The organism is Lactobacillus sp. C449L (assembly GCF_059900815.1).
Window position 1 is genome coordinate 1 of the sequence record NZ_JBWXGA010000002.1, and the last position, 57,216, is coordinate 57,216.

The window sequence follows — 57,216 nt, forward strand, 5'->3', positions numbered from 1 at the left end:
GGATCTTGGCAATACCTGCTTCCTTAGCATCCTTTACTCCTTGCGCATTTGTTGCTGCATCAATTGAACTCTTTGCACTAGTTGCATCAGCATCAACGTTATTCTTCTGAGTTGTCTTCTCAGCGTCAGTCAAAGTTGTATCGGCATCAATCTCGCCTTTTACCTTGGTTGCTTCATTATTGATAGCTGTCTTGGCTGCACTCTTTTGGTCAGCTAATGTTGTACTGTTTGGAATATGGTCGCCTTGGATCTTGGCAATACCTGCTTCCTTAGCATCCTTTACTCCTTGCGCATTTGTTGCTGCATCAATTGAACTCTTTGCACTAGTTGCATCAGCATCAACGTTATTCTTCTGAGTTGTCTTCTCAGCGTCTGTCAAAGTTGTATCGGCATCAATCTCGCCTTTTACCTTGGTTGCTTCATTATTGATAGCTGTCTTGGCTGCACTCTTTTGGTCAGCTAACGTTGTACTGTTTGGAATATGGTCGCCTTGGATCTTGGCAATACCTGCTTCCTTAGCATCCTTTACTCCTTGCGCATTTGTTGCTGCATCAATTGAACTCTTTGCACTAGTTGCATCAGCATCAACGTTATTCTTCTGAGTTGTCTTCTCAGCGTCAGTCAAAGTTGTATCGGCATCAATCTCGCCTTTTACCTTGGTTGCTTCATTATTGATAGCTGTCTTGGCTGCACTCTTTTGGTCAGCTAACGTTGTAGTGTTTGGAATATGGTCGCCTTGGATCTTGGCAATACCTGCTTCCTTAGCATCCTTTACTCCTTGCGCATTAGCTGCTGCATCAATTGAACTCTTTGCACTAGTTGCATCAGCATCAACTTGTGCCTTCTGTGCTGTCTTCTCAGCGTCTGTCAAAGTTGTATCGGCATCAATCTCGCCTTTTACCTTGGTTGCTTCATTATTGATAGCTGTCTTAGCTTCAACTTTTTGATCTGATAGTGATTTGCCCGCAACATGATCAGCATTTATTTTACTGATCCCGTCATCTTTAGCTTTAACTACCTCACTAGCAACAGTAGCATTATCTATATTATTCTTAGCAGCTGTTGCATCAGCATCAACTTGTGCTTTCTGTGCTGTCTTTTCAGCGTCAGTCAAAGTTGTATCGGCATCAATCTCGCCTTTTACCTTGGTTGCTGCATCATCGATAGCCGCTTTAGCTGGGGCTTTGTCAACACTTAATGAATGGTAAACATATACTACTTCATCAGTTCCATTTGCCAGTTCAAATTCAGAACCCACATTAACAGTTCTACCATTTAAAGTAACATGATCAAATGCAAAATTGTCTACTTCTGGTGCAGTTGGAATAGCAACTGATTGTCCGGTTATTCCTTGAATTTGATTAGAACTCTTAGGAACAACGGCATTTCCAGCCATATCTTTATATTTTGGAGTAACTGTTTGACTATTACCCTCAACATAAATAGTTACCAATGGATTATTTTCAGACACAACAGTTGTTGTTGGTTGATTTGCTGCACCATTCGCATAATGATATCCCACTGGGACATGGTCCTCAGTATAGTATCTATTGGTCCAGTCAATCGTGTTACCAAAGTTAGCTGGAACAAGGTTTCCGGCAGATTCATTTCCGGTGGCACCAGAAAGTGATGAAGTTAAAACACGATCTGGATGATTAACATCGACATATTGGTAATTTACATTCTGTTTTGTTCCATATACATATACTTTATATGTATATTTTACACCCTGCATTGGAACAATTCCAATGTTTGCTTGTCCTTCAGCATTACCATTGTCGGCATCTAAAGTTGGGTCTCCACCTTGTTGCTTATCGCTTTTAGCTCCAGAATACACTTGCTTTCCTAAAGCCCACATATACCCTCGTGGCATGTTTGCAGTAACAATGTCTGAAGTGTTAAGCGGTAATTCTTGACCAACATAAGCATTCGGATCTAAACTAAGAGCAATTGGAGTACCAATGTTCTTACCATTTTGGTCTACATATTGAACTGCTACTTCTCCAACCGGAGTGGTTATAGCTTGTATTTCTCGAGTTTGTGGTGTGACAAGGTTTGACGTAGAAGAAGCTCCACTTCGGTCAACAACAGTAGCTCTACCATTTTGAATAACAGTTTTAACAAATCTACCAGCTGCATCGCCATTAATATTGTAGTCTGAAGAATCATTACCATTCCAAGATTTAATACTTGAATTGGTGATAATTACTTTACCTGATCCAGAAACTACTCCTGTAGCAGATGAAACCGGTTGCCCCGGATTATTTCTAACAGCTAAGTGAAGTAGATTTGGCGAATTAAAGATAACAGATGAATTATCTTTAACTAATATTACTGAGTCATTTTGAGGAGGATCAGTATATCTCTGATTAATATCAAATTTTGTACCAGCACCAAAGGTTGCTTTTTGATTACCCCATAAATTAATAGCATTAGGACGATATGCATCACCGTATTCTAAATCAAAGTTCTGTCCAAAATTAAATTGAGCATCACGGTTAGATTCTCCGGCCATGGTTCCGTCTAAGAACCAGTAGTATCCCCCTTGCTTCCAAGTAACATTATCTCCAACATTCATACCATTAATGTACTGAGATAAAACTGGGAAATTACTTACATTTGAACCAAGAGTATAAGCTTCATTTGTAGAGCCATTACCCATAGTAAAGGTATTACCATAACCTACTGAATTTTCATCAGTATTTACATGATCAAAAAAGTACTGGCCACTCTGAGTTGAACCTGCTAATCTCTGCATTTTAACAGAGCTATTATTGCAAATCTCAACCTTTGTTACGCCATAAGTAACTTCTTTAGTAATATAGAACTCATTTTTTCCTGAGAACCTAACACATGCATTGTTTGCTGAGATAGCCATATTGGGACCATTAACAAGTTTTCCATTAGGCTTAAGGGCGTTATTTTCATGGGTTCCCAAAGTTACATTATTAAAATTGACGGTTAATCCATCACCATCGGCAGTGTATACTAACGCACGCTTGTCATTTGCAATATCATTGCCAACACCCATAATAAAGTTAATATTGGTTAATGTTAATGTGGTTTTATTGTTCGACAAGATTGATTCATAGCCAAGATTACCAATATTCAAATTGAATTCATAGCCATGACCATCAATAACTGTACTTCCTCCACCTGGTCTGTGCAGCATTGGTGTCCAACCCATATCAATATTGTTCAATAAGTTAATATACGTTACTGTTTCGTCTTCCCACGCCGCCTTAAAACTAGCAGCGTCAGTAACATTTTTTACCCTAGTTTTGTATCTATCTGGATGTAAAACTTGGTCAGGCGTTGGGATATCAACTGAAGTAGAATTTTTAACTTCTTTTCCAACTTGACCATTAAATTCGGTACGACCATTATCTGGATCAGAAGCAACAGCTACAGATGAATTGTCAACTCTTGTATCGACAGTATCTGATTCATTACTTCTAACTAGATTTTCTTTTTCTAAGGTGTTATTATTTTCTTCATTAGCTTTCTGATTCGAACTATCTTGATTTGAACTGCTCTTTAAAAACGAATTTAAATTAGAGTAGCTTGATAAAACTTTTTTCTTAGCTTTAAACTTTTTAGTAGTTACTGATTTACCTTTACTGGAAGCTCTAGTTGCTCCAGCTTGATAACTGGCATCAATGCTAGAATATGCACTTTCTACTGTAGCGTTAATATCTGCTAAATTGTCTAAAAATCTTACTTTATCTTTTGCATCACTTACGACAGTGTCAACTTTGTTAGTCTGTTCAGCTTTGTTAACACTACTTAAGTTTGAATCAGCATTAATTCTTTGTTTTACATTAGCTGCTCTATTCTCTAAATTACTAATTGCCGTTTGCTTTGCTTCGTCAACTGAACTCTTTTCAACTTTGTCTTGACTAACTTGATCGGCCTTCGTAAATTCACTAGATTGACTAGTTTGAGTTTCAAAATCAGCAGCTTTTACTTCCTGAGTTGAAGAATTACCAAAAAACAGACCGCCTACCATAAAAGTTAATAAAGAATAGCTAATTAACCACCCTTTTTTACTCTTATGCATTTTGTAATTTGTATTTTTTACATCTTCAATTAGGTTATTTCTATTGTTCTTTTTCAAAATTACACCACTTTCCTTTATAATTTCACTATTTACTAATTTAAATTCTAAAAATGATGGTTTGCTCACAACCACCTAGCTTGTGCATTTAACAGTTATGCTCTTACTTTTTTCATAAATGTACTTCTTAAAATACTAAACACACTCCATTTCTGCCATCAAATGAAAACAAGATTGATCAAAGAAACATCTAATCAATTAAAAATCCACCCTAAATAGTGCTATATGCTTGAGACTAAAAAATGAATTGACTATGTTTAAAATACAGACTGAATTAGCGATCTGTTTTAAAGCTCACATAATATGCACACAATGATATAACAATACTACCGTCAAATTAAATTTGTTGGTTACTTTACATTCTACTAATTCACATTTTGGAATTTTCAATTAAATGAATAAGCAATCTATTTCTTAAGATGCACGAAGTACTATTAGACCAGACTCCACCCATTCAATTATTCATTGTATGTTAAGTTCAAAAACTCAACTGAACTTAAAATAATTGTCTGTAGATAACTTAAAAACTCTGCTGTTAAGTCTACTTAATCACATATTTGATATGATATATTCTTGATTCTTTTTTGCTTGTAATTAATTTGTTTACCTTTGTACCTTTATTACGGCAGTAAAGTCTTATAGTTAATGCTTAAATAGTTAGCAACTTTTCTAATACTCGATATTTTTGGTTCTACAACCTTCCATCTGTATATTGAATTCTCGCCAACACCAGAGTTTTTGCCGATTTCTTTAAGGGTTTCGCCTCTTTCTTTTGCTAAAGGTAAGATTTTATCAATAATAAAATCACCCACATTACTCATCTCTCTTTCTAAACAAACTAAAAATTTTGTTTTTCGCTACCACAAGTGATACCATTTAGAAATAAGAAAACCGGGTCTTTCCCAAAACAAAACTTGGTTTTCTTATAAAATAAAACGTATTACTGTGAAAATACTTATGCTGTCCAAACTTGGACTACTCAAATTATACTACCACAAACGATAGTGTTCAAGCATAAATACAATCACTTTTGATATTTTTTGGATGGCGAATTATATGAGTGTTTACACCCGAGTTTGTGAATTAGCAAAGGAAAGGAATATCTCTGTAAAAGAACTAGCTAGGAAAGCTAATATAGGAGAAAATTCAATATATCGATGGAAAAATATGAGGCCTTCTATTCGATCCTTAACTAAAGTTGCAAACATTCTTGATGTTTCTACTGATTACTTATTAGGCGAAAGTAACAAACTTGATCAAAAATTTAGCGTTGATATATCGAATGATAGTATTTTTTTTTCATATCATGGACATCGTGTTCCTGACGAGTATCTTGAAATTATTCGAAAGCTCATGGAGTACGATTTTCTCAATACAGAAGACTAAGAATGACTCTAAAATCTAGTATGTTAACTAAAAAGAATTTTTAAAATTATAGCTTTTATTAATTACTCGATTGCAAATAATTTGAGCGAGTTTTCAAATTATTGATGGACTATTCAAATAGAGTTATATCTTTACTTTTTATAGTTATAAACTTGTGTTCATTTAAAAATAAATCAGTATAGTCTGGCTTATATAGTCATAATCGGTAATTTTCTATTACACATAATCGTCTACTTTTTATTTTCATATAGAAAGATTTAGATAATTTGAGCAATAAAAAATAGTTCAAATAATTGAACTACTTTTTATTGCTATTAAATTAGTTACTCGGCAAACCAAGGTTCCAAAATCTTGAAACTTGGTTTTTCAAAATCAATTTGAGCCAACGCTCCATATGGCAGCGCAGTATGAGGATAGGCATGACCAATATTAATATTATATAAAATTGGTGTTTGATATTTTGTGGTCGCTTTTAATAACTCCGCCTGATACTCTTCAAAATACTTTTTGTTTTGTGGCTTGCCCACAAGAATACCTTTAACATTACCTAAAATGCCTATCTCAGCAAGCTTTAATAACTGTTGCCGAAACAAGTCTGGTGTCGGTAATTCTTCGCATGTTTCAATAAAAAGCAGCTTATCTTTAGCTTCTTCAGGTTTTAGAAACAAATGATAGTGAGCAAATACATCAGGTTCATCGGAGTACCTATTCCCCACTAAACCATCATATAAGCTGTCAATACAGCCGCCCCATAGTCGGCCTTGAACTTTTCCGCGGCCTCTTAGGACTTTGTAGCCTGTGTCTTGATGCTTAACACGGGGTTTTCCAACCTGAAGAGCTGAAAAATCTGTCCTTTCTTCATACCAAGTTTTGCTAGCCGAAATTTCTGTTACTCCCGAGTTCTCAAAAAAATGCTCGAGCGTTTTTTTGGTATAAGGCAGCATATCTAGATCCATTTCCGCTAAATCATTTAGAAAACTTGGGCCGTAAAAACTTTGCATTCCTATTCGATAAAACATCAGGTGGTTGATTGTAGTATCAGAAAAACCAGTAAATAACTTTGGATGCTTAATGACAGCTGTTTTGAACTCTTCGTCATCCATCAAAAAAGGCAATAATCTATAAGTATCGTCACCACCAATTGCGGCAATAATGCCCTTGATTTCTGGATCTAAAAACGCGTTTTTAAGATCAGCAGCACGTGCCTCAGGGTGTTTTTCTAAATAGGTAATGCCCTTAAGCGCGTTTGGCATATACACTAGCTTAAGACCCAATTCCATAATGCGTTGTTCACCCAATTTGCGTTGGTGCGCTGCAAAGTCTTCTCCTAATGTGCCTTGAGATAAGCTAACAATTGCAATTTTATCGCCTTTGCTTAATTGACGAGGTTTTTTCATTATTATCTACTCCTCTTATAAGTAAATTAAATAAAACGAAATATTAAATTAATTGAATTATGCAATTTCACAGTAACAATGTCAATTGGCTATAACAAAACACATAAAAAGGGACTGCAAATGCAGTCCCTTTATTTACACTATTTAACTACAATTGCGCCATCATCATTATTAACCCGTAGAGAATTTTTACTTGAACTTTTTTTGCTGAAGCGACCGCGCGGCTTTGAATCATGATATTTAATTTCTTTTCTATTAAAAGAGGACAATTGGTAACTTAACCGGTTCGAATCACTAATTTTAAAGTTGCCACCTTTTTTCATATTGAACGAACTATTACCAAAGAGATTAGATTTAGTAACAGTTATATTACTTGAAGTAGTTCTTGCATTGGCTCTTAAACGACTATTTTTAATTTTCAGTTGGCCACCTTTCATTTCAATATCACTGTAACCCAAATTTGAATTATTGACCGTTATTAATTGCCCTTTCTTAGTATTAAGCACTGAGCTCGCAACATCACTGTTTGTAACATTAATTTTTCCCGTATAACTCATTAATACAACAAAACTAGCTTTAAAATTTTCCACAGTAATGTTACCTGAATTACTTCCAGCCTCAAGTATAATTTTTTTCATATGTTTTGGAACTGAAATGTCGATTTTTGAGTTGGTTTCACTCAAAACAATACCAACTGGGGTTGTTCCAGAAATAATCAACTTTTTATTAGAGACGCGCGCCTTAATTGCACCTGGATTAATACAAGTAACAGTTACTTTGTTTTGATTCCCATTATGGATATATACATCCGAATCCAGAACATTTATTTCTATTTCATTCATGTCCGTTTGATCAGTTAATTTTTTTGTGTGAGCCTTTCCGTCGACTACCGTAAAAGTTGTATTATTGTCGTTAGCAACTACTGTTTTTATACCATTATTGGCCCAGCCAACTAATATCAAAAGCAAACCGATAATCAGCCCAAATGAACTAAATTGATAAAACTTTTTCATTGTTATTCCTCCGTGCTTAGCGTTGAACTAGTTTTGAAATAATGCTCTTTGAATACTCTTCTTCCTATATGCCGGAAAAATTGGGCACATTCGGCAATCAAGAAACGAATAAACCTTATGATTAGTGGAAACAGTAAAAGCCCAACACTGATTAGGGCAATACTTATGCCTACATAGAAGATTCCCGTTGCCCAATTGCTAGAAAATAATAATCCAAACGTTCTAACAAAAATGTAAATACCGCTAATGAATAGTAGTGTGATTGTTGCAGCAAAAGCAATAAAGATAGCACAAAATGCAATCAGTATCGCTATCATAACTGCAACAGTAGCAATTGCCAGTGGTATTCCGACTGGAGCTGCTAAAACACCAAGTATAATCAACCAAATGCTTTTTAAATTTGAACGCGAAGTTTCTTTTACGTTTTTACTATCACTGAAGTTATCAGTAGCAGAATAATCCGCCTGAATCTTATACGCCAATTGTTTCGAAGTACCGAATTCCTTTACAATCGCCGCTTCGTTTTGAAAATTCCCATCAAGCATAAGTTCTTGATAAAATTCAATTACGTCTTGCCGATCAGTTTGCGGAAGACTACTTAAATAATTGTTTAATTCGTTAAGATATTTATCAACTGCTTTATTCATTTTCTTCTCCCATAATTTGATCAACTTTTTCACTGAAGTTGTTCCATTCTTCTCTGATTGCTTGTAATTCTTCTCGACCAGCAGCAGTGATTTGATAATATCGTCTGTTGCGCCCTTGGTATGGTTTATCAAAAGTGACTAAGTACTGGTCCTTTTTTAATCTACGTAATACCGGATAAATCGTTGACTCGGAAACGTTAAAAACTGTTTTAACTTGCTGAGTCAAGACGTAACCGTAAAGACTTTCGCGATCGATTAAAGACAAGACTGTACCGTCAAGTAGGCGTGTTTGAATCTGAATTGCCATATTATTCCTTTCGCCAATATTATATTATATATAATATTGTAGAACAACAATATAGGCAATGCAAGTAAATAATTTTGGGCTAAATTAAAAAGTTACTATCAACCGCAGACCTCTACTATTACGGGCAAGTCAATTAGAATGCTTTTAAAAAAGAATCGAGAATCTAAATTTTCTAACCCATTAAAAACATATTGCATTTCTCTAATTATAGTGTATTATATCAATAAAACAGTATTACTGAAGGAGATTACTAAAAATGAGTTTAATAGAAACGCGTGATGTGACGCGCACGTATGGTAAAGGCGCAACCAAATTTGATGCACTAGGCGGAATTAGTTTAAGTATCGACAAAGGAGAATCGATTGCAATTGTTGGCAAAAGCGGTTCGGGAAAATCGACCTTGATGCATATCATTGCTTTACTTGATCACCCTACTTCAGGTGACGTCTTACTAAATAAAGAACCAACTGTCAAAATAGCGCAAAAATCACTTAACAAACTGCGAAACGAGACTTTTGGATTTGTTTTTCAACAATTTTTCCTAAATAGTCAAGATAGTGTACTTGATAATGTAATGCTGCCACTAAAAATAGCTGGTATAACTGGTAAAAACCGCAAACAGCTGGCTTTAGATGCAATTAACGCTGTCGGACTTGAAAACAAAGCTAACAATAAAGCAAGTGAACTTTCTGGTGGCCAAAAGCAGCGTGTTTGTATTGCTCGAGCCCTTGTAAACAAACCACAAATTATTTTTGCTGATGAACCAACTGGAAATCTTGATTCCAATACTGGTGAAATGGTTGAAAATATTTTGTTCAAATTGAACCATGAAAGAAACATAACTTTAATTATTGTTACTCATGATTCAGACTTGGCCAAGAAATGCCAACGACAAATTCAAATCAAAGATGGTTTAGTAGTTGAAGGAGACAGGTAATGAAATTACGTGATATTTTAAACTCGGCAGCAACAAACTTATGGCACAATAAAGGCCGTACATTTTTGACTATTATTGCTGTACTGATTGGATCGCTGACTATTAGTATCACTCTAGGCATTAACTCTGGAGTTAACAATTATCTAAACAAACAAATCGGTAATGTCGGCAATACTGAGCAAATGATTATCGGTCCGAAGTACTCAAGTAGTACTTCAGGTGCGCAAAAGTACAGTACTAAAAAATCCAGTCAAAATGCTGATGGAATGATGAGCCAAAAGGATGTTCAAAGGATCAAGTCAGTCAAAGGACTAAAAGATATTAAAGCCCTAAAAGATAGTAATGTAGAGTATGCTCAAGGTAAAAGTAAAACAAAGTATTTAATCAACGCTCAGGTAACACTCGGTATCAAATACGATTTACAAGCTGGTCGTCAAGTAGCAACTAGTGGCAAGGATTGCGAAATATTATTAACTAAAGAAATGGCCAAAGCATTCGGCTATCGAACTCCTCGTCACGCTACTAATCATGATGTTAATTTGGTTGTCTTTTCTCCAATTACTAAAAAGAAAAATGTCATTTCTGCTAAAATTGTTGGCATTCGCAATGATAGCATGGTCAACAGCGGTCAATCAGTTTATAGTCAAGGATTAAACAACAAAATTGTCGCTGCTAACCAAGCTGGCTTACCCAAAACTTTAAAGGACCGCTATGTTCAAGTAATTGCTACTCCAACCAGCAAAAGCGATGATAAAATTGCTAAAGTTGAAAACGCGCTAAGCAACAAAGGGTTCGATGCTCAAACTTTAAAAGATGCAGTAAAACAAGTATTCCAAACTTTCAATGCTGCAACTGGGGTTCTTATCATCTTTGGTGCAATTGCATTAATTGCCGCTAGTTTTGGCGTGATTAACACCCTTTATATGTCGGTTCGTGATCGAACTAGTGAAATTGGTTTGATGAAAGCACTTGGCCTTAGTGGCGGTAAAGTCTTCTCAATTTTCAGTTGTGAAGCAATCTTGATTGGCCTGATTGGTTCACTTCTTGGACTGCTAAGTGCAATGGGCATTGGACAAGTGCTAAATCAAGTCGCCACCAAAAGTTTCCTTAAAGGAATGGATGGCTTTACCCTAGTTCAATTCAACTTGAGTGGATGTCTAATGATTGTTTTGATTATCTGTCTAATCACTTTCTTAGCAGGTACACTTCCTGCACGTCGAGCCGCTAAACTTGATCCAATTACTGCATTACGTTACGAATAAAGATGACAATCACAAAAGCGCAAAAGTCGAAAGCGACTTCTGCGCTTTTTTATTTTAAAAATAGTCAGTAATTAACTTGTTCGTTTTATTCTTCCTCAACTTATTACTGAAAGTCGATCAATATTTTTTGATTGTTTTTAACTCCGAATTAGTGAGGTTGAGTTTATGCACATCGTAAGGATTACAGCTACAGTTGATAAAAATGTAACATTAAACCGAAGGAATTGAATTTGTATTGGCAATTTCGTTTACCAAACAATTTCTTATATAAACTTGTAAGAAATTGTTTTTAGGTTTGACTTTATTTCTCTGTCATTTAATCTAATCTTCCGTAACTTGGACTTTTTAGACTGTCCAAGATTTACTTTTAGAAAAAGTTCTGTTATTATTTAGATAAGTATCTAATTAGATATTTATCTAAATAACAAGGAGAAAATATGAGCTTCGAAACCAGTTTCAAGGCTTTGGCAGATCCAGTTCGTCGACATATCTTGCAGCTGCTAAAGAATGGTCAAATGTCTGCAGGAGAAATTGCAAGTCATTTTGACATGACGCAAGCTACAATTTCATATCACCTAAGTGTTCTTAATAAAGCTGATTTAATTAGCAAAGAAAAAGATAAGAATTTTATTTATTACTCACTTAATGTTTCTATTGTTGAAGAAATAATGTCTTGGTTAGTTGGTCTGAAAGGAAATAAAAATGATTGAAAATATTCTTCGTAAAACAAAAATAACTACTAGTTTAATAACGTTACTTCCTTTGATAACTGGTCTATTTTTGTATAAAGAACTCCCCCAAAAAATTGCTGTACATTTCGGTTTAACCGGCTTAGCAAACCGATTTGATTCCAAACCCATGGTTGTTTTTGTATTTCCAATTTTACTGCTATTTTTGCAATTACTTTTGTTTACTTTGTTAACACGCACTAATAAAAATACTAACTTTAGGATGATTAACGTGTCTTGTTGGATTATTCCTCTTGTTGCAAATGTGAGTTACCTAACCATTTATGGAGTTGCGCTGGGTTATAAACTTAAAATGTCAATTATCGCTAACGCACTTCTTGGGGTAATATTTATCATTTTTGGCAATTATCTACCTAAAACCAAACCAAATAATACGGTAGGCATCCGTCTGCCTTGGACTCTGGCAAGTAAGGTTAACTGGCAAAAAACACATAGGCTAGCAGGCTGGATTTTCGTTATTAGTGGTTTTGCACTTTTTATAACTTCTATCTTAAGCAATATTTGGATTATGTTTGTAATAATTGTGTTAAGTGTTCTTATTCCGACAATTTACTCATATTGTTTAAGTAGAAAAAATATTTAGATATTTATTTTTTGCTGACTAAATCCATCTTGAAAAATATGAAAAAACCGCTTTGTCATGCGGTTCTTAAATTTAAATACCAAGATATTAAAAACAAAAAATTGTTGGTAGTTTAATTTTCATAAAACAAATACCAAATGTGATGAGCAAGTAGACAAAACTAATTTTTACAGTTTAAAAAGTTTTTCAATTAAATTAGGTCTAATCGCTGAGTTACGCTGTGAATAATAATTATAGAAATATAAAACAGAAGCTTTTTGAGACTTCTGCTTTTTATTTTGTATATCAACATATTCTTTTCTTTACTTTTCAGAATCAATAATCAATTTCGCGATTGCGGGAGCAATTAAGCTTTGCTCCACTTTCATGTCAACTGGACGGTAGTCCGCGTCAATACATTCTTCCCAATATTGATTATGTTTTTTATCAATATAACTTTCTGAATCTTCCACATATATGCCTCCCTCACCTTGAATTGAGTACCAATAAAAGTAGGTGTAACCATCAGGATTTTTTTCTTTAAAAACTGTTTCAACATGCATCTTCTCTCCAGCCATCGTTGCAACAGTATCGCTATGATGAGTATTTAAAAAGTCCATCCACTCTTGTGCCTTTTCTTCTTTACCCTTTTTAATTCTAAAACGGGTTAATTCGATTTGTGCCATTTAGTTTCTCCTCTAATTTGCTTAATCGGTACTTTAATAAATCAACTATTCTACTTACTTTCCTGTATAACATTAAGCTACTTAATAAAGAATTATAGCATGAACAAAATCCATAATATTTTACTAAATAAAAAAGACATCAGCATGATGCTGATGTCTAGAAAACAAATTCGATCGATTTGCTTGTTTCAAAATAACCAAATAGTTTTTTAGCATTGATTGCCAACAAATTGTTGTGTAATTAACGCTTACTGAATTGTGAAGCCTTACGAGCCTTCTTCAGACCTGGTTTCTTTCTTTCGACCATTCTTGGATCACGAGTCAAGAAACCAGCCTTCTTTAATGGGCCACGGAAATCTGGGTCAATTTCAAGAAGAGCACGGGCAATACCTAAACGGATTGCTCCCGCTTGACCGGAGAAACCACCACCATTAACGTTAACTTTAACATCGTATTGATTTTCAGTTTCCGTTAAAGTCAATGGTTGTTTCAAATCCTTAACTAAGTTAGGGAATGGGATGTATTGGTCAACATCTTTGTTGTTAACAATAATCTTACCAGTGCCTGGTACTAAACGTACACGAGCAACAGCATCTTTACGCCGACCAGTACCTGCATATGCGACTTGTTGTGCCATTTATGATAACCTCCTAGATTAATTTATTGATGTCTAACTTTTCAGGTTTTTGTGCTTCATGCTTGTGATCTTCACCGGCATAAACATGCATCTTCATGAACTGTTGGTGTCCAAGCGTGTTCTTTGGAAGCATACCCTTAACTGACAATTCAACTAATCTAACTGGGTTGTTAGCAAGCAATTCACCTGCTGGAGTGGCTTTAATGCCACCTAGGGAACCAGAGTGGTGGTAGTAAATCTTGTCAGTAGCCTTTTTACCAGTTAACTTAAGCTTGGCAGCGTTAATAATAATAACGTTGTCACCAGTGTCAACATTTGGTGTATATTGAGGCTTGTTCTTACCTCTTAAGATAGTTGCTACTGCAGTAGACAGACGGCCTAAAGCTATGTCTGTTGCGTCAATAACATACCACTTACGTTCAATCTCATTAGGTTTTGCTAATTGTGTAGTACGCAATTTAATTTCCTCCGTTTATACGTTGTTTGAATACAATAAGTTTCCGGGGCCTATCGTGGACAAACATACCATAATAGAATACGTCCTTTTGTCTTATTTGTCAATATATTTCGCTATCCAAGCGATACTTTTCTGGAATGTTACCATAAAAAACATGGTACAAATACAAACCATTTGCTGGTGCCGTTTCACGCACTTGTTCTCTGTCTTTTGCTTCAATTACCCGTGGAATATCTTCTTCTGATCGTTTGCCGTTCCCGATTTCCAGCAACATTGCGACTAAAATACGAACCATGTTGTACAAAAAGCCTGAACAAATAAAGTCAAAGATGACTTCATTTGCCTCTTCGTCTTTTATCACATTAACGTAATACATCGTACGCACTTTGTTTTTTATTTGTCCCCCACTGGCAGCGAAACTAGTAAAATCATGGCTGCCAAGTAAATCTTTTGCAGCTTTTTGCATTCTATTCACATCAACTGGGTATGAATAATGACCAGTGTAAAAGCGCTTAAAAGGATCAACAAAATGATCAAGACTCACTCGATAACGATACCATTTTCCCTTTGCGCTGTAGCGCACATGAAAGTGCTCATCAACAATTTCGCACTTTTTAAAAACAATATCAAGTGGCATAATCGAATTAAGAGCGCAAATCATTCGTTCAGCTGGAATTTTATTTCCCGGATAATCAAAATGAATAACCTGCCCTAAAGCATGAACACCAGCATCAGTTCGTCCAGAACCTTCAATTGGTACTTCCTTGCCTTTGGTCATTTTTTTCAAAGCTGCTTCAATCGTGCCCTGAACGGTACGCTGATGTGGCTGGGACTGAAAGCCATGAAATAAATGTCCATCATAAGCAAGTGTCATTTTATATCTAGTATTCATTAATGTGTCCTAAAAACTAATAATAGCGCAATTAAAATTACAAAGTAGCCTAAATTCCACAAATCATATTTAGACCATTTTAGTACTCTAAACTTTGTTCTTCCTTGGTCGCCATGATACCCACGCGATTCCATAGCAGTTGACAAGTCAATTGCTGTTTCAAGTGAACTAATAAAAAGGGGTACTAAAAGGGGCGTAATGGCTTTAGCGCGTGTAATCAGACCGCCATTATTAAAGTCGGCGCCACGTGAACGTTGGGCATTCATAATTTTTAACGTTTCGTCAAATAAAGTCGGTACAAATCTTAATGCAATTGACATCACTAGTGCAATTTTATCAACTGGTACACGAACCCACTTTAATGGAGTTAAAAGCCATTCGATTGCATCAGCAATTTCTAAGGGCATCGTTGTTACTGTCATTACTGTTGAAATAAGAATAATGACAGTAAACCGAATAAAAATAAAGATTGCATTAGTTATGCCGTAACTTGACACAGCAAAAATTGTCCACTGCCAATAAACTTTTCCGCCAACTGAGAAAAAAAGCTGTAAAAAGGAGGTGAACAAGATTAACCAAATCATTGGTTTTACTCCATCCCAAAAAATCCGGGGTTTCAATTTTGTGGCCGCTACGGCTACTATACTAAAGGCCACGATAATTGCATATGAAACTGGGTTGTTAGCCATGAAAATGACTAAAATAAAGAAAATAGTGGCAAGCAACTTCCCCCGAGGATCCATTTTATAAATGAGTGAATCACCAGAAATATAGCGACCAATTAGAATTTTACTCACAGTATCACCCCTTTAGATTTTGCTCTATTTTCGCAACTAATTCTGCACGGGTCAATGGTGGATTAGTAAAGGTGAAATTTTTAAGCTGGGCAGCAAAAAGCGACGCTTTTGGTTCCTCAAGGTGATGCATTTTCAACCAATCCCGGTCTTGAAACACTTTTACTGGACTGGCGTGCTTAATCAGCTTACCACGCTCCATAACCAAAACATCATCGGCATAATTAGCAACATCATCCATATTATGGGTAACTAAAATAACCGTATGACCAGCTTTTTGGTACTCAGAAAAGAGATTCATCATTTGCTTACGAGCCTGAGGGTCAAGGCCTGCAGTTGGTTCGTCAAGGCAAAGTATTTCCGGCTCATATGCCATAACCCCCGCAATAGCAACACGACGCATTTGTCCACCAGACAATTCAAAAGGAGACCTTGTGCCAAGTTTTTCCGGTAAGCCAACCTTTTCTAACCATATCCTAGCACTTTCTTTAGCTTGGTTATCACTAAAGCCAAAATTCTTAGGGCCAAAAGCAATATCATCGAGAACCGTAGTCTCAAACAACTGAGATTCTGGGAACTGAAATACCAAACTAACATGGCTTCTAAGTCCTTTAAGATTTTTGTTGGAAATCTCCGGAGATATTGTTGTTCCGGCAATATGAATTTGACCTGCTGTTGGCTTAAGTAAAGCATTAAAGTGTTGCATCAAAGTCGATTTGCCACTGCCGGTGTGACCGATAATTGCTGTGAATGAGCCATCTTGCAACTCAAAGTCAACGTTTTCTAATCCCTTTTTCTCAAGTGGAGACCCAGGAGAATATGTATAACTTACATTTTCGAATTTAATTGACATAAGTAATCTACCAACTTTTTTTCTGAATCAATTGTTTCTGGAATCTCAATCGAATCTCGGATTAGTGCTTCCTTAATTTGGAGGAAAAACGGAATATCTAGGCCTAGACTCTTTAATAATTTTGCCTGACTAAAAACGGTTTTTGTCGACCCCTGCGTAATCAGCTGCCCGTCATTCATCACAATTACACTATCCGCCATGTCAGCTTCATCAATGTCATGAGTAATTGAAATAACCGTTAGGTCATATTCGTCTTTCATCTGGCGCACAATGTTAAGAATTTTATCGCGTCCTTCTGGATCTAACATTGAAGTTGCTTCATCTAAAATAATAATCTTTGGTTTAATTGCCAAAATTCCTGCAATTGCTACACGCTGCTTTTGTCCACCAGACAAGTTAGCTGGCTCGGTATGAGCATATTCCGTCATGCCAACGGCTCCAATAGCTTCGGGAACGAGCTTTAGCATTTCTGTTCGCGGTATGGCTCGATTTTCTAATCCAAAAGCTACGTCATCAGCAACAGTTGCGCCAACAAACTGGTTATCCGGATTTTGGAACACTACGCCAACTTTATCTCTGATATCCCAGACACTATTATCATCAAGTTTTGTACCATCGACTTCAATATAAGAGTCATCGTTTTCATCCGGAACCAATAGGCCATTGATTAATCTGACAATGGTCGACTTACCACTACCATTATGACCAATAATTGACGTCCAAGAACCCCTCTTAATTTCAAAACTGATATTATCAATTGCTGGCGAGTCGGACTCAGGATATGTAAAACTAATGTTTTTAATTTTTATTATACTTTCTTTAGTCATGAGCCCACCTTCTTTAAAGTCTGATTCAATTGTACCAAAAAAAGACCTCGTAATAAATTAAGATAATGGCGAATAAATATATTCTTATTAGTCTAAATTTGATATGTTTACTTGGTAAAATGTATAACAAAGCAAAGTCAACAATATTCAAAGCCGATGTAAGTTGCTTCTCTTCTATGGAAACAAGTTCGTGACCCTGACCAAGAAGAAATATAGCAGTGAGTTATTACGCAAAAAAGAGCAATCATTGCAACCTTTCAAAAAAGAAACACTAGTTTCGTTAACAAAAAGAGTAAAAAAAATCACCCACGAAGAGGGATAATTTTCATTATCTAAGCTAGACTAAACTTTCGTCATCATCTTAGCGCTTATTCTCACTTTCGTGGATAATTCTTAATAGCTATTAAGTTTAGGTTATTACAAATTATACTAATTCAAGAATAACCATTGGAGCTCCGTCGCCCTTACGAGCTTTGGCAAGCTTCAAAATTCTGGTGTAACCACCATTACGGTCTTTATAACGAGGTGCAATATCACTAAAGAGTTTTTGCAATGCTGATTTAACAACTACTGCATCTTCTTCTTCATGAATATCAGCAACTTCATTACGTACAAAAGTAGCAGCTTTTCTTCTTGCAGCTAAATCACCGCGTTTGCCTAAAGTAATCATCTTTTCAGCAGTTTTACGAATTTCTTTTGCACGTGTTTCAGTTGTAACAATGCGCTCATTCATGATCAACTGTGTTGTCATTTCTCTGAGCATTGCTTTTCTATGTGCACTATCGCGACCTAATTTACGGTATGCCATCAGTTTACCTCCTTTTATTTATCAATTAATCTTCTTGACGAAGTGAAAGTCCCAAGTCAGCTAATTTGTTTTTAACTTCTTCCAATGATTTACGTCCTAGATTACGCACACGCATCATGTCTGCTTCTGTCTTATCAGTCAGTTCTTGCAGAGTGTTAATGCCGGCGCGTTTAAGACAGTTGTATGAACGAACAGATAAGTCAAGCTCTTCAATTGTCATCTCAAGCTTCTTCTCAGCAGTATCGTCTTCTTTTTCAATCATAACGTCATTGAATTGGGTATTTGCATCAGCAGTTTCAAACACTTTAAAGTGCGCTACCAAAATTTTAGCAGCAAAACTAAGGGAGTCATTAGGTTTGATTGAACCATCAGTCCAAATCTCTAAAGTGAGCTTGTCGAAATCATCTCTTTTACCAACACGAGTAGATTCCACCTGATAATTAACCTTTTTAATTGGTGAAAAAATGGAATCAACTGGAATAACTCCTATTGGCATATCTTCACTCTTATTTTCACTTGCTGCAACGTAGCCACGACCATTTTTAACAGCAATCTGCATGTGCAAGTGTCCACCTTCAGCAATAGTACAAATATACTGATCAGGATTTAAGATTTGAATGTCTGAATCAACTTTAAGGTCATCAGCAGTTACAGCTGCTGGACCCTCGACATCTAACTCAATAATCTTCTGTTCGTCTGAAAAAGATTTTAATTCCAGCTTCTTCAGATTTAGGATTATCTTGGCAACGTCTTCTCTAACACCTGAAACGGTTGAAAATTCGTGCAAGACATCATCAATTTGAACATAAACAAGTCCTGTACCTGGAATAGAAGTAAGTAAAACTCTACGTAATGAGTTACCTAAAGTAGTACCAAAGCCTCGTTCAAGTGGTTCAACAACAAATTTACCATAAGACTTCTCTTGGTCCACAACGGTAATATTTGGTTTTTCAAATTCAATCATTACTAGGCCCCTTTCAAAACGCAACGTCCTTCATTAAGAACAAAATTAAACACGACGACGTTTTGGTGGTCTAGAACCATTGTGGGGAACCGGTGTAACATCTCTAATCGCAGTGATTTCAAGACCAGTAGCTTGAAGTGATCTAATTGCAGATTCACGACCAGCACCAGGACCCTTAACAGAAACTTCTACATGCTTCATGCCTTGGTCCATTGCACTCTTGGCTGCAGCTTCAGCGGCCATTTGCGCAGCAAATGGAGTAGACTTACGACTACCCTTAAAGCCCAATGCACCTGCTGAAGACCAAGCAATTGCATTGCCTTGAACGTCAGTAATCATGACTAAAGTATTATTAAACGTAGAATGAATATGAGCTACGCCTTTTTCAACGTGCTTCTTCACACGACGCTTACGTGCTGTTTTAGGCATCAATAAACCTCCTTGTAATTTTTATTTATCTCTTCTTACTACCCTTACGAGTACGGGCATTATTCTTGGTATTTTGTCCACGAACTGGAAGTCCACGGCGGTGACGCATACCACGATAAGAACCAATATCAACCAACCGTTTGATATTCATGCTGACTTCTCTACGCAAGTCACCTTCAACACGGTACTTATCAACTTCTGCGCGAAGTTTTTCTTGATCATCTGGAGTCAAATCTTTTGAACGTATGTCTTCAGAAACACCAGCATCCGCACAAATTTTTTGAGCTGTTGGTTCACCAATACCATAAATATATGTTAAAGCAACAACTATTCTTTTATCTCTTGGTAAGTCAACACCAGCAATACGTGCCATAAATTGCACCTCCTATTTTATTTTTAACCTTGACGCTGCTTGTGTTTTGGATTCGCAGAGCAAATAACCATTACACGACCATGTCTTTTAATAATCTTACAATGTTCACACATTGGTTTAACAGATGGTCTAACCTTCATGTTTCCCTCCGTTATTATTTTATAAACCGATAAGTAATTCTACCTTTTGTTAAATCGTAAGGAGAAAGTTCAACAGTAACACGGTCTCCAGGCAGAATACGAATATAGTGCATTCTGATTTTCCCAGAAACGTGTGCTAAAATTTCTGCTCCATTTTCCAATTCAACCTTAAACATAGCATTAGGTAAAGTATCAATAACTTTACCCTTTACTTCAATGACATCATCTTTTGCCAAAGCTGTTCCTCCGCATTTAAACAGTCATACTTTGAAATTATAACACGGATAAAAAAATAAACAAATTTTTACTTTTTACTTAAAACCGCGTCAATACTCTCAAAGACATTGTCTGGAGATTGCTCACCATTAACAACAGTGAGAATTCCATTCTTCTTATAATAGTCCTTCAAAGGCTCATTCATCTTTTCGTTAACTTGTAAACGATTTTTAACTACTTCAGGTTTGTCATCTTCACGTTGGTAAAACTCATGACTGCCACAACGATCACATGTGTCCTTTACTTTCGGCATTTTTGTGATTTTGTTATATGTTGCACCACAATTTTTACACATAAAGCGGGCTGATAGACGTTTGACCAAAGTATCTTCCTTAACCTCAAGTGAGATTACGTTAGTTAAGGGCATGTTCATCCGCTTGGTAATTTTTTCCAATAATTCAGCTTGAACTATTGTTCTTGGAAAACCATCTAAGATATAGCCTTCTTTGATATCCGGTTGTCCTAACCGCTCTTCAACTAATCTGGCAGTTACTTCGTCTGGGACCAGATCACCTTTGTCAATATAACTTTTAGCTTCAAGACCAACTTTAGTCTCGTTAGCCATTGCTTCTCTAAACATATCCCCAGTTGAAATATGAGTTAGATGATATTTATCAACAATTTGCTCTGATACTGTTCCTTTACCAGCACCTGGCAAACCTAAAAGAAATAAATTAATCATTTATTCGTTCCTATCTGATGAATCCAACATATTCTCTCTTCATTAACAAACCGTTAATTTGACGAGATAGCTCTAAGACAACTCCGATCACAATCAGCAGACTAGTTCCGCCAAGCCCAATTGAACTTGGCAAGTTAAAGATGTTAGTAGCAAGTTGAGGTAGCAATGCTACCAAGCCTAAAAATACTGAACCAACAGTTGATAGCTTAATTAACAACTTCGAAACATAATCTTGCGTATCTTTTCCTGGCCAAACACTAGGAATATACGCACCTTGCTTTTGCAAGTTCTTTGCCAGCTTTTCAGGATTAACCTGAACAAAAGCATAAAAGAATGTGAATAATACAATCAAAATTGTATAAATTATAACTCCAGGTGTAGTTTGCATACTGAAAATGGTAGTCATTATTTTATACCATTCTTGATCGCCTTGAGATCTTTGAAAGGCCATTAAAACTGTTGCCGGTGTAACAATAAACGAACTAGCGAAAATTACTGGAATAACACCAGAAACATTGACTTTTAATGGTAGGAAACTTTCTGAGCCACTTGTAGTTGCTCGTCTAGTATATTGTATTGGAATACGACGATCTGCTTGTTCAACCCAAGTAACAAACTGTGTTACAAGAATTATTGCAATAATAATCGCGATGAAGAACAAAATTCCCTTCCAACGATCAGTCGCACTATTATTGATAATTTCATCTTTAAATAACTGGTATATTCCTCGCGGAAGACGAGCGATAATACCTGCAAAAATAATCACAGATACACCGTTGCCCAGCCCTTTGTCAGTGATTTCATCACCTAACCAGTTGAGCAACATCGTACCAGCTGTCATAATAATTGCAATCTCGAAGTATCCTTGTACTGTTTGAGACTTAACTAGCCCCATTTCAGTCAAAGCGTTGAAACCAAGCGTGATACCAATACTCTGAATGAATGCTACAAATAATGCAAGCCATCTTGTAAGTTGGTTAGTTTTACGCCGACCAACTTCACCTTGTTTCCCCCATTCAACTAATATAGGAACAATATCCATTTGCAAAAGTTGAATAACTATTTGCGCTGTAATATAAGGGGATACTCCAAGAGAGAAAATCGAATAATTATCTAGTCCACCGCCAGAAACAGTGTCCAACATTGGAACTAAACCAGTTTGTGCAACTTGAGTAATCGCTTTTGCATTGACACCTGGAACAGTAATGTTAGCTCCAATGCGATAAAGCAAAAGAATAAAGAGAGTAAAATAAATCTTATTTCTAATTTCTTTATCCTTAAAGGCGTTCTTCAAGGTCGAAAACATTAGATCACCTCAACAGATCCGCCAGCATCTTCAACTGCTTTCTTAGCAGCGGCGGAAACTTTGTTAACCTTTACGTTTAACTTAACTTTTAACTCGCCATTAGCGAGTAACTTAACGCCTGATAATTCTTTCTTTACCAAACCGTTTTCTTTCAAACTTGCAATTGTTACTTCGTCATTTTCTTTAAACTTGTTTAAGTCGTCTAAATTAATAATTGCATATTCTTTACGGTTAACATTCTTAAATCCACGCTTAGGCATAGTTCTGAATAATGGCATTTGACCACCTTCAAAACCTAAGCGAGTGTGACCGCCTTGACGGGATAATTGTCCCTTTTGTCCACGGCCTGAAGTCTTACCGTGACCGCTTGAAGTACCACGTCCAACACGTTTTCTAGTATTGCGTGAACCTTCAGCAGCATGTAATTCATGAAGCTTCATTAATTCGGCACCTCCTCAATTAATTATTTGTTGATCTCTTCAACTGAGATCAAATGTGCAATTTTCATCAATGCACCACGAGTAGCGGCGTTATCCGGTAGAGTTGCTGTGCTATTAATTCTACCTAAGCCAAGAGCTTTAACAACTTTTTGTTGGTTAGGTAGACGGTGCGCAGCACTTCTAATTAAAGTAACTTTTAATTCAGTCATTTATATAGTCTCCCTAATCTAAATCTGCGTGACGAAGTTTTTCAACATCTTCACTAGTCTTTAGTTTCTTTAAACCATCAATAGTTGCGCGAACAACATTGATTGGAGTGTTCGAACCAAGTGACTTAGAAGTAACGTCTGCGATACCAGCCATATCCATAACGATACGAACGGCACCACCGGCAGCAACACCAGAACCAGCTGGAGCAGGTTTTATCAAAATATTACCTGAGCCATAGTGACCAATTACTTCATGCGGAATGGTAGTACCAACCTTAGGAACACTAATCATGTTCTTTTTACCAGCTTCAACGGCCTTACGGATTGCTTCTGGAACTTCTTGAGCTTTACCAGTACCAAAGCCTACACGACCTTTTTTGTCGCCAACGATAACCAAGGCAGCAAATCTCATTCGTTGTCCACCCTTGACAACCTTGGTGACACGATTAATTGCTACTAACTGATCTTCGATGTCGTCTTTATTTCTGCGATTATTACGAGAATCGTTGCGGTTTGCCATGTATTATTCTCCTTCCCTAGAAATCTAATCCGTTTTCACGTGCGGCGTCTGCCAATGCTGAAATACGGCCGTGGTATAGGTAACCACTTCTATCGAACACAACATTTGTAATGTTTTTAGCCTTAGCTGCTTCGGCGATTGCCTTACCAACAGCTTCAGCCTGTTCTACTTTAGCTGATCCCTTTACAGAATCATCTAAAGATGAGGCACTTGCTAGCGTTACACCCGCTACGTCATCAATTAATTGAGCGTAGATGTTTTTGTTTGAACGGAAAACACTTAAGCGTGGGCGCTCAGCAGTACCAGAAATTTTTCCACGAATACGTTTGTGACGCTTTAAGCGCATTTTATTCTTATCTGGTTTTGAAATCACAATTTCACCTCAAAAATTTATTTACTATTTACCTGTCTTACCTTCTTTACGACGTACATATTCGTCAGTGTAACGAATACCCTTACCTTTATAAGGCTCAGGTGGACGTACATCGCGGATTTCTGCAGCAAATTGACCAACGTCTTGCTTAGAAATACCTTCTACTTCAATATCAGTTGCTGAAGCAGCTTTTACAGAAACTCCCTCTGGTGCAGTCATCTCGACTGGGTGAGAGTAGCCAACATTTAAAGTTAGCTTATTACCTTGCACAGTAGCACGGTAACCAACACCGATTAACTTCAAAGTCTTCTTGTAGCCATTAACTACGCCTTCAACCATTGATGCTAAGTTAGCTCTTTCGGTACCGTGAAGTGCTTTATCACTTTCACTTGAACGAGAAAAGTTAATTTTACCATCTTCTTGTTTGAAAGTAATCTTTGGATCGAAGTATCTAGTTAATTCACCCTTTGGTCCCTTAACGGTAATATTGTCACCTTCCTTGGTAACTGTGACATTATCTGGGACTTCAATTGTTTTTAAACCAATACGGCTCATTGATTGTTCTCCTTTCTGTCAGAATTACCAAACGTAAGCGACAACTTCGCCGCCAACGTCTTTTTGCCTTGCTTCTTTATCGGTAATTACACCAGCAGAAGTTGAAACGATGGCAATACCTAAGCCGTTAAGAACTTTAGGTAAGTTTTCAGCGCTAACGTAATTTCTAAGTCCTGGCTTAGAAATACGCTTTAAGCCTGAAATGACACGCTCTCCGTCTGGGCCATACTTCAAGAAGATCTTAATAACGCCTTGCTTGTTGTCATCAGTAACTTCGTAATCACGGATGAAGCCTTCGCGTTTCAAAATTTCTGAAATAGATTTTTTAATGTTTGATGCAGGAATTTCAACTGAACTATGCTTTGCCATATTGGCATTTCTAATTCTAGTCAAGTAATCTGCGATCGGATCTGTCATGACCATTTATGCTATCCTCCTAACCGTATTACCAACTAGCCTTTTTAAGACCTGGGATTTGACCTTTGTGAGCTAAATCCTTCAAGCAAATACGGCATAAGCCAAATTTACGGTAAACGGAGTGTGGACGACCACATCTCTCGCAACGAGTATATTCGCGTGAAGAGAACTTAGCAGGACGATGATTTCTAATTTTTTGTGATGTTTTAGCCATTAGTGTCCTCCATTATTTTGCAAACGGCATACCAAATTGACTTAAAAGCTCACGAGCTTCCTCATCAGTGTTGGCAGTAGTAACGATAACAACATCTAAGCCCCTAGTTCGATTAACTTTATCAAAATCAATTTCAGGGAAAATCAATTGTTCCTTAATACCTAAAGTGTAGTTACCACGACCATCAAATGAACGGCTTGAGACACCGCGGAAGTCACGAACCCGAGGAAGTGAAACACTAATTAACTTGTACAAGAAATCGTACATCCTATCGCCCCTAAGTGTAACCTTAGCACCGATAGACATACCTTCACGCAACCGGAAGTTAGCGATTGACTTCTTAGCTTTAGTTACCAAAGGCTTTTGACCTGAAATTAGAGTTAGCTCTTCAACTGCTTCATCCAAGTTCTTTGCATTAGTAACTGCATCACCAACACCCATGTTTAAAACGATTTTTTCAATCTTAGGTACTTGCATAACTGATTTGTATTCAAACTTTTCTTGCAATGCAGGAACAATTTTTTCTTTATATTCTTCAGCTAAATAATTTGCCATTTGTGTCCTCCTTCCTATTTCTTACTTTCTTCTTTTTTGCCTTCAGACTTGGCAATAACTTTCACATTTGATGCATGAATTGAACCTTCAGATTCAACTACTCCACCATTTGCGTTAGTTTGCGAAGGTTTTTGATGTTTCTTGATCGTATTAACGCCTTTAACAACTACACGGTTTTTCTTAACGTTAACAGAAAGAACAATACCTTCTTTTCCTTTGTCTTTTCCGGCAATAACTTTTACTTTGTCACCAGTTTTAACAAACATCAGTGCACCTCACTTAATTATAAGACTTCAGGAGCAAGAGAGACGATCTTCATAAAGTCGTGCTCACGCAACTCACGCGCAACAGGCCCAAAGATACGAGTACCACGTGGGCTCTTATCTGCATTAATTACTACGCCGGCATTTTCATCAAACTTGATGTATGATCCATCTTCACGACGCGCGCCTGATTTTGTTCTAACAATGACAGCCTTAACAACGTCACCTTTTTTGACAACGCCACCTGGTGTTGCTTGTTTAACAGTTGCTACTACGATGTCACCAATGTTACCAGTCTTACGTCTTGATCCACCTAAGACTCTAATAACCAATAGTTCTCTGGCACCTGAGTTATCAGCAACCTTCAAACGGGATTCATTTTGAATCACTATTTAATCCTCCCCTCACTAAATCCGCAAAACTATACAGATTTCTTGACAATTTCAACTAAACGGAAGCGCTTTGTACGAGATAATGGACGGGTTTCCATGATACGAACAGTATCGCCAACTTTAGCTTCATTTTTCTCGTCTTGTGCGTAATATTTTTTAGAATATTTGATACGCTTTTTGTAAACAGGGTGATTTTTGTAAGTATCAACAACAACTGTAATAGTCTTGTCGTTCTTATCAGAAATTACTCGACCTTGATATACGTGACGACGATTTCTTTCGATTGATTCGCTCAAGTTAATAACTCCCTTCCACTAATCTTTCTTCAATGCATCTTCACTTAGAACTGTTTTAATTCTAGCGATGTTTTTACGGACTTTGCTTAGGCGAGCGGTATTTTCTAATTGACCCGTTGCTTGTTGAAAACGCAAGTTAAAGAGTTCTTCTTTATATTGCTTTTCCTTGTCCAACATCTGATCAGTGGTTAGTGCTCTGATATCCTTAGCCTTCATTAGAATTGCCACCTACTTCCGAACTTTTTGTCACAAACTTACACTTGATTGGTAACTTAGTTGAAGCAAGTCTTAAAGCTTCACGAGCAACTTCTTCGCTAACGCCACCAATTTCAAACATAATTTTTTCTCTCTTAACAACGGCTACCCAGCCTGCTGGTGCACCTTTACCGGAACCCATACGTACACCTACACCTTTTGCAGTGTATGACTTTTGAGGGAAAATTCTAATCCAAACTTTACCGCCACGTTTCATGTAACGTGTCATTGCAACACGAGCAGCTTCGATTTGTTGGTTAGAAATCCAGTGAGACTCAAGGGCTTGTAAACCATATTCACCAAAGGCGATAGTTTTACCGCCCTTAGCAGCACCACGCATCTTCCCACGGAATTCACGACGGTGTTTTACTCGCTTTGGTACTAGAGGCATTATTTATTTCCTCCTTTCACAGCTTTTTCTGGTTTCTTACTCTTTGAAGGTAAGACTTCACCACGATTGATCCATACTTGTACACCAATTTCACCATAAGTAGTGAAAGCATTTACCCAAGCATAATCAATGTCAGCTCTTAAAGTTTGTAATGGAACACGACCTTCAGTATGCCATTCTCTTCTTGCCATGTCAGCACCATTTAAACGTCCAGAAGTTTGAACTTTAATTCCAGTAGCACCGGCACGCATAGATCTTTGAGTAGCTTGGCGCATAGCACGTCTGAAAGCAATACGAGCTTCTAGTTGACTTGCAATACTCTCAGCTACTAACTTGGCATCAAGATCTGGTTTCTTAATTTCAACAATATTAACGTGAACTTGCTTTTTGGTTAAAGCATTTAGTTCTTTTCTTAATGCTTCAACTTCCGTACCACCTTTACCAATTACCATACCTGGCTTTGAGGTATTGATTGATACGTTAATTCTGTTTGCTGCACGTTCAATTTCAATAGTAGAAACAGAGGCATCTTTTAATTTCTTGGTAATGAAGTTTCTAATCTTTAGGTCTTCATTCAAGGTTTCTTTGTATCCTCTGTCAGCATACCATTTAGATTCCCAGTCACGAATTACGCCGAGACGAAAACCATTTGGGTTAATTTTCTGACCCATTAATATACCTCCCTTAATCGTTCTTTTCTGAAACTACTACAACTACATGACAAGTTCTCTTGTTAATTGGAGAAGCCATCCCTTTAGCACGGGGTCTGAATCTCTTCAAGGTTGCACCTTCATTTACGTATGCTTCAGATACGTATAGGTTCGCACTTTCAAGATCATAGTTGTGTTCCGCATTAGCGATTGCTGAGCGTAAAACTTTTTCAACGACTGGGGAAGCAGCTCTAGGCGTGAATTGCAAGATTGCCAATGCTTCTGCAACATCTTTGCCACGAATTAAATCAATGACCAAACGTGCTTTTCTTGGAGCAATACGAACTGTTCTTGCTTCAGCCCTAGCTGAACTAATTTGTTCTGCCATTTAAGTGTTTCTCCTTCCTCTATTTTTTAGTAGCCTTGTCGTCAGATGTCTTGTGTCCATGGAAAGTTCTTGTAGGAACAAATTCACCTAACTTGTGACCAACCATGTCTTCAGTAATGTAAACTGGAACATGTTTTCTTCCATCGTATACAGCTATAGTCAAACCAACGAAGGAAGGGAAAATAGTTGAACGACGTGACCAGGTTTTAATAACCTGCTTTTTCTCTGTGTCTGCTTGTGCATCGACTTTCTTAAGCAAAGAAGCGTCAGCAAAAGGCCCTTTTTTAATACTACGGCTCATTAATTAACCCTCCTTCTATTATTTGCTACCCTTACGGTGACGAATGATCAGTTTCTCGCTAGCTCTCTTGCTATTTCTAGTCTTGATACCGCGAGCTTTCTTACCCCAAGGAGTCATAGGTTGTGGGCGACCAACTGGAGCCTTACCTTCACCACCACCATGTGGGTGATCATTAGGGTTCATTACAGAACCACGAGATTGTGGACGTCTGCCTAACCAGCGACTACGGCCAGCTTTACCTAATTGAATCAATGAGTGTTGTTCATTGCCAACTACACCAATAGTTGCGCGACAAGTTGATAAGATCTTTCTAACCTCACCACTTTGAAGTCTAACTAAAGTATACTTACCATCGCTACCTAAAACTTGTGCGTTAGTTCCCGCACTTCTTACAAGCTGTCCACCACGACCTGGTCGCAATTCAATGTTATGAATTGAAGTACCAGTAGGAATATTCTTTAATGGCAGAGCGTTGCCTGGTTTAATGTCCGAATCAGGACCAGATTCAACAACATCGCCAACTTTTAGTCCTTTAGGAGCTAAAATGTAAGTTTTAATACCATCAGTGTAATGAAGAAGTGCAATGTTAGCAGATCTGTTTGGATCGTATTCGATAGCCTTAACAACTGCTTTTGCATTATCTTTGTTACGTTTAAAATCGATGATACGGTATTTTTGCTTATGACCACCGCCACGGTGTCTACTTGTAATACGACCATATGAGTTACGACCTGCAGTACGTGATTGCGATTCTAGCAAGGTACGTTCTGGCTTGCTCTTAGTAATCTCAGCAAAGTCAGAAGAAGTCATATTACGGCGACCGTTTGTGGTTGGCTTATAAATCTTAATAGCCAATTGACTGACCTCCTATTACTTATTTTCTTCTTGGTTTTCGTCTTTGAAAATCTTGATATCGTTTGAATCATCAGTTAAAGTGACAATTGCCTTACGGCTGCGAGGAGTTTTACCAGTGTATCGGCCAACTCGTTTGTCTTTACCACGAACATTCATGATATTAACTTTCTTAACTTTTACATCAAAGATTTCTTCAACAGCGTAACGAACTTGAGTCTTGGTTGCAGTTAAAAGCACATTGAAAGTGTACTTCTTATCATCCATTAAGTTCGTTGACTTTTCAGTAATGATAGGTCTTAAAATGATATCATGTGCGTTCATTTCTTCGAAGCCCCCTCAACATTCTCTTCAATCTTCTCAATAGCTTCCTTAGTCAAGATTAACTTGTCGTAATTAACAACATCTTCAACATTTAAACCATTGATAGTTACAACCTTAACTTTTGGTAAGTTCTTAGCTGAAAGTTGTACATTCTTGTCATCTGAAACAATAAGTACCTTACCTTCAATCTTTAAGCTGTCCAAAATTGACTTAAATTCTTTAGTCTTAGGAGCCGACATTGTCAACTGATCTAAAACAATTAAATCCTTGTCAATTAACTTTTGGGAAAGAACTGACTTGATAGCCAAACGACGTTGTTTTCTAGGCATTGAATATGCGTAAGAACGTGGAGTTGGTCCAAAGACTACACCACCGCCGCGCCATTGAGGTGATCTGATAGAACCTTGACGAGCACGTCCAGTACCCTTTTGTTTCCAAGGCTTCTTACCACCACCACGAACAGCGGATCTATTTTTAACCTTCGAGGTACCTTGACGTCTGCCGGCTCTTTGTCTGATGATTGCATCAAAAACTACGCTTTCGTTTGGTTCGATACCAAATACTTCATCTTTTAAAGTAACTTCACCAGCAGCTTTACCTTTTTGATCGATAACTTTTAAATTAGCCATTCTAGTCCTCCTTCCTATTTATTATTCTTAACAGCGGATTTAACAGTAATTAATGAGTTTTTAGCACCTGGAACGTTACCTTTAATAAGTAAAACATTCTTATCAGCTACAACTTTTTCAATTACCAAATTTTCAATGGTAACTTTCTTCATACCCATGTGACCAGGCAAGCGTTTGCCTTTTGGAACACGATTGATAATAGAACCCATTGAACCAGGAATTCTGTGATATCTTGAACCGTGAGTTTCAGGTCCACGTGATTGGCCCCAGCGTTTGATGTTACCTTGGTATCCATGACCCCTTGTAGTGCCAGTAACGTCTACGACGTCACCTTCCTTAAATGTGTCCACAGTAATTTCTGAGCCGACTTCGTAGTCCTTAAGCTCAACTCCGCGGATTTCACGTATGAAGCGCTTAGGCGAAGTCTTTGCTTTTTCAGCATGACCTTTTTCTGGTTTGTTGCTCAAAACTTCACGCTTGTCTTGATATCCTAATTGAACTGCTTCGTAACCGTCTGATTCAACAGTCTTAACTTGCATAACAACGTTAGGAGCTGCTTCGACAACAGTTACCGGAACAAGGATACCATCTTTGGTGAAGACTTGAGTCATACCGACTTTTCTTCCTAAGATTCCTTTGGTCATGATTACACCTCTTTCTCTTTAAAAATTATAATTTGATTTCGATGTCAACACCGCTTGGTAAATCAAGCTTCATTAAAGAATCAACAGTTTTAGGTGTAGGATTTAAAATATCGATTAAACGCTTATGCGTACGCATTTCAAATTGTTCACGTGAATCCTTGTTCTTATGTGGTGAACGAAGAACAGTGAACAATACCCTTTCTGTTGGTAAGGGAACAGGACCTGAAATTTCAGCACCAGTTCTCTTAGCTGTATCTACAATTTTAGCAGCCGATTCATCGAGAATACCATGTTCGTAAGACTTAAGTCTGATACGAATTGATTGACTTGCCATTGAATTACCTCCTCAACGTCTTCTTTTAAAGATGACTAGCTTCCGCAAAAATTCCCGGCGCCGCCTCTGTGGCAATGCAGCCTGGTGTGCCGCAACCTTTTGCATCAACGCTTTACAACAAATATGCGCATTAGGGCGCACTACGCCCTAAAAGCACAAACACTAGTATAACGACTTTAAGGCGAAATATCAAGGATTTTGAGCACTTTTTTTAATTTTATTTAATTAGGTAGTGCCAGTTTATAAGACAAAAATAAAAATTCGTTTACTACACAAAAAAAGAGTTATTGTGTTATCAATAACTCTTTGATTTTTCAAGACTATTCAGCGTGTCCGCCGCGACTCTTGATAATTTCTTCTTGAATCGATTTCGGTGTAGCTTCATAGTGATCAAATACCATTGTGAAAGTTCCGCGTCCTTGAGTTGATGAACGCAAAGTAGTTGCATAACCAAACATTTCAGCAAGTGGGACCATTGAATTCAACACCTTAGCGCCTGCACGGTCAACCATGTTGTCCATCGTACCACGACGAGCAGTAATTGAGCCCATTACGTCACCCAAGTAATCTTCAGGAGTAATTACTTGAACTTTCATAATTGGTTCAAGAATTACGGCACCAGCCTTAGGAGCGGCATTTCTTAGTGCTAAGGATGCTGCAACCTTGAAAGCAGCTTCTGAAGAGTCGACTTCGTGGTAACTACCATCGTAAAGTTTAGCTTTAACATCAATTAATGGGTAACCAGCGAGAATACCGTTCTTCATAGATTCTTGCAAACCAGCATCTACTGAAGGAATGAACTCACGCGGAACAACACCACCGACAATAGCGTCTTCGAATTCGTAGCCTTTACCTCTTTCGTTTGGTGTGAATTCAATCCAAACATCACCGTATTGACCCTTACCACCTGATTGACGAACAAATTTACCTTGTGCCTTAGCAGGTTTAGTAAAGGTTTCACGGTAAGCAACCTGTGGCTCACCGATTTTGGCTTCAACATGGAATTCACGTTTCATACGTTCAACCATGATTTGAAGGTGCAATTCACCCATTCCGGAAATCAAAGTCTGACCAGTTTCAGCATTAGTTTCAGCTCTGAAAGTTGGGTCTTCTTCAGTTAATTTCTGAAGAGCGACATCAAGCTTGTCACGATCAGCTTTTGATTCTGGCTCGATTGAAACTTGAATAACTGGATCAGGAACTTCCAGACTTTCAAGAATTAATGGGTGATCAGGATCAGTTAATGAGTCACCAGTTGTGGTGTTCTTTAATCCAATCGCACCAGCAATATCACCTGAGAATACTTCAGAAATTTCGCTTCTCGAGTTAGCATGCATTTGCAATAAACGACCAACACGTTCACGACTGTTCTTAGAAGCATTTAAAACGTATGAACCCGATTCAAGTGATCCAGTGTAAACCCGAATGTATGTCAATCGTCCAACAAACGGGTCCGTAGCAATCTTAAATGCTAAAGCTGAAAACGGCTTATCGTCACTTGCAATTAACTCAACTTCTTCATCAGTCTTTGGATCATGAGCAATATAAGGCTTAACATCTAATGGTGATGGCAAGTAGTCTACTACGCCGTCAAGCATCATCTGAACACCTTTGTTCTTAAATGCTGAACCAGCAAATACTGGAAAGGCCTTTAAGTTTAAAGTTGCCTTACGAATAGCTGCCTTTAATTCGTCAACAGAAACTTCTTCACCATTAAGGTATTTTTCCATAACGTCGTCATCGACATCAGCAACTTGTTCAATTAACTCATTACGACGCTTTTCAGCTTCTTCTTTATACTCATCAGGAACTGGAATAGTATCCCACTTAGATCCAAGCTTGTCTTCGTCATATACGTCGGCAACCATGTTAATCAAGTCGATAACGCCCTCAAAGCTCTCTGCTGAGCCAATTGGCATTTGAACAGCTAAAGCATTGGCGTTTAAACGTTCATGTAAAGAGGTAACAGACTTATCAAAGTCAGCACCAATTTTATCCATCTTGTTAACAAAAACAATTCGAGGAACACCATAAGTTTCAGCTTGACGCCAAACATTTTCAGTCTGTGGCTCTACTCCTGCTTGGGCATCAAGAACTGTTACCGCACCATCAAGAACCCGCAAAGAACGCTCAACTTCAATAGTGAAATCTACGTGTCCAGGGGTATCGATAATGTTAATTCTGTAGTCATTCCATTGAGCCGTAGTAGCTGCTGAGGTAATGGTAATACCACGTTCTTTTTCTTCTTCCATCCAGTCCATTTGGGAGTCACCTTCGTGAGTCTCACCAATTTTATGGATTTTACCAGTGTAATAAAGAATACGCTCAGTAGTGGTAGTCTTACCCGCATCAATGTGGGCCATGATACCAATATTACGTGTTTTTTCTAATGGAAATTCACGCTTATTAGCCATAAATTATTTCTCTCCTTAAAAAACTAGAAACGATAGTGAGCAAATGCACGGTTGGCTTCAGCCATACGGTGTACATCTTCACGCTTCTTGACTGCAGAACCAGTATTGTTTGAGGCATCAATGATCTCGTTAGCTAGGCGTTCATCCATTGTGTGCTCATTACGCAAACGAGCATAAGACACAAGCCATCTTAAACCTAAAGTAGTTCTTCTTTCAGGACGTACTTCAACTGGAATTTGGTAGTTTGAACCACCAATGCGGCGAGCTCTAACTTCTAAAACTGGCATAATATTGTTCATAGCTTCTTCAAAGACTTCAAGTGGTTCCTTACCAGTCTTTTCTTTAACAATGTCGAAAGCATCATAAAGGATTGAAGATGCCTTAGCTCTCTTACCGTCAAGCATCAAGTGGTTGATCAACTTGGTAACAAGCTTTGAATTGTAAACTGGATCCGCTAAGATATCTCTTTTAGTTACGTGTCCTTTTCTAGGCATTATTTAACTCCTCCTTAATCTTTCTTGGCACCGTACTTAGAACGGCTTTGCTTTCTACCATCAACACCAGCGGTATCAAGAGCACCACGGATAATGTGATAACGTACACCAGGAAGGTCCTTTACACGTCCACCACGGATTAATACAACCGAGTGTTCTTGTAGATTATGACCTTCACCAGGAATGTAAGCAGTAACTTCAATTAAGTTAGAAAGACGAACACGAGCATACTTACGTAAAGCTGAGTTTGGCTTCTTTGGAGTCATAGTACCCACACGAGTTGCAACTCCTCGCATTTGGGGAGCAGGGTTTGATACTAACTCTTTCTTCATACTGTTATAACCGTAGCTTAAAGCCGGTGATTTTGATTTAGTCGTCTTAGTTTGACGGCCTTTTCTTACCAATTGATTAATGGTTGGCATTAAATTATTCCTCCTAAAAATTCGATTATCTTGTTCACACATCCAGGAGTTTCTTTTTTAGTCCTGAATTTATCTTCAAAATGCACAAAGACTATTGTACTCGATTTTATTAAAAAAGCAAATTTTTTTGACAATTGGACTTTTTTATAAAATAAACAATTATTTCACTTTTTGCGTATTTAGTTATTTGAGGTGAAATGTATGGAATGGATTTTCAAATTCTTTAGTTTTTATATTGGCTCCTGTATAGCTTCGCACGCAACCGTAGTTGTTGAACGATTTGGCAAAAGTAGTTTTGTTTTTTCACGTTCAAAATGCATGAATTGTGGTTTTACCCTAAACTTACTCGATGAACTGCCGCTTCTTTCCTATTTGATACTCAAGGGGCGTTGCCGTTATTGTAAGGTTTCAATTCCAGTAGAATATTTTGCTATTGAACTTATCGGTGGCTTCGCATTTTATAATATTAATTTTGCCAACATAACCAGTATATTTACCGCAGTCGTGATATTCTGCTTATTACTGGCAACAATCAGTGACTATCAAAAGAAGTATTTTGATATTAGATTTATTTTTCCGGCAATTTTTCTAGCATTTATTCGCGCTATTAAAACTATTCCAAAATATGATTTAACTGATTATTTCCAGTTTTTTCCAATTTTATTTTTGTTCATCTTTGAGATAGCTAGACATAAATTAGGAGGTGGAGATTTACTAATTTACCTAATTCTAGTATTTTACTTTAAACCAGAATTTGCCAACCTAACTCTTTTAACTGCTTCAATTCTTGTGCTTGGACTTTTTGCCTGTCATCAACTAAAAGTTAAAGAGTCTGTTGCTTTTATTCCTTTTATTTTTTTGGGTTTTGTTATCCAATTGTTAGTATACGAATTTTAAATATATAGTTGCTTAAGCCAAAATCACCCGATATATGTTTCATAAAGTCAAATGCTACCAACCATATTTAGCCAATATGACTTGAAATTTGGGCAGCAATAATATAGCTACCACTAATCCCACAATACCTTGAATTGTGTTTGAGAACAGACTAGCCAAGCCGGCAGCCCAAGTATAAAGCACTGTATTTGTGACAAAATAACCAGATACCATGAAGAAAATACCACCCATGCCTGCAATGACAGCTTTAAGTTGTCCTTTGTTGAACTTCCAGTATTTGAAGATCAACCCAACAAGTAATCCTTCTAAACCATGCACAATTAGAGAGAAAATCATAAATTGGCCATAGCCGCCAAGTAAATCAAGTAAAAATCCTGAAAGTCCTCCAACAAGACTGCCTGCAATTGGACCATACAACAAAGCTACTAAATCAATTATTGCATCACACAAGTTGACATTGCCATGTGTAAGTGGCATTGGAATGATGAAAACGCGGCTAACCACCACATTAATAGCTATCAATAGAGCTAACAATATTAACCCTTTTAAAGAAAACACAGATTGCTTAGACATAATAGATTTCTTTCTTTGTAAACATGACCTACCTACATATTAATATTAAAATATTATAATATATATCATTTATTTTTAAAATAGCGTTACTGAGAAAGTACGCATTTTCCAATATCAGCTAAATAAAAAAAGCTCCTACCTTAAAAAGTAGAAGCTTTTTTATTTATATTAATCTTGTGACTCGTTAGCTTCGTCTGCTTCCTTCATCTTTTTCTCAATATCTGCTATTGAATAAACTGATTTAGGTTTTTTGACGTCTGCTTCTGGTTCCATATCCCGATAAATTGGAAGACCTGTACCAGCAGGAATAATCTTACCGATAATAACGTTCTCTTTCAAACCAAGAAGTGGATCATTCTTACCTCTGATTGACGCATCAGTCAATACACGGGTAGTTTCTTGGAATGAAGCAGCAGATAAGAAACTGTTAGTTTCAAGTGCAGCCTTAGTAATTCCCAGAATCACACTTTGTGCGGTTGCAGGAATACCACCAGAAATAATTACTGAAGTGTTACGCTCTTTAAATTCACCGATATCCATGATTTCACCTGGAAGTAAATTAGTTTCACCAGGATCAAGAACACGGACTTTTTGCAACATTTGCCGAGTTAATACTTCGACGTGCTTATCGGAGATGTCAACCCCTTGCATTCTATATGCTTTTTGAACTTCAACTAAAATATATTCTTCAGTTGTTAACGTATCAGTTACTTGAATTAATTCTTTTGGATCGATTGAACCAAGCGTCAACTTATCACCACGGTTAACTTCATCACCTTCGGCAACCGCAACTGAGGCAGTATAAGGAACACTGTAACTTCTAGTATCAATTCTACCCTTAACAGTAATTTCACGGGTATGCTCAGCTGGGTTTTCTTGAATTGAATCAATCGTACCATCAACTTCTGAGATGACTGCACGCCCTTTAGGGTTGCGCGCCTCAAACAACTCTTGCACACGAGGAAGACCCTGAGTAATATCTTCAGCACCGGCAACACCACCATTGTGGAAAGTACGAAGCGTAAGCTGGGTACCTGGTTCACCGATTGACTGAGCAGCAACAGTACCGACTGCTTCACCAACTTCAACTTCTTCACCTGTAGCCAGGTTCATGCCATAACACTTGCGGCAAACACCGTGCGGCGTATCACAAGTTAAAATTGAGCGAATCTTGACATCAGTTACACCAGCATCACAGATTGCACGTGACAGATTCTCATCGAGCATCACATTTGGCCCAACAATTGTTTCACCAGTTTTTGGATCCTTAACCGTTTCGTTGGTGAAACGACCTAACAAACGATCGTATAAAGGCTCGATTAATTCGTCGCCTTCCATGATGGCGTGAACATGGATACCACGGTCAGTCCCACAATCATCTTCACGAATAATAACGTCCTGAGCAACGTCAACTAAACGACGAGTCAAGTAGCCCGACTGAGCAGTCTTCAACGCCGTATCAGTCATTCCTTTACGTGCGCCGTGAGTTGACATGAAGAGTTCAAGAACCGACAAGCCTTCTTTGAAGTTTGAAGTAACAGGAATTTCGAACAAACCACCGTTTGGAGTAGCCATTAAACCACGCATACCTGCTAGTTGAGTAAAGTTCGAAATATTACCACGGGCACCTGAGTCGGCCATGATAGTAATTGGGTTACGAGGATCATAAATTTGCGCAATTTCGTTTTGAACTTGATCCTTACATTCATTCCAAATGCTGATTACCCGATCATGACGTTCTTCTTCAGTAATAAGTCCACGTCTGAACTGCTTAGAAACAACATCAACTTGTTTATGGGCTTTTTCAACTTTTTCGTCCTTGTCATCAATTTCGGGAACGTCAGTCATTCCAATCGTAATACCTGAAGTTGTTGAACTTGTATAACCAAGAGTCTTTAAATCATCAAGATACTCTGAAGTTCTTTGAACTTTATAGTACTTATAAATCGTGGCAATTGAATCAGATAAAAATGATTTCTTGAACGGAGTTGAAACTAACTCTTCACCAACGTTATCAATTTTTTCCCGAATATCTTCACCAGGTTCCATGAAATATTTTACATTAAGCGGACTATTCAAGTTTTCATCAGTTGGCTCATTAACATAGAAGTAATCTTCTGGGAAAATCTGGTTAAATATCACCCGGCCATAGGTAGTAAGGAAGATACCATGTTCGTATCCCTTAGGCCAAGCCTTTTCAGGCATTGAATCAGCTGACATACCAATAATTGAATGGTAGTGAATATCGCCGTTGTTGTAGGCTACAGTTGCTTCGTCAGGTGAATTGAAGATCATTCCTTCACCTTCACGACCTTTTTCAGCTTGAGTTAACCAGTAGTTACCTAAAACTATATCCTGAGATGGCGTAACAATTGGCTTACCATCTTTAGGAGCCAAAATGTGGTGAGCAGCTAGCATTAGTAAACGAGATTCAGCAACTGCTTCGTCAGATAAGGGAACGTGAATGGCCATCTGGTCACCATCGAAGTCAGCATTGTAGGCCTCACAAGCAAGTGGATGCAAGCGAATAGACTTACCAGCAACTAGGACAGGTTCAAAGGCTTGAATACTCAAACGGTGCAAAGTAGGTGCACGGTTTAGTAAAACTGTCCTTTCTTTAATTACATCTTCAAGTACATCCCACACATCATCGTCTTCACGATCAATTTTACGTTTAGCACTCTTGATATTTGAGGCAATTTTACGTTTAACTAGTTCGTGCATCACGAACGGCTTGAATAATTCAAGAGCCATTGGGCGCGGAACACCACATTGATAGAATTTCAACTTAGGTGAAACATCAATAACGGAACGACCTGAGTAGTCAACACGTTTACCAAGCAAATTTTGGCGGAATCGACCTTGCTTACCCTTAAGCATATGCGATAGTGACTTAAGAGGACGATTACCTGGTCCAACAACTGAGCGACCACGACGACCGTTATCAATCAAAGCATCAACAGCTTCTTGCAGCATTCGTTTTTCATTTTGGACAATGATATTTGGTGCATTTAAGTCAAGCAGTCGTTTCAAACGATTGTTACGGTTGATAACTCGACGATACAAGTCGTTTAAGTCTGATGTAGCAAAACGACCACCTTCAAGTTGAACCATTGGACGTAGGTCAGGAGGAATAACTGGGACAGCATCAATAACCATCCATTCTGGTTTATTGCCAGAGTCCTTAAAGGCATCTAAAATGTCCAATCTTCTAATTGCACGAGTACGCTTTTGACCCGTGGCTGTTGCTAGTTCTTTCTTTAAATCAGCAACTTCTTTTTCAAGGTCAACTTTGCGTAGCAAGTCTCGAATAGCTTCAGCACCCATTTTTGCTTCAAAACGACTGCCAAGCTTGAGTTTTTGCTCGCGGTATTCCGCTTCAGTCAGCAACTGCTTAAATTCAAGATCAGTGTCACCTGGATCAATTACGATATAAGCAGCGAAGTAAATAACTTCTTCCAATAATCGTGGTGACATATCAAGAATAAGACCCATTCGTGAGGGAATACCCTTGAAATACCAAATGTGAGTAACCGGTGCAGCCAATTCGATGTGACCCATCCGCTCTCTTCTAACTTTGGAGGAAGTAACTTCTACACCACAACGATCACAAACGATACCGCGGTACCTTACACCCTTGTATTTGCCACACGTACATGACCAGTCTTTAGTCGGTCCAAAGATTCTCTCATCAAAAAGACCATCTTTTTCTGGTTTTAAAGTACGGTAGTTAATTGTTTCTGGTTTTTTAACTTCACCATACGACCAGCTTCGAATTTTATTCGAAGAAGCAAGGCCTATTTGCATGCTTTCAAATTTATTTACGTCGATCAAAAGTTTAACCCCCTATTTATCTAGAAATCTTGTTGTCATCATCCGACTCATCTACAGGAGTTTCAGCATCAATTGATTCCTCAGCTTCTTCGTCTTCAGAACTTTCGGTTTCTTCGGCTAACTTCTTCTTCTGTTGTTCTTCAGCCATCCTAGATAAAGTGTCAATATTCAAATGTTCGTTTGAATCATCGTCCATATCGCGCAGTTCGATTTCTTTATGATCCATGTCAAGAACACGAATATCTAGTCCTAGTGATTGCAATTCTTTAACAAGAACACGGAATGATTCCGGTACACCTGGTTTTGGAATTCTTTCACCTTTAACAATAGCTTCATAGGCCTTTACACGACCAACAACATCATCTGACTTGTAAGTCAGTATTTCCTGGAGAGTGTATGCAGCTCCATAAGCTTCAAGAGCCCAAACTTCCATTTCACCAAAACGCTGTCCACCGAACTGAGCCTTACCACCCAGAGGTTGTTGGGTAACAAGCGAGTATGGCCCAATTGAACGAGCGTGAATCTTATCGTCAACCATGTGAGTCAGTTTCAAGTAGTGCATGATTCCAACTGAAACACGGTTATGGAATGGCTCACCGGTACGGCCATCATAAAGAACGGTCTTACCATCTTTATCAATTCCGGCCTTGTGAACTGTATCCCAAACATCTTTTTCACTAGCACCATCAAATACTGGCGTTGCAACATGAATACCTAGACTATTTGCAGCCCGACCTAAGTGAAGCTCCAACAGCTGTCCAATATTCATACGCGACGGAACACCCATTGGGTTCAGACAGATGTCAACTGGCGTACCATCTGGTAAGTAAGGCATATCTTCTTCAGGAACAATAACCGCTACCGTACCTTTGTTTCCGTGACGACCGGACATTTTATCGCCGACTTGAATCTTTCTCTTTTGGGCTATATATACACGAACTAAGGTATTTACACCAGGGGAAAGTTCATCACCATTTTCACGGGTATAAACCTTGACGTCACGCACGATTCCACCGCCACCATGAGGTACGCGAAGTGAAGTATCACGTACTTCACGGGCTTTTTCACCAAAAATAGCATGAAGCAGTCTTTCCTCAGCTGATAACTCAGTTACCCCTTTAGGTGTAACCTTACCAACTAAAATGTCGCCATCATGAACTTCGGCACCAATACGAACAATACCCTGACCATCGAGATCTTTAAGTGCGTCTTCACCTACATTAGGTAATTCGCGGGTGATTTCCTCAGGACCAAGCTTTGTGTCACGGGCTTCTGATTCATAATCTTCAATACTGATTGAGGTGTAAACATCATCTTTAACCAAACGCTCAGAAAGCATGATTGCATCTTCGTAGTTGTACATGTTCCAAGTCATAAAGGCAATAACGGGGTTTTGACCTAAAGCAAGCTCACCATGATCCATTGTTGGACCATTAACGATTACTTCTCCTTCTTCAACCTTATCGCCAATTTTAACGTTAGGAGTTTGGTTATATGATTTGGAATTGTTTGAACGACGGTACTTCTCAAGCGTATATTTGTCTAAAGTGCTATCGTCACGTCTAATTCTAACTGTATCAGCATCAACATATTCAACTGTTCCAGCTGCTTTGGCAACGATTGCCGCACCTGAATCATGCGCTGCTCGGTATTCCATACCCGTACCAACAAGTGAACTATGTGGATTAATTAATGGAGCTGCCTGACGCTGTTGGTTGGCACCCATTAGAGCACGGTTAGAGTCGTCGTTTTCCAAGAATGGAATACATGCAGAAGCTACTGAAACAACTTGCTTAGGAATAACGTCCATATAATCAATTTTTTCAGGACTAACTTCGACGTTATCTTCCTTGTGCCGTGCCAAAACCAGCTCGTCTTTAAATGTACCATCTGGATTTAATTTGGTATTCGCACCAGCAATAATGTAATTATCTTCTACATCAGCTGTTAAATAGTCAATCTTGTCAGTAACCTTATGAGTTTCCCAAGAAACGCGACGGTATGGAGTCTCAATAAAACCATATTTATTGATGACTGCATAAGTAGCGAGTGAGTTGATTAACCCAATGTTAGGACCTTCTGGAGTTTCAATTGGGCAAAGACGACCGTACTGGGTATAGTGAACGTCACGCACCTCATAACCCGCACGATCACGTGTCAATCCACCAGGCCCTAAAGCAGACATACGACGTTTGTGCGTTAATTCGCCAAGCGGATTATGTTGATCCATGAATTGAGAAAGTTGAGAAGAACCGAAAAATTCTTTCAGACTAGCAACAATTGGACGAATATTAATTAACTGTTGCGGGGTAACTGTTGAAGGATCCTGAATTGACATTCTTTCTCGAACAACACGTTCCATTCTTGCTAAACCAATTCTAAATTGATTTTGCAATAATTCACCAACACGACGTATACGACGATTACCCAAGTGGTCAATATCATCAGTCGTACCAATGCCATCTTGCAACAAGAAGAAGTAGTTAATTGAGGCCAAAATATCAGCAGGTGTTAAGTACTTAACGTCTTTGCTAATGTGACCATTTGAAATAACCTTAACTATGCGTTCTGGGTTAACCTTGGAATATACCTTAACTTCCTGAACAGAAATTGGGTCTTGTAGGACACCCTCTTTAGATGGTTCATAAGTAACCATCTTAAAGTCATCACGATCAAGGTAAGTTTCCAATTTTTCCATTACTTGGTGAGTAACTACCGTGTCTTTTGGCACAATAACTTCACCGGTATCAGGATCAGCTAAGGTTTCAGCTAAAGTTTGACCGTAAAGGCGGTTTTTCAAAGATAATTTTTTGTTAACCTTATAACGCCCAACTGGAGCCAAGTCGTAACGACGTGGATCAAAAAAGCGAGCGTACAAAAGTGAACGCGAAGAATCAGTAGTCTTCGGCTCACCTGGACGTAGGCGCTCATAAATATCCTTTAAAGCTTCAGCAACACGAGAATCAGCAGGGTTTTTGTGTACATCTTTATCCAAAGTGAACTGTAAAGTATCACCTTCACCAAAGATATCTAAAATTTCACCATCCGAGCCAAAGCCAAGCGCTCTAACTAATACAGTCAGAGGCAACTTACGGGTACGGTCAACACGTACGTACGAAACGTTTTTAGCATCAGTTTCATATTCAAGCCAAGCACCCCGATTAGGAATAACGGTCGTGCCAAAAATTTCACGTCCATTTTTGTCATAGTCGCCAGAATAATAGACACTTGGTGATCTAACTAATTGGGAAACAATAACTCTCTCAGCACCATTAATAATGAATGAACCTGATGGAGTCATTAACGGTAAATCACCAAAGAAAACATCTTGGGTCTTAATTTCACCGGTTTTTTGGTTGGTTAACTTTAAGGTAACGTGCATAGGTGCAGCATAAGTCGCATCATGATCACGTGCTTCATCGACAGTATACTTAGGCTTTTGCAATTTATAGCCTACATATTCAAGCGAAAGCTTACCTGAGAAGTCACCAATTGGCATAATGTCGTCAAAGACTTCTTTAATACCTTCATCCAAAAACCATTGGTATGATTCGGTTTGGACATCAGTCAAGTTAGGCAGTTTCAGCACTTCTTTAATGCGGGAAAAACTGCGTCTTGTACGATGTTTGCCAAAATTCACTACGTGTCCATTTAACAAGGAGAAAACATCCTTTCTGTCAAAGAAAGCTATTATTACATTTTGGTTACAAAATCAAAAAGCGGGATTTTTAAGCATAAAAAAGACAAAAACAACGATTGTCGTTTTTGTCTTTTATTATTCTACTGGACAATAGATCAGCAGAATCCTGAAAATCAGCCTTTTTAATCACGCATTAATATAGCAAATAATTCAAGGCTTGTCAATTGATTTACTTAGAACCAACAAGTTCTCTTTCGCTTGACTTCGTAATTTCAAATTTCAATTTATTATGGTTACAGCCAATTTTTAGCAAATCACCATCTTGCAAATCGCCTTTAATCAGCATCGAGGCAATTTCGTCTTCAAGATCCTTTTGAATTGCCCGGCGCAATGGCCGTGCACCCATTTCCGGATCATAACCATCTTTAGCAATCTTGTCTAAAGCTGCGGGAGAGATTTTCAGTTCAATCCCCTGTTTATACAAGCGATCAATCAACTTATGTGTTAACAGACTGACGATCTGGCGCAGTTGTTTTTGATTAAGTTCATCAAAAATAATGGTCTCATCTACTCGATTCAAAAATTCTGGTCGGAAGAATTGTTTCAAAGCCTGGCGAACTCGCTCTTTTCTTTTTTCAGCTTGATCAGCATTGTCCGAATTAAAACCAACTTCTTTAGTTTCAAATAGTGACCGGGAACCAAGGTTGGAAGTCATAATCACAATTGTGTTCTTGAAATCAATCTTTCGTCCCTTTGAATCGGTTAAGAAACCATCATCTAAAACTTGAAGTAACAAGTTAAAGACATCCGGGTGGGCTTTTTCAACTTCATCTAGCAATACTACTGAATACGGATGACGACGAACTTGCTCTGACAGTTGTCCACCTTCATCGTAACCAACGTAACCTGGAGCAGAACCAATTAACTTACTATTAGCAATTTGGTCCATATACTCAGACATATCAATTCTGATTAAGTTGTTTTCAGAACCAAAAATTGAAGCGGCAATTGCTTTAGCAAGCTCAGTTTTACCGACACCAGTCGGACCAAGAAACAAAAATGAACCGATTGGTCGATTTTCATCTTTAATTCCACTTCTACTTCTTCTCACTGCGCTGCTAACTGCTGAAACTGCTTTGTCTTGACCAACAATTCGCTTGTGCAGATCACTCTCAAGGTTAGCCAAATGTTTAGTTTCATCCCGATTCATTTGGGTAACAGGAACTCCCGTCCAGTTAGAAACAACTTTAGCTACGTCTTCAGGTTGCACTGTCGATTTTTTGCTAGTCGCCTTTTCCAAGCGGTTTGCTAACTGGTCTTGGCGTAGTTGCAAACTATTTTGCTTGTCTTGTAATTCAGCCGCTTTGACAAAATTTTGATTGACTGCGGCATGATTTTTTTGCTCAATCACTAATTCGATTTGCTTATTAATCTGCACTAATTGATTACTTGAACCTTTATTCGAGTGGATTTTTACAGCTGCACTGGCTTCATCAATCAAGTCGATTGCCTTATCAGGAAGATACCGATTTGAGATATAACGGGTTGAAAGATCAATTGCGCTCTCTAATGCTGCATCAGTAATCTTAACATGATGAAATTTTTCATACTTTTGCTTTAGGCCTGTTAAAATTGCTAAAGTTTCGTCGCGCGATGGCTCGTTTAACCGCACAATTTGAAAACGTCTTGCAAGTGCTTGGTCTTTTTCAATATACTTTTGATACTCGTCAAAAGTTGTCGCACCAATAACTTGAATGTCTCCTCTGGCAAGTGATGGTTTCAAAATATTGGCCGCATCAATTGAGCCTTCTGCTCCACCTGCACCAATTAAAGTATGCAATTCATCAATAAACAGAATGATTGTTCCATCTTCAGTAATTTCTTTGATGATTTTTTTCATGCGATCTTCAAATTCACCGCGGTATTTTGTGCCCGCAACCAATCCACCAAGATCAAGCGAAACAACTTGCTTGTCCATCAAATCATGAGGCACTTTTTTGTTTACAATCGCGGAGGCAATTGCTTCTGCCACGGCAGTTTTACCAACACCTGGTTCACCAATTAAAACTGGATTATTTTTATTACGACGCGATAAAATCTCGATAACACGAGCAACTTCACGGTCTCGCCCAATCACTGGATCAATATTGCCATTTTCTGCACGCTCATTGAGGTTTACTGAAACTTGATCAAGCGTAGGCGTATCGCTCGTCGAACTAGTCGGACCACTATAATCAGAACCGTTAAAACTCGACCAGCCATTGCTTTCAGGTTGCTCGTTATTATCAGCATCCTCATAATCTTCGCCAAGGCTGTGGAAAATATCGTTCCGCAGACCGCTAAGATCAATGTTTAAATTACGCAAAATAACTGATGCCAAGATTTGCTCATTAAGAACTAGTCCAAGCAAAATATGACTTGTTTTAATTTTAGCTGAACCTTCACGTTCAGCTAAAGTTCCTGCATACGATAAAGCCATGCTAAGCCGCGGAGACATTTCCATATAAGTTGTTTTGCCAGCCGAGCCGTATCCAGTATAGCGTTCAATTTCTTCACGAATTGCTGTTGGTGTAGCGCCCCAAGCGCGCAAGTTCTTGCCGGCTTCGCCATCAGACTCGATAACCATCGCGAGCAGTACGTGTTCTGTACCAATCAAGCGATGATGAAAACTCTGTGCCTGCTCTCGTGCAATTTCTAAGACTTGATTTGCACTCTTAGTATAAGATTTCTTCATCATAGCACCACCTTTAAAAATGACGTGTTTATACTATAAACTTTTTTGCCAGTTCGTTAAAACAATTTGATTTATACTGCTAAAACATTGAAATCATTATAACAGAGACTATCACTTGACGCGAATTTTCACACTCCAAAACAATAGTTAATATCGAGTTAAAAAATTCAGTAAACGAAATTTTGAAATAAGTAAATCCCAATAATACAATTATAGTTAATTAAAATAAAAATGCCTTAGCATCAACATTTACAGCTAGTTGAAACTAAGACAAATCTGCTTTATCGGGAAAACAGGATTCGAACCTGCGACCTCTACGTCCCGAACGTAGCGCTCTACCAAGCTGAGCTATTTCCCGATCAATAAAAAAACTCACCAAAAGCGGTGAGTTTTTTGTTTAGAGCGGAAGACGGGATTCGAACCCGCGACCCCCACCATGGCAAGGTGATGTTCTACCACTGAACTACTTCCGCAAGACAAATATTATTATAGCAAACTAAGTTGATTTTGCAATCATTTTTGCCAAAAAATTGACCTAAATTCAGACACTGCTTAAAACATAGAACTTTTGCCGGGCCTTTAAAACAATTTTTCAAAATCATAGACAAAATAATTTCTAGTTCATATGATCCACATAAGCAGCAAAGTAATATAATAAATAAAAACATTTTTACGAAGGAAAAAATATGCAACAGAGTTTGGAAAAATTAGTTAAATTGCCAAAAGGCGAATTAGCATTTGGAGATGAACATGTTCAAATGATGATTGACAATGTTGGCAATTTAAATCCGCATGTGCGTGATGACCTCGTTTATACGCTCTTTGCGCGTGGTTTCATGGAAAATGCCTTTACCCAGCAGCAGGAACAAACAGTTATCACTACTTTTATTAAAGAAAAAAAGTTATTTAAAGATATTGCTAAACCGGAAAATGACCGTGTTTTCTTAAGATCATTTAGTGCCTTGCTTGGCTCAGTAATATTGGAAAAAGATAACCAAATGACCATTCTATCTGACTCGCAACGCCAGCAACTTTTTGACTTGAGCATTGATTACTTAAAGCGCGAAAAAGATTACCGCGGTTTTGTTCAAGACAAAGGCTGGGCACACAGCGTGGCCCACGGCAGCGACTTTTTAGCTGCAGCTTTAAGTCACCCCAAATTTCTCATACAAAATCAAAATAAGGTTATGAAAATAATTCCGACGATTTTTAAAAATATGAGTGCACCTTTTGTCGATGACGAAGAGCAAAGACTGGCCTTTGCATTTTACCAAGGTGTCAAAACTGACAAAGTTTCTTCCAGCAATTTCATTAAGCTTATTAATGAAATCGACGACAAAAGATATCAGGAATTGAAAAAAGACGACTTAATTTCGTGGCATAAATTAAGTGCTTGGTTACGACTATTACAAAACTGGTATTACTTCTTTGATTCCGACAAAGATCTACAAGTTGTATTAAAGAAAAAAATCACTAAATACTATACAACAGTAGGGTATAAGTAAATAGATGCTTTTCCTTTACCTTTCCAGCTAACTTATAACTATTAACTATTTGATTATCTAATATTGTTTAAACACGACTCCCAATCAAAATTTAACAAAAAAAGACAAGCTTCAATGCTTGTCTTTTTTTAAACTATTTATTCTTTTTCTTCAAGTCTTCTTCAACTTCACGTTCGATGTCTTCGACTCTCTCCGGACGCATTGTTGGGAAAAGTAAAACATCTCTAATTGCTGGTGCATCAGTCAAAAGCATTACCAAACGGTCAATTCCGATTCCAAGCCCGCCTGTAGGTGGCATACCGTATTCCATTGCGCGCAGATAATCTTCGTCAATCATATCTGCTTCGTCGTTACCAGCTTCACGTTCAGCCATTTGTGCTTCAAAACGTTCGCGTTGATCATCTGGGTCGTTTAATTCAGAGAAGGCGTTACCATATTCTTCTCCCAAGATGAAAACTTCAAACCGATCAGTGAAGCGAGGATCATCAGCATTCTTTTTAGCAAGTGGTGAAACTTCCACTGGGTGACCGTAAACAAAGGTAGGATCAACAATAGTTTCTTCGCAGTATTTTTCAAAGAACGCATTGATGATATGCCCAACTTTCCAAAAGCTTTCAACCTTTATACCATGATCTTCAGCAATCTGCGTAGCTTCTTCAATGCTCATCTTTTGCCAGAAATCAATACCGGTCTTCTCCTTAATTATATCAACCATATGAACACGACGGAAAGGTTTGCCCAGATCTATTTCTGTTCCTTGATACGTTACTTTGCCATCATCGGTAACCACGCTGGCTGCAGCCCGGATAATGCCTTCAGCTTCATCCATAACATCATGGAAGTCCCAGTAGGCAGCATAAGTTTCTAGTTCAGTAAATTCAGGGTTATGGTGTGTGTCAATTCCTTCATTTCTAAAGACACGGCCAATTTCGTAGACACGTTCCATGTCACCAACAATCAACCGCTTAAGTGGCAATTCAAGAGCAATTCTCATGTAAAGATCAATATCTAACGCATTGTGGTGGGAAATGAATGGTCGAGCTTCAGCACCACCAGGAATATTGTGCAAAACTGGAGTTTCAACTTCTAAGAAGTCTTTTTCGTTCAAAAAGTCACGAATTGCCTGAATAATCTTGGTACGATTAACAAAGCGTTGATAACTGTCATGGTTAGTAATAAGATCAAGATAACGTTGACGGTAAATCTGCTCAACGTCTTTTAAGCCATGGTACTTATCCGGCAATGGGCGCAAAGCCTTGGATAAGAATGTTACATGTAAAGCACGGATAGTTAATTCACCAGTATCAGTTTTCATAACCTCACCATCAATGCCTAGGAAGTCACCGATGTCAGATTTTTTGAAAATTTGATAGTTTTCTTCACCAACAATGTCTTTACGAACATAAATCTGAACTTTGCCCGTTCTATCGTAAAGGTCAGCAAAACCAACTTTCCCTTTGCCTCTTTTTGCTAGCATACGCCCAGCAACTTTGGTTTTAGGAAGTTCGCTGTTTAACTCGTCTTTATCTTCTTTAGTATATTTTTCATTCAAAGTACGAGCCAAGTCTTGACGTTCAAAATTTCTCATTCCAAATGGTTCAATGCCATTTTCGCGTAATTCGTCCATCTTCTGACGACGTACGATTAGCTGGTCATTCATTTCATTTTTTGCCACTTACTTTTCCTCCATTATATTAAGCTTAACTTTTTGTCGTTTTTTGTACTTGCCGCTTTTCATAATCATCAACAAAATTATCGAACAAATCATATACTTCTTGTGCTGTCCAAACTTCATTTATTTTAGCACGAGTACGAGCCGAACGGGGAATACCCTTTAGATAATATGCGGCCTGTTGACGAAATTCCGGGACTGCAATTTTTTCACCCTTCAATTCAACTAAGCCAGCTAGTTGGTGCTCGGCAGTTTCTACTCGTTGGCGAATAGTCTGCGGTGCTAATTTTTCGCCGGTTTCAAGATAATGAACCATATCTTTAATAATCCACGGATTACCTAAGGCAGCACGTCCAATCATTACTGCGGTGCAACCAACTTCATCGAGCGCTTTTTGAGCAAGCTCGGGAGTGGTCACATCTCCATTAAGTAAGAAAGGGATATCGAGTACTTGAGCCACATCGTGCAAGGTCTCCCAATCAGCTTCACCGGCATACATTTGCTTGCGGGTTCTGCCATGCATTGCCACCATACTAGCGCCGGCTTCTTGGGCAGCTAGAGCATTTTCAACCGCAAAAATATGTTTACGATCCCACCCAATTCTCATTTTGACCGAAACCGGTTTAGAGACATTTTGTACAACCTTATGCACCATTTGATAAATTTTATTGGCGTCAAGTAACCACTTTGAGCCAGCATCAGTCTTAGTAATTTTTGGCACTGGACAGCCTAAGTTAATATCAATGATATCGGCTTCTGTGTTTTGATCAATATATTGGGCAGCTTCAAGTAGTGTTTCCTCAGTTCCCCCAAAAATCTGAATACTCATCGGATGTTCGCGAGGATCAACCCTCATCATTGACATTGTTTTTTTATTACGATAAATAATGCCATGGTCAGAAATCATTTCACAGACAACAAGACCGGCTCCAAATTCCTTGCAAATCATGCGAAAAGCCGAGTTAGAAACTCCAGCCATTGGTGCAACTACAACTCGGTTAGGAATGGTTATTTCGCGAATTTTCCAACTGTTATCCACCAAATCATCCTCTCAAATACTTTTACATGATAACAAAAAGATGCCGATAAACAAAGTCTCAAAGCTATTAAAGTAAAACTTTTAAGCTAGCGCAGTTTTAGTTCTTTTTAAACAAAGAAATCGCAAGGAGCAACGCGATTATAATAACGCAAAAATGCTTTTTTGCTATCATTATCAACAGATATTTTATTGACTCCTGCATTTTGTATTTCACCAATAGTAGCAATCTTAGGACTTTCCAAAATATGCTGCACTAGGGAACGCGAAGCCGTACCATGGAAAACAAGCATAATTGATTCATCAACATGCTTATCCACAATCTCATACCAAAGGTTCATTAGTCGCTCGGCTAAATGCTTAAACGTTTCTCCGGTACAATAATCCGAATAGCTTTCGTTAAAATAGCCTAATTCGTCAAAAGCCTGTGGGTATTTTTGATGAATTTCGCTAGCAAGAGCACCATCCCAACTACCATAGTTTATTTCCTTCAAGCGATTATCGTAAATAATGTTGTGCTTTCCCTGATTTAAAATTTCTGCTGTCTGTTTTGCCCTAATCAGTGGACTTGCATATATGTAGTCTATTTTGTCAATATCAAAGCTATCACGTAAAGCTTCAACTTGCTTAGTTCCGGTTTCGTTTAATGGTAAGTTGGTTCCCGAACCATTGATGCCCATAGTTTTATTGGTATCAGTTTGGCCGTGACGTACTATATACACGTTTAGCATTTAGTTACACTCCTTCATTCTGGTTAAATTCAACTCTTTCATTATAATAAAAATTGGTATTTACCGCACCCCTAATTAAAAATAAGTTGAAATTAACGTAGAACCAGATAATTTGGTTTTGCTTGTTATTTTTGTGCAAGAATGGATCTTAACTCTTCTTCAGAAAACTGGTATTTGTTTCCGCAGAAGTTGCAAGTTAATTCGGCACCGTGATCCTCATTAATCATTTGCTCCAATTGATTGGTTTTCATTGTTGCCAGAATTTTACCATATTTTTCTTTAGAGCAATCGCACTTGAAGGCAACATTGTCTTTTTCTAATATCTTGCAGTCATCACCTAATATCATTTTCGCTAATTCTTCAGGGCTTGCTCCATCTAAGAACATGCTAGAAAGTGCTGGCAAGTGATTAATGCGCTCAATTGTCTGATCAATAAGGCTATCACTTGCACCAGGTAAAGCTTGCAGCATAAAACCACTTGCTGAACCAATTGTGTTATTAGGATTAACAAAAACAGAAAGTCCAACAGCAGAAGGAATTTGTTCCGATTTCGTTAAATAGTATGCAACATCTTCAGCAATTTCCCCAGAAACAATCGGTACTTGACCAGTATAAGGCTCCTTTAAACCCAAGTTTTTAGTTACCTCTAGCCACCCTTCACCAACAGCTTTTTTAACATTAATATGACCATCTTTTTTAGGCGACAAAGCAATGTGAGGATTTTTGACGTAGCCTTTAACGGTTAAATCTGCCATTGCTGTAACAATTGTGGGACCGACGGGACCATTACCTAATAAGCGAATTGTTAGTTCTTCCTTATCGGTTAATTCGGCACCTGCAAGTAAAACTCCAGCAATTAGCGTTCGACCCAAGACTGCTGAAGATGCAGACCAAGTATCGTGGCGAGTTTGCGCTTCTTGAACTAAATTTTTGGCATTAATGGTTAATAGACGTAAATTTTTAGTTTTATCAATAGCCTTAATCAAGTAATCGTTCATTTTATTCTCCTAAAAAAATAGAGCCTGATATAGGCCCTATTTGTTATTAATCTTGAGAATGATCATCATCAGAGTGATTATCATTAACATTTGATTCTGAATCGTTTGAAGTAGAGTCTTCAGAAGTTTTTTCACTTGGGAACTCAAGTTTTTCAGGGTTCTCAGGATTTCTTTCTTCTGTTTCCTTATTCTTTTCTAAAGGAGTTTCAGAACTTTCCGCTTCAGAAGCTTGTTTCTGTTGCTCATCTTTTGATTCTTCATCATTAGCAGCAACTGTTTTATGACTTTCTTTCTTTTCAGCAGCCGCTTTAGCTTCTTCATATGTTGAAGCCTTAGACTCACTAGGATATTCCTCAACTGTTTTTTCAGGCATTTTCCCGGTAGTATACAGCGACATAATCTGTTTTTCGTCTAAAGTCTCATACTTAAGTAAAGCTTCTGCAATGATGCGGTGTTTCTCGCGATTGTTCTCAACAATTTCAACCGCTTGCTTATGAGCTTCATCAAGTAATTGCTTTTCAGCTTCGTCAATCTTAGCAGCAGTTGCTTCACTGTATGGCTTAAAACCATAAGGGTTAGATTCGCCCTCTTTTTCAAGTTCAACCATACCCAGCGAGTCAGTCATACCGTAATTAACAACCATGCTGTGAGCAATTTGCGTTGCTTGCTCAAAGTCATTAGAGGCACCAGTTGATTGGTCACCAACAACAACTTCTTCACCAGCACGTCCACCCATTAAACCAACAATTTGTTCCATTAACTGCTTCTTAGTTAATAAAAATTGATCATCTTTTGGTAACATCAGATTGTAGCCACCCGTACGCCCGTGCGGTACAATTGTTACTTTGCGGACTGTACGTGAATCACTTAATACCAAACCACAGATAGAGTGACCAGCCTCGTGGAAGGCGACTCTTTGTCGTTCTTTCTTTGAAATCATGCTGTTGCGTTTAGCTGGACCAGCAATAACCCGGTCTTCCGCTTCATCTATATCGGCAGCAGTAATCTCGTTACCATTGCGACGGGCTGCAAGTAAGGCAGCTTCGTTTAAGAGGTTGGCTAAATCAGCACCAACAAACCCAGGTGTTTGCCGAGCAACTTCTTTTAAGTCAACATCATCAGCTAAAGTCATGTTCTTCGCATGTACTCGTAAAATAGCTTCACGCCCGCGAACATCAGGTGTACCAACTAACACTTTTCGGTCAAAACGGCCTGGACGAAGCAGAGCTGGATCCAAAACATCAGAACGGTTTGTTGCAGCAATTACAATTACACCTTCATTGCCTTCAAAACCATCCATTTCAACCAGCAATTGGTTTAATGTTTGTTCACGCTCATCGTTGCCGCCACCACTGGCATTGCTACCACGACGACGTCCAATAGCATCGATTTCATCGATAAAGATAATACTTGGTGCATCCTTTTTAGCGTTTGAGAACAAATCGCGCACGCGACTAGCTCCGACACCGACAAACATCTCAACAAAATCTGAACCAGAAATTGAAAAGAACGGTACATTAGCTTCACCAGCCACAGCACGCGCAAGTAAAGTTTTACCGGTACCCGGAGGACCTTCAAGTAAAACACCAGACGGAATTTTCGCACCCAGTTTGGTAAATTTCGCTGGATTCTTCAAGAATTCAACAACTTCAACCAATTCTTGTTTTTCTTCTTCCTCACCAGCAACATCAGAAAAACGAACTTTGTTCTTCTTTGGATCTTCTGGCTTAACACGAGAGCGGCCAAAATTCATAATACCGCCGTTGCCACCTCGGCCGCCACCGCTGCCGCCACTTTGACTAATCATCATCCAAAGCATGACGATAAAGAGAATAGTTGGAACAAGCATGACGATTGTCGAAATCCAGTTACCAGATTGCGACTCGCCTTGTGTGGTCATTTTCGTGCCACTTTTTTCAGCTAAATTTTGTACATTTGATACGCTTGAATCATTTTGAAGCATTGTTGTCGAAAAACGACTAACTTTTGCTCCGGATGTTCCGTTAAAGAAGTCAAAACTGTTTCTTGACTGTCCTTTGATTTTACGGGCTTTCTTATAGCTTCCTGAAACGGTATAAACACCATTGGAAGGCTGAACGTTAAAGTTCTTTACTTTTCCGCTGTCCAAGTCCTTCACAAATTCTGAATAGCTAATATTCTCACTGCCACCAGAATTATCACTTCCGCCAAGAGCCCAGTTGATTCCACCTAATAATAAAAGGAAAACAACTATATAGAACAAGCCGTTTGAAAACAGCCGATTCCGGTTATTTTTCATAAAAAACCTCCGCAAAGTTCCTATAGATATACGAATAAAAGTGTAACACAAATTTAGGTAGCGCTCTAATACTTTAAAATATCTTATTATTTATTGGCATATACGTAAAATCTTTTGGCATCTATACTAGACAACTGATTTTGATACACTTGGTCAACAAACACTACCTCTTGATCGGCATAAATGGTTAAACAATAAGGACGCAAGCTGTTGGGAATACTATTTTCAGCAAATTTCTTTTTGCTTTTAGCATGCTGCTGGTTCTTTAGTAGGAGCTTTTCTCCTTGACTAATAGATCCTGCACTTAAAACTGCTGTTGCAGAAGCATTAAATTCGCCAATTAGCTCAGCTTTTTTAAGTTTTTCCAAAGAAATAACAAATTGCCGTTTGCCAAAAGTAAATTCACATCCAGGTTTTATTGCCTTCTTATCATAAATGTCAGGTAATTTATTATTAATTAAGTAAAAATACTTTTGGTAATCAAGTAAGTGAAATTTGCCTAGATTCTCATTAACGCGGGTATGCCATTTGTGCCAAATGAAATATTGCCAATAAGCTGTTTTTTGTGTCGCTGTCAAGCTACATAAAGACTCTTTTTTAATACGATATGCTACCCCTAAAAAATCTTCTGGCTGCTGCAGTTGATCAAATTCTAGTTCGATTAGCGAGTTCATTTCGTTCAACTGCATACTAAAGCGTAGGGCACTTTGCTTAATTTGAGCATTTTCCTGCTTAAGTAAGGGCACAATATTATGTCTGATACGATTCCGAAGAACGTCATTCTCATTATTAGTTTCATCAATGATAAACGGAACTTGATGCTTTTGATCATAGGCCAATAAGTCGGCTTTTTCACTAGACAAAAATGGACGCAATAGCGTCCGGTTGTTCATCTTTCCAACTGCCTGCAAACTGTTCATTTCATTAGGATTACCAGAACGGATAAACTTCAGTAGAATATTTTCTAGTAAGTCGTCACTATGGTGGGCAGTTAGAAGATAATCACCATGATTTTCTTGCATCACTTTCGTCAACCACGTATACCGGTAATTACGAGCAGCTGCTTCAATTCCAGTTTGCGGATGCAAGTTCAAAGACCACTGTTTATTTTTTACTTCAATCTGTCTAAAGCGACAATACTGCTCAATTATCTTAATTTCTTGCCCAGAATCTGGGCGTAACAAGTGATCCAAATGAGCAGCAATCAATCGAAAATGATATTTATCTTTGATTGTATTTAGCATGTCCAAAAGAGCCATTGAATCCGGACCAGCACTTGTTGCAACCACTAAAGTTTTGTTTTTTAACGGCAAGTTATATTGACTAAAAAAATCATCAACTAGCATAATTTGTCATTTCTTGTTGCAATTTCTTAATTTCAGTTTGCGCATCGTTCATTGTTTTAGTTAAAGCAGGTAAAAAATCTTCTTTTTTAGTGTTCGAAAACTCGTTAGTTGGATCAATTAAAGTTGCATCATTTAAACGCATTTTTGATAAACCGATTTTACCTTTATTATTAATGATGACTACTCTAATACTATCACCTATTTGATATTTTCTTTGCTCACGAACCCAGTTGCTACCAAAGTCATTGTGATGAATCAGACCAGAAGCATGTTTGGGAAGTGTTACAAAAATGCCGAGATCGGTAACGTTATTAATTCGACCGGTAACACGCTGTCCTATTTGGAATTTCATTGATCGTTATTCTTATCCTCAGGAATATTATAAATAGTTTCATTTGGCTTAGAATACAAGAACTTAAACCGCACTAGCTTGGCCACATAATCGGGATCCTTCAAGTCATCGCGTTTAGCTTTCAGCTCAGTCTTTTGAGTGTTAATTTTATCAAGGGATTTTTTCGAAGTTTCGACTTGCTGATTGATTCGACCAGTTTGCGCATAAGTCCGAGCAATCTGTATGCCTAGAAAAACAAATAAAACCGCAAAAATAGCAATAATTCGATTTCGCCGAATCCGATGAACTTCTTTTTCTCGTTTTTCTTGCTTTCGCTGTAAACGCGCAATTCGCTCTTCCGGACTGAGCGAGTTATAAATACGTGGTCCTTTCATAATTTTATCCTCTATTAACTAAAAAATACTATTTTTATTATAACAATGGACTGTATAAAAGTCATTAAAGAAGAAAAAATTAATCAACTATTTCGTAAAGTTCACTGGCTTCTGCTTTTTTAGTGGTTTCTCGCAAATCGCAAACTTTAGCCTTGACCTGCTTTGTACCATAGCCTACTTCAATAACATCACCAATTTTAACATCGTAGCTCGACTTAACTACTTTATCATTTACCTTAATTCGACCTTGATCAGCCATTTCTTTGGCAACAGGTCTTCTTTTTACCAGACGCGAAATCTTTAAAAATTTATCAATTCTCATTTTTTACCTCAAAATTTATCTTTGAATAATATCACTTGCAGCAGTCATAAATGTGGTAAGTTCCTTAAAAAGCTGTCGGTTGGACATGTTT

General features: G+C 38.0%; 67 protein-coding genes and 2 tRNA genes (1 of these 69 only partly in view). 8 read left to right on the top strand and 61 right to left on the bottom strand.

Annotation, left to right across the window (positions count from 1 at the left end; all coding sequences use genetic code 11):
• Together AC2JF9_RS03380 and AC2JF9_RS03385 are read right to left on the bottom strand one after the other, a co-directional pair.
• Positions 1-4,186: DUF1542 domain-containing protein (locus AC2JF9_RS03380; RefSeq protein ID WP_500725395.1), on the bottom strand; the 4,186-nt coding region annotated here is incomplete at its 3' end.
• A 551-nt stretch (positions 4,187-4,737) separates the two neighbouring features.
• The gene (locus AC2JF9_RS03385) at positions 4,738-4,938 is read right to left on the bottom strand and encodes a helix-turn-helix domain-containing protein (RefSeq protein ID WP_500725396.1); all 201 of its coding nucleotides are present in this window, start codon (positions 4,936-4,938) and stop codon (positions 4,738-4,740) included.
• A gap of 235 nt (positions 4,939-5,173) precedes the next feature.
• Between AC2JF9_RS03385 and AC2JF9_RS03390 the strand changes: the two genes are divergently transcribed.
• Complete coding sequence (locus AC2JF9_RS03390) at positions 5,174-5,503, top strand: helix-turn-helix domain-containing protein (protein ID WP_500725397.1); 330 nt, start codon at positions 5,174-5,176, stop codon at positions 5,501-5,503.
• A 323-nt stretch (positions 5,504-5,826) separates the two neighbouring features.
• Here the strand turns inward: AC2JF9_RS03390 and AC2JF9_RS03395 are convergent, their stop codons facing one another.
• The 4 genes from AC2JF9_RS03395 to AC2JF9_RS03410 all read right to left on the bottom strand — a co-directional run bounded on the left by AC2JF9_RS03395 (position 5,827) and on the right by AC2JF9_RS03410 (position 8,867).
• Positions 5,827-6,900: a S66 family peptidase gene (locus AC2JF9_RS03395; RefSeq protein WP_500725398.1), complete on the bottom strand. Its 1,074-nt coding sequence runs from the start codon at positions 6,898-6,900 to the stop codon at positions 5,827-5,829.
• A 140-nt stretch (positions 6,901-7,040) separates the two neighbouring features.
• Positions 7,041-7,913 carry a DUF4097 family beta strand repeat-containing protein gene (locus AC2JF9_RS03400; RefSeq protein WP_500725399.1) on the bottom strand — a complete coding sequence of 291 codons (873 nt, stop codon included), beginning with the start codon at positions 7,911-7,913 and terminating at the stop codon, positions 7,041-7,043.
• 2 nt (positions 7,914-7,915) lie between these two features.
• On the bottom strand, positions 7,916-8,560 hold the full coding sequence (locus tag AC2JF9_RS03405) for a DUF1700 domain-containing protein (protein ID WP_500725400.1): 645 nt from the start codon (positions 8,558-8,560) through the stop codon (positions 7,916-7,918).
• Entirely contained in the window at positions 8,553-8,867 is a 315-nt protein-coding gene (locus AC2JF9_RS03410) for a PadR family transcriptional regulator (protein ID WP_500725401.1), read from the bottom strand. Before AC2JF9_RS03410 ends, AC2JF9_RS03405 begins: the two co-directional genes overlap by 8 nt.
• Positions 8,868-9,123: 256 nt before the next feature.
• Here AC2JF9_RS03410 and AC2JF9_RS03415 point away from each other — a divergent pair, with 256 nt between their 5' ends.
• From AC2JF9_RS03415 to AC2JF9_RS03430, 4 genes are all read left to right on the top strand, one after another.
• Positions 9,124-9,804, top strand: coding sequence for an ABC transporter ATP-binding protein (locus tag AC2JF9_RS03415; protein ID WP_500725402.1), 681 nt, complete (start codon positions 9,124-9,126; stop codon positions 9,802-9,804).
• Entirely contained in the window at positions 9,804-11,066 is a 1,263-nt protein-coding gene (locus AC2JF9_RS03420; RefSeq protein ID WP_500725403.1) for an ABC transporter permease, read from the top strand. The genes AC2JF9_RS03415 and AC2JF9_RS03420 overlap by 1 nt, the downstream gene beginning before the upstream one ends.
• A gap of 437 nt (positions 11,067-11,503) precedes the next feature.
• Positions 11,504-11,776, top strand: coding sequence for an autorepressor SdpR family transcription factor (locus AC2JF9_RS03425; protein ID WP_500725404.1), 273 nt, complete (start codon positions 11,504-11,506; stop codon positions 11,774-11,776).
• Positions 11,769-12,398 (top strand): SdpI family protein, encoded by a 630-nt coding sequence (locus AC2JF9_RS03430; protein WP_500725405.1) that lies wholly within the window; start codon positions 11,769-11,771, stop codon positions 12,396-12,398. The genes AC2JF9_RS03425 and AC2JF9_RS03430 overlap by 8 nt, the downstream gene beginning before the upstream one ends.
• Before the next feature lie 302 nt (positions 12,399-12,700).
• Here the strand turns inward: AC2JF9_RS03430 and AC2JF9_RS03435 are convergent, their stop codons facing one another.
• The 7 genes from AC2JF9_RS03435 to AC2JF9_RS03465 form a co-directional block, all read right to left on the bottom strand.
• The gene (locus AC2JF9_RS03435) at positions 12,701-13,063 is read right to left on the bottom strand and encodes a DUF6176 family protein (RefSeq protein ID WP_500725406.1); all 363 of its coding nucleotides are present in this window, start codon (positions 13,061-13,063) and stop codon (positions 12,701-12,703) included.
• Between the two features lie 241 nt (positions 13,064-13,304).
• The gene (gene rpsI, locus AC2JF9_RS03440) at positions 13,305-13,700 is read right to left on the bottom strand and encodes a 30S ribosomal protein S9 (RefSeq protein WP_500725407.1); all 396 of its coding nucleotides are present in this window, start codon (positions 13,698-13,700) and stop codon (positions 13,305-13,307) included.
• A gap of 13 nt (positions 13,701-13,713) precedes the next feature.
• Complete coding sequence (rplM, locus tag AC2JF9_RS03445) at positions 13,714-14,157, bottom strand: 50S ribosomal protein L13 (RefSeq protein WP_500725408.1); 444 nt, start codon at positions 14,155-14,157, stop codon at positions 13,714-13,716.
• Between the two features lie 100 nt (positions 14,158-14,257).
• Positions 14,258-15,049 (bottom strand): tRNA pseudouridine(38-40) synthase TruA, encoded by a 792-nt coding sequence (gene truA / locus AC2JF9_RS03450; RefSeq protein ID WP_500725409.1) that lies wholly within the window; start codon positions 15,047-15,049, stop codon positions 14,258-14,260.
• Complete coding sequence (locus AC2JF9_RS03455; protein WP_500725410.1) at positions 15,049-15,846, bottom strand: energy-coupling factor transporter transmembrane component T family protein; 798 nt, start codon at positions 15,844-15,846, stop codon at positions 15,049-15,051. The genes truA and AC2JF9_RS03455 overlap by 1 nt, the downstream gene beginning before the upstream one ends.
• A 4-nt stretch (positions 15,847-15,850) precedes the next feature.
• The gene (locus AC2JF9_RS03460) at positions 15,851-16,696 is read right to left on the bottom strand and encodes an energy-coupling factor transporter ATPase (RefSeq protein ID WP_500725411.1); all 846 of its coding nucleotides are present in this window, start codon (positions 16,694-16,696) and stop codon (positions 15,851-15,853) included.
• On the bottom strand, positions 16,672-17,523 hold the full coding sequence (locus AC2JF9_RS03465; protein ID WP_500725412.1) for an energy-coupling factor ABC transporter ATP-binding protein: 852 nt from the start codon (positions 17,521-17,523) through the stop codon (positions 16,672-16,674). Before AC2JF9_RS03465 ends, AC2JF9_RS03460 begins: the two co-directional genes overlap by 25 nt.
• A 190-nt stretch (positions 17,524-17,713) precedes the next feature.
• Between AC2JF9_RS03465 and AC2JF9_RS03470 the strand changes: the two genes are divergently transcribed.
• On the top strand, positions 17,714-17,845 hold the full coding sequence (locus tag AC2JF9_RS03470; RefSeq protein WP_500725413.1) for a hypothetical protein: 132 nt from the start codon (positions 17,714-17,716) through the stop codon (positions 17,843-17,845).
• Between the two features lie 102 nt (positions 17,846-17,947).
• Here the strand turns inward: AC2JF9_RS03470 and rplQ are convergent, their stop codons facing one another.
• From rplQ to rpsL, 32 genes are all read right to left on the bottom strand, one after another.
• The gene (rplQ, locus tag AC2JF9_RS03475) at positions 17,948-18,331 is read right to left on the bottom strand and encodes a 50S ribosomal protein L17 (RefSeq protein ID WP_500725414.1); all 384 of its coding nucleotides are present in this window, start codon (positions 18,329-18,331) and stop codon (positions 17,948-17,950) included.
• A gap of 25 nt (positions 18,332-18,356) precedes the next feature.
• On the bottom strand, positions 18,357-19,295 hold the full coding sequence (locus tag AC2JF9_RS03480) for a DNA-directed RNA polymerase subunit alpha (protein WP_500725415.1): 939 nt from the start codon (positions 19,293-19,295) through the stop codon (positions 18,357-18,359).
• Between the two features lie 45 nt (positions 19,296-19,340).
• Complete coding sequence (rpsK, locus tag AC2JF9_RS03485) at positions 19,341-19,724, bottom strand: 30S ribosomal protein S11 (RefSeq protein ID WP_034980403.1); 384 nt, start codon at positions 19,722-19,724, stop codon at positions 19,341-19,343.
• 25 nt (positions 19,725-19,749) lie between these two features.
• Positions 19,750-20,097, bottom strand: a complete 348-nt coding sequence (gene rpsM, locus AC2JF9_RS03490) for a 30S ribosomal protein S13 (RefSeq protein WP_500725416.1) — start codon at positions 20,095-20,097, stop codon at positions 19,750-19,752.
• Between the two features lie 23 nt (positions 20,098-20,120).
• Positions 20,121-20,237 (bottom strand): 50S ribosomal protein L36, encoded by a 117-nt coding sequence (rpmJ, locus tag AC2JF9_RS03495; RefSeq protein ID WP_003647815.1) that lies wholly within the window; start codon positions 20,235-20,237, stop codon positions 20,121-20,123.
• Between the two features lie 14 nt (positions 20,238-20,251).
• Positions 20,252-20,473, bottom strand: a complete 222-nt coding sequence (gene infA / locus AC2JF9_RS03500; protein ID WP_103752392.1) for a translation initiation factor IF-1 — start codon at positions 20,471-20,473, stop codon at positions 20,252-20,254.
• Positions 20,474-20,541: 68 nt separating this feature from the next.
• On the bottom strand, positions 20,542-21,195 hold the full coding sequence (locus AC2JF9_RS03505) for an adenylate kinase (protein ID WP_500725417.1): 654 nt from the start codon (positions 21,193-21,195) through the stop codon (positions 20,542-20,544).
• A 10-nt stretch (positions 21,196-21,205) separates the two neighbouring features.
• On the bottom strand, positions 21,206-22,501 hold the full coding sequence (gene secY, locus AC2JF9_RS03510) for a preprotein translocase subunit SecY (RefSeq protein WP_500725418.1): 1,296 nt from the start codon (positions 22,499-22,501) through the stop codon (positions 21,206-21,208).
• Entirely contained in the window at positions 22,501-22,941 is a 441-nt protein-coding gene (rplO, locus tag AC2JF9_RS03515; RefSeq protein ID WP_500725419.1) for a 50S ribosomal protein L15, read from the bottom strand. Before rplO ends, secY begins: the two co-directional genes overlap by 1 nt.
• 23 nt (positions 22,942-22,964) lie before the next feature.
• Positions 22,965-23,150, bottom strand: a complete 186-nt coding sequence (gene rpmD, locus AC2JF9_RS03520; RefSeq protein ID WP_500725420.1) for a 50S ribosomal protein L30 — start codon at positions 23,148-23,150, stop codon at positions 22,965-22,967.
• Between the two features lie 13 nt (positions 23,151-23,163).
• Positions 23,164-23,670 carry a 30S ribosomal protein S5 gene (gene rpsE / locus AC2JF9_RS03525; protein WP_500725421.1) on the bottom strand — a complete coding sequence of 169 codons (507 nt, stop codon included), beginning with the start codon at positions 23,668-23,670 and terminating at the stop codon, positions 23,164-23,166.
• A 16-nt stretch (positions 23,671-23,686) separates the two neighbouring features.
• The gene (rplR, locus tag AC2JF9_RS03530; protein ID WP_500725422.1) at positions 23,687-24,043 is read right to left on the bottom strand and encodes a 50S ribosomal protein L18; all 357 of its coding nucleotides are present in this window, start codon (positions 24,041-24,043) and stop codon (positions 23,687-23,689) included.
• Positions 24,044-24,067: 24 nt separating this feature from the next.
• On the bottom strand, positions 24,068-24,598 hold the full coding sequence (gene rplF, locus AC2JF9_RS03535; protein ID WP_500725423.1) for a 50S ribosomal protein L6: 531 nt from the start codon (positions 24,596-24,598) through the stop codon (positions 24,068-24,070).
• Between the two features lie 24 nt (positions 24,599-24,622).
• Positions 24,623-25,021 carry a 30S ribosomal protein S8 gene (gene rpsH, locus AC2JF9_RS03540; RefSeq protein WP_500725424.1) on the bottom strand — a complete coding sequence of 133 codons (399 nt, stop codon included), beginning with the start codon at positions 25,019-25,021 and terminating at the stop codon, positions 24,623-24,625.
• A 22-nt stretch (positions 25,022-25,043) separates the two neighbouring features.
• On the bottom strand, positions 25,044-25,229 hold the full coding sequence (locus AC2JF9_RS03545; RefSeq protein ID WP_046307561.1) for a type Z 30S ribosomal protein S14: 186 nt from the start codon (positions 25,227-25,229) through the stop codon (positions 25,044-25,046).
• A 12-nt stretch (positions 25,230-25,241) separates the two neighbouring features.
• On the bottom strand, positions 25,242-25,784 hold the full coding sequence (gene rplE / locus AC2JF9_RS03550) for a 50S ribosomal protein L5 (protein ID WP_500725425.1): 543 nt from the start codon (positions 25,782-25,784) through the stop codon (positions 25,242-25,244).
• Between the two features lie 14 nt (positions 25,785-25,798).
• Positions 25,799-26,050 carry a 50S ribosomal protein L24 gene (rplX, locus tag AC2JF9_RS03555; RefSeq protein ID WP_500725426.1) on the bottom strand — a complete coding sequence of 84 codons (252 nt, stop codon included), beginning with the start codon at positions 26,048-26,050 and terminating at the stop codon, positions 25,799-25,801.
• A gap of 17 nt (positions 26,051-26,067) precedes the next feature.
• Positions 26,068-26,436: a 50S ribosomal protein L14 gene (gene rplN / locus AC2JF9_RS03560; RefSeq protein WP_034980437.1), complete on the bottom strand. Its 369-nt coding sequence runs from the start codon at positions 26,434-26,436 to the stop codon at positions 26,068-26,070.
• A gap of 32 nt (positions 26,437-26,468) precedes the next feature.
• Positions 26,469-26,735: a 30S ribosomal protein S17 gene (rpsQ, locus tag AC2JF9_RS03565; protein ID WP_500725427.1), complete on the bottom strand. Its 267-nt coding sequence runs from the start codon at positions 26,733-26,735 to the stop codon at positions 26,469-26,471.
• 18 nt (positions 26,736-26,753) lie between these two features.
• Entirely contained in the window at positions 26,754-26,951 is a 198-nt protein-coding gene (gene rpmC, locus AC2JF9_RS03570) for a 50S ribosomal protein L29 (RefSeq protein ID WP_500725428.1), read from the bottom strand.
• The gene (gene rplP / locus AC2JF9_RS03575) at positions 26,941-27,381 is read right to left on the bottom strand and encodes a 50S ribosomal protein L16 (protein WP_500725429.1); all 441 of its coding nucleotides are present in this window, start codon (positions 27,379-27,381) and stop codon (positions 26,941-26,943) included. The genes rpmC and rplP overlap by 11 nt, the downstream gene beginning before the upstream one ends.
• Positions 27,381-28,052 (bottom strand): 30S ribosomal protein S3, encoded by a 672-nt coding sequence (gene rpsC / locus AC2JF9_RS03580; protein ID WP_500725430.1) that lies wholly within the window; start codon positions 28,050-28,052, stop codon positions 27,381-27,383. Before rpsC ends, rplP begins: the two co-directional genes overlap by 1 nt.
• Positions 28,053-28,065: 13 nt before the next feature.
• Positions 28,066-28,419 (bottom strand): 50S ribosomal protein L22, encoded by a 354-nt coding sequence (gene rplV, locus AC2JF9_RS03585; protein WP_500725431.1) that lies wholly within the window; start codon positions 28,417-28,419, stop codon positions 28,066-28,068.
• Between the two features lie 19 nt (positions 28,420-28,438).
• Complete coding sequence (gene rpsS / locus AC2JF9_RS03590) at positions 28,439-28,720, bottom strand: 30S ribosomal protein S19 (protein ID WP_500725432.1); 282 nt, start codon at positions 28,718-28,720, stop codon at positions 28,439-28,441.
• A gap of 18 nt (positions 28,721-28,738) precedes the next feature.
• Positions 28,739-29,575 (bottom strand): 50S ribosomal protein L2, encoded by an 837-nt coding sequence (rplB, locus tag AC2JF9_RS03595; protein ID WP_500725433.1) that lies wholly within the window; start codon positions 29,573-29,575, stop codon positions 28,739-28,741.
• Between the two features lie 15 nt (positions 29,576-29,590).
• Positions 29,591-29,896 (bottom strand): 50S ribosomal protein L23, encoded by a 306-nt coding sequence (rplW, locus tag AC2JF9_RS03600; RefSeq protein ID WP_500725434.1) that lies wholly within the window; start codon positions 29,894-29,896, stop codon positions 29,591-29,593.
• A complete protein-coding gene (gene rplD / locus AC2JF9_RS03605) occupies positions 29,893-30,525 on the bottom strand; it encodes a 50S ribosomal protein L4 (RefSeq protein ID WP_500725435.1) in 633 nt (210 codons plus the stop codon). The genes rplW and rplD overlap by 4 nt, the downstream gene beginning before the upstream one ends.
• 14 nt (positions 30,526-30,539) lie before the next feature.
• The gene (gene rplC / locus AC2JF9_RS03610; RefSeq protein WP_500725436.1) at positions 30,540-31,169 is read right to left on the bottom strand and encodes a 50S ribosomal protein L3; all 630 of its coding nucleotides are present in this window, start codon (positions 31,167-31,169) and stop codon (positions 30,540-30,542) included.
• Positions 31,170-31,194: 25 nt separating this feature from the next.
• Entirely contained in the window at positions 31,195-31,503 is a 309-nt protein-coding gene (gene rpsJ, locus AC2JF9_RS03615) for a 30S ribosomal protein S10 (RefSeq protein WP_500725437.1), read from the bottom strand.
• A gap of 320 nt (positions 31,504-31,823) precedes the next feature.
• Complete coding sequence (gene fusA, locus AC2JF9_RS03620) at positions 31,824-33,917, bottom strand: elongation factor G (protein ID WP_500725438.1); 2,094 nt, start codon at positions 33,915-33,917, stop codon at positions 31,824-31,826.
• A gap of 23 nt (positions 33,918-33,940) precedes the next feature.
• On the bottom strand, positions 33,941-34,411 hold the full coding sequence (gene rpsG, locus AC2JF9_RS03625) for a 30S ribosomal protein S7 (RefSeq protein ID WP_103752372.1): 471 nt from the start codon (positions 34,409-34,411) through the stop codon (positions 33,941-33,943).
• A gap of 14 nt (positions 34,412-34,425) precedes the next feature.
• A complete protein-coding gene (gene rpsL / locus AC2JF9_RS03630) occupies positions 34,426-34,833 on the bottom strand; it encodes a 30S ribosomal protein S12 (RefSeq protein ID WP_500725439.1) in 408 nt (135 codons plus the stop codon).
• Between the two features lie 201 nt (positions 34,834-35,034).
• Between rpsL and AC2JF9_RS03635 the strand changes: the two genes are divergently transcribed.
• Positions 35,035-35,730 (top strand): prepilin peptidase, encoded by a 696-nt coding sequence (locus AC2JF9_RS03635; protein WP_500725440.1) that lies wholly within the window; start codon positions 35,035-35,037, stop codon positions 35,728-35,730.
• Positions 35,731-35,784: 54 nt separating this feature from the next.
• On the opposite strand, the gene AC2JF9_RS03640 is transcribed toward AC2JF9_RS03635, so the two are convergent.
• The 6 genes from AC2JF9_RS03640 to AC2JF9_RS03665 form a co-directional block, all read right to left on the bottom strand.
• On the bottom strand, positions 35,785-36,303 hold the full coding sequence (locus tag AC2JF9_RS03640) for an ECF transporter S component (protein ID WP_500725441.1): 519 nt from the start codon (positions 36,301-36,303) through the stop codon (positions 35,785-35,787).
• A gap of 168 nt (positions 36,304-36,471) precedes the next feature.
• Positions 36,472-40,137, bottom strand: coding sequence for a DNA-directed RNA polymerase subunit beta' (gene rpoC / locus AC2JF9_RS03645; RefSeq protein WP_500725442.1), 3,666 nt, complete (start codon positions 40,135-40,137; stop codon positions 36,472-36,474).
• A gap of 16 nt (positions 40,138-40,153) precedes the next feature.
• Positions 40,154-43,795 carry a DNA-directed RNA polymerase subunit beta gene (gene rpoB, locus AC2JF9_RS03650; protein ID WP_500725443.1) on the bottom strand — a complete coding sequence of 1,214 codons (3,642 nt, stop codon included), beginning with the start codon at positions 43,793-43,795 and terminating at the stop codon, positions 40,154-40,156.
• A 211-nt stretch (positions 43,796-44,006) separates the two neighbouring features.
• The gene (locus AC2JF9_RS03655) at positions 44,007-46,511 is read right to left on the bottom strand and encodes an ATP-dependent Clp protease ATP-binding subunit (RefSeq protein WP_500725819.1); all 2,505 of its coding nucleotides are present in this window, start codon (positions 46,509-46,511) and stop codon (positions 44,007-44,009) included.
• Between the two features lie 284 nt (positions 46,512-46,795).
• Positions 46,796-46,869 (bottom strand) — tRNA-Pro (locus AC2JF9_RS03660).
• A gap of 43 nt (positions 46,870-46,912) precedes the next feature.
• Positions 46,913-46,984: transfer RNA gene (locus AC2JF9_RS03665), tRNA-Gly, on the bottom strand.
• Positions 46,985-47,197: 213 nt separating this feature from the next.
• Here AC2JF9_RS03665 and AC2JF9_RS03670 point away from each other — a divergent pair.
• The gene (locus AC2JF9_RS03670) at positions 47,198-48,016 is read left to right on the top strand and encodes a DUF2785 domain-containing protein (protein ID WP_500725444.1); all 819 of its coding nucleotides are present in this window, start codon (positions 47,198-47,200) and stop codon (positions 48,014-48,016) included.
• A 133-nt stretch (positions 48,017-48,149) separates the two neighbouring features.
• Here the strand turns inward: AC2JF9_RS03670 and lysS are convergent, their stop codons facing one another.
• The 10 genes from lysS to mfd all read right to left on the bottom strand — a co-directional run.
• On the bottom strand, positions 48,150-49,691 hold the full coding sequence (lysS, locus tag AC2JF9_RS03675) for a lysine--tRNA ligase (RefSeq protein WP_500725445.1): 1,542 nt from the start codon (positions 49,689-49,691) through the stop codon (positions 48,150-48,152).
• Positions 49,692-49,716: 25 nt separating this feature from the next.
• Positions 49,717-50,727 (bottom strand): tRNA dihydrouridine synthase DusB, encoded by a 1,011-nt coding sequence (dusB, locus tag AC2JF9_RS03680; protein WP_500725446.1) that lies wholly within the window; start codon positions 50,725-50,727, stop codon positions 49,717-49,719.
• Positions 50,728-50,834: 107 nt separating this feature from the next.
• A complete protein-coding gene (locus AC2JF9_RS03685) occupies positions 50,835-51,455 on the bottom strand; it encodes a histidine phosphatase family protein (RefSeq protein WP_500725447.1) in 621 nt (206 codons plus the stop codon).
• A gap of 125 nt (positions 51,456-51,580) precedes the next feature.
• The gene (gene hslO, locus AC2JF9_RS03690) at positions 51,581-52,453 is read right to left on the bottom strand and encodes an Hsp33 family molecular chaperone HslO (RefSeq protein WP_500725448.1); all 873 of its coding nucleotides are present in this window, start codon (positions 52,451-52,453) and stop codon (positions 51,581-51,583) included.
• A gap of 46 nt (positions 52,454-52,499) precedes the next feature.
• Entirely contained in the window at positions 52,500-54,731 is a 2,232-nt protein-coding gene (gene ftsH, locus AC2JF9_RS03695) for an ATP-dependent zinc metalloprotease FtsH (protein ID WP_500725449.1), read from the bottom strand.
• Positions 54,732-54,817: 86 nt separating this feature from the next.
• Positions 54,818-56,077, bottom strand: coding sequence for a tRNA lysidine(34) synthetase TilS (gene tilS, locus AC2JF9_RS03700; RefSeq protein WP_500725450.1), 1,260 nt, complete (start codon positions 56,075-56,077; stop codon positions 54,818-54,820).
• Positions 56,067-56,429 (bottom strand): S1 RNA-binding domain-containing protein, encoded by a 363-nt coding sequence (locus AC2JF9_RS03705; RefSeq protein WP_500725451.1) that lies wholly within the window; start codon positions 56,427-56,429, stop codon positions 56,067-56,069. Before AC2JF9_RS03705 ends, tilS begins: the two co-directional genes overlap by 11 nt.
• Positions 56,426-56,806 (bottom strand): FtsB family cell division protein, encoded by a 381-nt coding sequence (locus tag AC2JF9_RS03710; protein ID WP_500725820.1) that lies wholly within the window; start codon positions 56,804-56,806, stop codon positions 56,426-56,428. Before AC2JF9_RS03710 ends, AC2JF9_RS03705 begins: the two co-directional genes overlap by 4 nt.
• A gap of 76 nt (positions 56,807-56,882) precedes the next feature.
• Entirely contained in the window at positions 56,883-57,125 is a 243-nt protein-coding gene (locus AC2JF9_RS03715; RefSeq protein ID WP_500725452.1) for an RNA-binding S4 domain-containing protein, read from the bottom strand.
• 15 nt (positions 57,126-57,140) lie between these two features.
• Positions 57,141-57,216, bottom strand: partial view of a transcription-repair coupling factor gene (gene mfd / locus AC2JF9_RS03720; RefSeq protein WP_500725453.1) — the final stretch only. It continues 3,416 nt past the right edge of the window; the window shows 76 of its 3,492 coding nt (coding positions 3,417-3,492); the start codon falls outside the window, past its right edge — the gene reads right to left on this strand; the stop codon is at positions 57,141-57,143.

Bases quoted from the DNA above. Each gene is read 5' to 3' on its own strand.
- AC2JF9_RS03465 (WP_500725412.1), bottom strand. From the start codon at position 17,523: ATGACTAAAGAAAGTATAATAAAAATTAAAAACATTAGTTTTACATAT.
- AC2JF9_RS03390 (WP_500725397.1), top strand. From the start codon at position 5,174: ATGAGTGTTTACACCCGAGTTTGTGAATTAGCAAAGGAAAGGAATATC.
- AC2JF9_RS03705 (WP_500725451.1), bottom strand. From the start codon at position 56,429: ATGAAATTCCAAATAGGACAGCGTGTTACCGGTCGAATTAATAACGTT.
- AC2JF9_RS03655 (WP_500725819.1), bottom strand. From the start codon at position 46,511: ATGAAGAAATCTTATACTAAGAGTGCAAATCAAGTCTTAGAAATTGCA.
- rplV (WP_500725431.1), bottom strand. From the start codon at position 28,419: ATGGCAGAACAAATTAGTTCAGCTAGGGCTGAAGCAAGAACAGTTCGT.
- AC2JF9_RS03430 (WP_500725405.1), top strand. From the start codon at position 11,769: ATGATTGAAAATATTCTTCGTAAAACAAAAATAACTACTAGTTTAATA.
- truA (WP_500725409.1), bottom strand. From the start codon at position 15,049: ATGAATACTAGATATAAAATGACACTTGCTTATGATGGACATTTATTT.
- AC2JF9_RS03480 (WP_500725415.1), bottom strand. From the start codon at position 19,295: ATGATTGAATTTGAAAAACCAAATATTACCGTTGTGGACCAAGAGAAG.
- AC2JF9_RS03405 (WP_500725400.1), bottom strand. From the start codon at position 8,560: ATGAATAAAGCAGTTGATAAATATCTTAACGAATTAAACAATTATTTA.
- rplE (WP_500725425.1), bottom strand. From the start codon at position 25,784: ATGGCAAATTATTTAGCTGAAGAATATAAAGAAAAAATTGTTCCTGCA.
- AC2JF9_RS03400 (WP_500725399.1), bottom strand. From the start codon at position 7,913: ATGAAAAAGTTTTATCAATTTAGTTCATTTGGGCTGATTATCGGTTTG.
- AC2JF9_RS03670 (WP_500725444.1), top strand. From the start codon at position 47,198: ATGCAACAGAGTTTGGAAAAATTAGTTAAATTGCCAAAAGGCGAATTA.
- AC2JF9_RS03415 (WP_500725402.1), top strand. From the start codon at position 9,124: ATGAGTTTAATAGAAACGCGTGATGTGACGCGCACGTATGGTAAAGGC.
- AC2JF9_RS03410 (WP_500725401.1), bottom strand. From the start codon at position 8,867: ATGGCAATTCAGATTCAAACACGCCTACTTGACGGTACAGTCTTGTCT.
- rpsH (WP_500725424.1), bottom strand. From the start codon at position 25,021: ATGGTCATGACAGATCCGATCGCAGATTACTTGACTAGAATTAGAAAT.
- AC2JF9_RS03640 (WP_500725441.1), bottom strand. From the start codon at position 36,303: ATGTCTAAGCAATCTGTGTTTTCTTTAAAAGGGTTAATATTGTTAGCT.
- rplQ (WP_500725414.1), bottom strand. From the start codon at position 18,331: ATGGCATACCGTAAATTAGGTCGCGATAGTGCACATAGAAAAGCAATG.
- AC2JF9_RS03395 (WP_500725398.1), bottom strand. From the start codon at position 6,900: ATGAAAAAACCTCGTCAATTAAGCAAAGGCGATAAAATTGCAATTGTT.
- rpsJ (WP_500725437.1), bottom strand. From the start codon at position 31,503: ATGGCAAGTCAATCAATTCGTATCAGACTTAAGTCTTACGAACATGGT.
- rpsI (WP_500725407.1), bottom strand. From the start codon at position 13,700: ATGGCACAACAAGTCGCATATGCAGGTACTGGTCGGCGTAAAGATGCT.
- rplX (WP_500725426.1), bottom strand. From the start codon at position 26,050: ATGTTTGTTAAAACTGGTGACAAAGTAAAAGTTATTGCCGGAAAAGAC.
- AC2JF9_RS03425 (WP_500725404.1), top strand. From the start codon at position 11,504: ATGAGCTTCGAAACCAGTTTCAAGGCTTTGGCAGATCCAGTTCGTCGA.
- tilS (WP_500725450.1), bottom strand. From the start codon at position 56,077: ATGCTAGTTGATGATTTTTTTAGTCAATATAACTTGCCGTTAAAAAAC.
- rplP (WP_500725429.1), bottom strand. From the start codon at position 27,381: ATGCCTCTAGTACCAAAGCGAGTAAAACACCGTCGTGAATTCCGTGGG.
- rplF (WP_500725423.1), bottom strand. From the start codon at position 24,598: ATGAGCCGTATTGGTTTAAAAACAATTGAAGTCCCAGATAATGTCACA.
- AC2JF9_RS03685 (WP_500725447.1), bottom strand. From the start codon at position 51,455: ATGCTAAACGTGTATATAGTACGTCACGGCCAAACTGATACCAATAAA.
- AC2JF9_RS03420 (WP_500725403.1), top strand. From the start codon at position 9,804: ATGAAATTACGTGATATTTTAAACTCGGCAGCAACAAACTTATGGCAC.
- AC2JF9_RS03460 (WP_500725411.1), bottom strand. From the start codon at position 16,696: ATGTCAATTAAATTCGAAAATGTAAGTTATACATATTCTCCTGGGTCT.
- AC2JF9_RS03545 (WP_046307561.1), bottom strand. From the start codon at position 25,229: ATGGCTAAAACATCACAAAAAATTAGAAATCATCGTCCTGCTAAGTTC.
- rplC (WP_500725436.1), bottom strand. From the start codon at position 31,169: ATGACCAAAGGAATCTTAGGAAGAAAAGTCGGTATGACTCAAGTCTTC.
- fusA (WP_500725438.1), bottom strand. From the start codon at position 33,917: ATGGCTAATAAGCGTGAATTTCCATTAGAAAAAACACGTAATATTGGT.
- rpsG (WP_103752372.1), bottom strand. From the start codon at position 34,411: ATGCCTAGAAAAGGACACGTAACTAAAAGAGATATCTTAGCGGATCCA.
- rplD (WP_500725435.1), bottom strand. From the start codon at position 30,525: ATGGCTAATTTAAAAGTTATCGATCAAAAAGGTAAAGCTGCTGGTGAA.
- rpmJ (WP_003647815.1), bottom strand. From the start codon at position 20,237: ATGAAGGTTAGACCATCTGTTAAACCAATGTGTGAACATTGTAAGATT.
- AC2JF9_RS03435 (WP_500725406.1), bottom strand. From the start codon at position 13,063: ATGGCACAAATCGAATTAACCCGTTTTAGAATTAAAAAGGGTAAAGAA.
- AC2JF9_RS03715 (WP_500725452.1), bottom strand. From the start codon at position 57,125: ATGAGAATTGATAAATTTTTAAAGATTTCGCGTCTGGTAAAAAGAAGA.
- rpsK (WP_034980403.1), bottom strand. From the start codon at position 19,724: ATGCCTAAAACAGCACGTAAGCGTCGTGTGAAGAAGCACGTTGAAAAA.
- rpsE (WP_500725421.1), bottom strand. From the start codon at position 23,670: ATGGCAAACCGCAACGATTCTCGTAATAATCGCAGAAATAAAGACGAC.
- rplW (WP_500725434.1), bottom strand. From the start codon at position 29,896: ATGAACGCACATGATATCATTTTAAGACCTATCATTACTGAAAAGTCA.
- AC2JF9_RS03505 (WP_500725417.1), bottom strand. From the start codon at position 21,195: ATGATTAATTTATTTCTTTTAGGTTTGCCAGGTGCTGGTAAAGGAACA.
- rpmC (WP_500725428.1), bottom strand. From the start codon at position 26,951: ATGAAGGCTAAGGATATCAGAGCACTAACCACTGATCAGATGTTGGAC.
- rpmD (WP_500725420.1), bottom strand. From the start codon at position 23,150: ATGACTGAATTAAAAGTTACTTTAATTAGAAGTGCTGCGCACCGTCTA.
- rpsS (WP_500725432.1), bottom strand. From the start codon at position 28,720: ATGAGCCGTAGTATTAAAAAAGGGCCTTTTGCTGACGCTTCTTTGCTT.
- secY (WP_500725418.1), bottom strand. From the start codon at position 22,501: ATGTTTTCGACCTTGAAGAACGCCTTTAAGGATAAAGAAATTAGAAAT.
- rpsC (WP_500725430.1), bottom strand. From the start codon at position 28,052: ATGGGTCAGAAAATTAACCCAAATGGTTTTCGTCTCGGCGTAATTCGT.
- AC2JF9_RS03635 (WP_500725440.1), top strand. From the start codon at position 35,035: ATGGAATGGATTTTCAAATTCTTTAGTTTTTATATTGGCTCCTGTATA.
- ftsH (WP_500725449.1), bottom strand. From the start codon at position 54,731: ATGAAAAATAACCGGAATCGGCTGTTTTCAAACGGCTTGTTCTATATA.
- rpsM (WP_500725416.1), bottom strand. From the start codon at position 20,097: ATGGCACGTATTGCTGGTGTTGACTTACCAAGAGATAAAAGAATAGTT.
- AC2JF9_RS03385 (WP_500725396.1), bottom strand. From the start codon at position 4,938: ATGAGTAATGTGGGTGATTTTATTATTGATAAAATCTTACCTTTAGCA.
- hslO (WP_500725448.1), bottom strand. From the start codon at position 52,453: ATGAACGATTACTTGATTAAGGCTATTGATAAAACTAAAAATTTACGT.
- rpsL (WP_500725439.1), bottom strand. From the start codon at position 34,833: ATGCCAACCATTAATCAATTGGTAAGAAAAGGCCGTCAAACTAAGACG.
- rplO (WP_500725419.1), bottom strand. From the start codon at position 22,941: ATGAAGCTTCATGAATTACATGCTGCTGAAGGTTCACGCAATACTAGA.